At 59.7% G+C, this 56360-nt stretch carries 56 protein-coding genes (2 of these 56 only partly in view); 24 read left to right on the top strand and 32 right to left on the bottom strand.

Going from position 1 to position 56360, the window contains the following annotated elements; genetic code table 11:
- From JZX89_RS05905 to JZX89_RS05895, 3 genes are all read right to left on the bottom strand, one after another.
- Positions 1-17 carry the 5' portion of an ABC transporter permease gene (locus JZX89_RS05905; protein WP_207133384.1) on the bottom strand. The gene continues 871 nt to the left of window position 1, outside the view, so 17 of the gene's 888 nt are visible here — the first part of the coding sequence; it begins with the start codon at positions 15-17; its stop codon lies beyond the left edge, outside the window.
- Positions 17-1039: an ABC transporter permease gene (locus tag JZX89_RS05900; protein WP_149899325.1), complete on the bottom strand. Its 1023-nt coding sequence runs from the start codon at positions 1037-1039 to the stop codon at positions 17-19. Before JZX89_RS05900 ends, JZX89_RS05905 begins: the two co-directional genes overlap by 1 nt.
- Before the next feature lie 357 nt (positions 1040-1396).
- On the bottom strand, positions 1397-2125 hold the full coding sequence (locus tag JZX89_RS05895; protein ID WP_174373724.1) for a FadR/GntR family transcriptional regulator: 729 nt from the start codon (positions 2123-2125) through the stop codon (positions 1397-1399).
- Between the two features lie 261 nt (positions 2126-2386).
- Here JZX89_RS05895 and blh point away from each other — a divergent pair, with 261 nt between their 5' ends.
- The 4 genes from blh to JZX89_RS05875 are packed head-to-tail and all read left to right on the top strand — an operon-like array spanning position 2387 to position 4867.
- The gene (gene blh, locus JZX89_RS05890; protein ID WP_174373725.1) at positions 2387-3682 is read left to right on the top strand and encodes a bifunctional sulfur transferase/dioxygenase Blh; all 1296 of its coding nucleotides are present in this window, start codon (positions 2387-2389) and stop codon (positions 3680-3682) included.
- On the top strand, positions 3676-4029 hold the full coding sequence (gene bigR, locus JZX89_RS05885) for a sulfite-sensing transcriptional repressor BigR (RefSeq protein ID WP_153514597.1): 354 nt from the start codon (positions 3676-3678) through the stop codon (positions 4027-4029). The genes blh and bigR overlap by 7 nt, the downstream gene beginning before the upstream one ends.
- Positions 4026-4433 carry a YeeE/YedE family protein gene (locus tag JZX89_RS05880; RefSeq protein WP_207133383.1) on the top strand — a complete coding sequence of 136 codons (408 nt, stop codon included), beginning with the start codon at positions 4026-4028 and terminating at the stop codon, positions 4431-4433. The genes bigR and JZX89_RS05880 overlap by 4 nt, the downstream gene beginning before the upstream one ends.
- Complete coding sequence (locus tag JZX89_RS05875; protein WP_207133382.1) at positions 4430-4867, top strand: YeeE/YedE family protein; 438 nt, start codon at positions 4430-4432, stop codon at positions 4865-4867. The genes JZX89_RS05880 and JZX89_RS05875 overlap by 4 nt, the downstream gene beginning before the upstream one ends.
- 81 nt (positions 4868-4948) lie before the next feature.
- Here the strand turns inward: JZX89_RS05875 and gpmI are convergent, their stop codons facing one another.
- The 6 genes from gpmI to JZX89_RS05845 form a co-directional block, all read right to left on the bottom strand.
- Complete coding sequence (gene gpmI, locus JZX89_RS05870) at positions 4949-6466, bottom strand: 2,3-bisphosphoglycerate-independent phosphoglycerate mutase (protein ID WP_207133381.1); 1518 nt, start codon at positions 6464-6466, stop codon at positions 4949-4951.
- 200 nt (positions 6467-6666) lie between these two features.
- Positions 6667-7920, bottom strand: a complete 1254-nt coding sequence (locus JZX89_RS05865) for a dihydrolipoamide acetyltransferase family protein (protein ID WP_207133380.1) — start codon at positions 7918-7920, stop codon at positions 6667-6669.
- Between the two features lie 2 nt (positions 7921-7922).
- Complete coding sequence (locus JZX89_RS05860) at positions 7923-8936, bottom strand: alpha-ketoacid dehydrogenase subunit beta (RefSeq protein ID WP_174373730.1); 1014 nt, start codon at positions 8934-8936, stop codon at positions 7923-7925.
- A gap of 3 nt (positions 8937-8939) precedes the next feature.
- A complete protein-coding gene (locus tag JZX89_RS05855) occupies positions 8940-10178 on the bottom strand; it encodes a 3-methyl-2-oxobutanoate dehydrogenase (2-methylpropanoyl-transferring) subunit alpha (protein WP_207133379.1) in 1239 nt (412 codons plus the stop codon).
- Between the two features lie 44 nt (positions 10179-10222).
- Positions 10223-11350 carry an acyl-CoA dehydrogenase family protein gene (locus tag JZX89_RS05850; protein WP_207133378.1) on the bottom strand — a complete coding sequence of 376 codons (1128 nt, stop codon included), beginning with the start codon at positions 11348-11350 and terminating at the stop codon, positions 10223-10225.
- Between the two features lie 13 nt (positions 11351-11363).
- Positions 11364-12527, bottom strand: coding sequence for an acetyl-CoA C-acyltransferase (locus tag JZX89_RS05845; RefSeq protein ID WP_207133377.1), 1164 nt, complete (start codon positions 12525-12527; stop codon positions 11364-11366).
- 261 nt (positions 12528-12788) lie between these two features.
- On the opposite strand from JZX89_RS05845, the gene JZX89_RS05840 reads away from it, so the two are divergent.
- The 8 genes from JZX89_RS05840 to panB all read left to right on the top strand — a co-directional run bounded on the left by JZX89_RS05840 (position 12789) and on the right by panB (position 21677).
- Entirely contained in the window at positions 12789-13262 is a 474-nt protein-coding gene (locus JZX89_RS05840; RefSeq protein ID WP_035221263.1) for an Lrp/AsnC family transcriptional regulator, read from the top strand.
- 78 nt (positions 13263-13340) lie between these two features.
- Positions 13341-14513, top strand: a complete 1173-nt coding sequence (locus JZX89_RS05835) for an isovaleryl-CoA dehydrogenase (RefSeq protein WP_207133376.1) — start codon at positions 13341-13343, stop codon at positions 14511-14513.
- Between the two features lie 7 nt (positions 14514-14520).
- Positions 14521-16122, top strand: coding sequence for a carboxyl transferase domain-containing protein (locus tag JZX89_RS05830; RefSeq protein ID WP_207133375.1), 1602 nt, complete (start codon positions 14521-14523; stop codon positions 16120-16122).
- A gap of 7 nt (positions 16123-16129) precedes the next feature.
- On the top strand, positions 16130-18127 hold the full coding sequence (locus tag JZX89_RS05825; protein WP_207133374.1) for an acetyl/propionyl/methylcrotonyl-CoA carboxylase subunit alpha: 1998 nt from the start codon (positions 16130-16132) through the stop codon (positions 18125-18127).
- 1 nt (position 18128) lies between these two features.
- Positions 18129-19055, top strand: coding sequence for a hydroxymethylglutaryl-CoA lyase (locus JZX89_RS05820; protein ID WP_207133373.1), 927 nt, complete (start codon positions 18129-18131; stop codon positions 19053-19055).
- On the top strand, positions 19045-19821 hold the full coding sequence (locus JZX89_RS05815) for an enoyl-CoA hydratase-related protein (RefSeq protein WP_207133372.1): 777 nt from the start codon (positions 19045-19047) through the stop codon (positions 19819-19821). The genes JZX89_RS05820 and JZX89_RS05815 overlap by 11 nt, the downstream gene beginning before the upstream one ends.
- Before the next feature lie 141 nt (positions 19822-19962).
- Positions 19963-20841: a pantoate--beta-alanine ligase gene (panC, locus tag JZX89_RS05810; protein ID WP_207133371.1), complete on the top strand. Its 879-nt coding sequence runs from the start codon at positions 19963-19965 to the stop codon at positions 20839-20841.
- A complete protein-coding gene (gene panB, locus JZX89_RS05805; RefSeq protein WP_207133370.1) occupies positions 20838-21677 on the top strand; it encodes a 3-methyl-2-oxobutanoate hydroxymethyltransferase in 840 nt (279 codons plus the stop codon). The genes panC and panB overlap by 4 nt, the downstream gene beginning before the upstream one ends.
- Positions 21678-21884: 207 nt before the next feature.
- On the opposite strand, the gene rhaI is transcribed toward panB, so the two are convergent.
- Positions 21885-23177, bottom strand: coding sequence for an L-rhamnose catabolism isomerase (gene rhaI, locus JZX89_RS05800; RefSeq protein WP_207133369.1), 1293 nt, complete (start codon positions 23175-23177; stop codon positions 21885-21887).
- A gap of 187 nt (positions 23178-23364) precedes the next feature.
- Positions 23365-25461 (bottom strand): bifunctional rhamnulose-1-phosphate aldolase/short-chain dehydrogenase, encoded by a 2097-nt coding sequence (locus JZX89_RS05795; RefSeq protein ID WP_207133368.1) that lies wholly within the window; start codon positions 25459-25461, stop codon positions 23365-23367.
- A gap of 199 nt (positions 25462-25660) precedes the next feature.
- Between JZX89_RS05795 and JZX89_RS05790 the strand changes: the two genes are divergently transcribed.
- From JZX89_RS05790 to JZX89_RS05760, 7 genes are all read left to right on the top strand, one after another.
- Positions 25661-26491: a DeoR/GlpR family DNA-binding transcription regulator gene (locus JZX89_RS05790; protein ID WP_153514567.1), complete on the top strand. Its 831-nt coding sequence runs from the start codon at positions 25661-25663 to the stop codon at positions 26489-26491.
- Between the two features lie 47 nt (positions 26492-26538).
- Positions 26539-27549 (top strand): rhamnose ABC transporter substrate-binding protein, encoded by a 1011-nt coding sequence (gene rhaS, locus JZX89_RS05785; protein ID WP_207133367.1) that lies wholly within the window; start codon positions 26539-26541, stop codon positions 27547-27549.
- A 229-nt stretch (positions 27550-27778) separates the two neighbouring features.
- On the top strand, positions 27779-29311 hold the full coding sequence (locus JZX89_RS05780; protein WP_207133366.1) for a sugar ABC transporter ATP-binding protein: 1533 nt from the start codon (positions 27779-27781) through the stop codon (positions 29309-29311).
- Positions 29312-29324: 13 nt separating this feature from the next.
- On the top strand, positions 29325-30326 hold the full coding sequence (locus JZX89_RS05775) for an ABC transporter permease (RefSeq protein ID WP_207133365.1): 1002 nt from the start codon (positions 29325-29327) through the stop codon (positions 30324-30326).
- Positions 30323-31327, top strand: coding sequence for an ABC transporter permease (locus JZX89_RS05770; RefSeq protein WP_149899350.1), 1005 nt, complete (start codon positions 30323-30325; stop codon positions 31325-31327). The genes JZX89_RS05775 and JZX89_RS05770 overlap by 4 nt, the downstream gene beginning before the upstream one ends.
- A gap of 3 nt (positions 31328-31330) precedes the next feature.
- On the top strand, positions 31331-31654 hold the full coding sequence (gene rhaM / locus JZX89_RS05765; RefSeq protein WP_207133364.1) for an L-rhamnose mutarotase: 324 nt from the start codon (positions 31331-31333) through the stop codon (positions 31652-31654).
- Positions 31651-33033, top strand: coding sequence for an FGGY-family carbohydrate kinase (locus JZX89_RS05760; protein WP_207133363.1), 1383 nt, complete (start codon positions 31651-31653; stop codon positions 33031-33033). The genes rhaM and JZX89_RS05760 overlap by 4 nt, the downstream gene beginning before the upstream one ends.
- A gap of 62 nt (positions 33034-33095) precedes the next feature.
- Here JZX89_RS05760 and JZX89_RS05755 read toward each other — a convergent pair whose 3' ends face one another.
- The 4 genes from JZX89_RS05755 to JZX89_RS05740 form a co-directional block, all read right to left on the bottom strand.
- The gene (locus tag JZX89_RS05755; protein ID WP_207133362.1) at positions 33096-33932 is read right to left on the bottom strand and encodes an alpha/beta fold hydrolase; all 837 of its coding nucleotides are present in this window, start codon (positions 33930-33932) and stop codon (positions 33096-33098) included.
- A 261-nt stretch (positions 33933-34193) separates the two neighbouring features.
- A complete protein-coding gene (locus tag JZX89_RS05750) occupies positions 34194-34889 on the bottom strand; it encodes an FkbM family methyltransferase (protein WP_207133361.1) in 696 nt (231 codons plus the stop codon).
- Positions 34890-35052: 163 nt separating this feature from the next.
- A complete protein-coding gene (locus JZX89_RS05745) occupies positions 35053-36975 on the bottom strand; it encodes a putative bifunctional diguanylate cyclase/phosphodiesterase (protein WP_369809531.1) in 1923 nt (640 codons plus the stop codon).
- Positions 36976-36996: 21 nt separating this feature from the next.
- The gene (locus tag JZX89_RS05740) at positions 36997-37503 is read right to left on the bottom strand and encodes a putative pterin-binding protein (RefSeq protein ID WP_207133359.1); all 507 of its coding nucleotides are present in this window, start codon (positions 37501-37503) and stop codon (positions 36997-36999) included.
- Between the two features lie 624 nt (positions 37504-38127).
- On the opposite strand from JZX89_RS05740, the gene JZX89_RS05735 reads away from it, so the two are divergent.
- Both JZX89_RS05735 and JZX89_RS05730 read left to right on the top strand, forming a co-directional pair.
- Positions 38128-39564, top strand: coding sequence for an NAD-dependent succinate-semialdehyde dehydrogenase (locus JZX89_RS05735; protein ID WP_149899357.1), 1437 nt, complete (start codon positions 38128-38130; stop codon positions 39562-39564).
- Positions 39565-39809: 245 nt separating this feature from the next.
- Complete coding sequence (locus tag JZX89_RS05730) at positions 39810-40907, top strand: DNA alkylation repair protein (RefSeq protein WP_207133358.1); 1098 nt, start codon at positions 39810-39812, stop codon at positions 40905-40907.
- Between the two features lie 16 nt (positions 40908-40923).
- Here JZX89_RS05730 and JZX89_RS05725 read toward each other — a convergent pair whose 3' ends face one another.
- From JZX89_RS05725 to JZX89_RS05705, 5 genes are all read right to left on the bottom strand, one after another.
- Complete coding sequence (locus JZX89_RS05725; RefSeq protein WP_149899359.1) at positions 40924-41949, bottom strand: sulfate/molybdate ABC transporter ATP-binding protein; 1026 nt, start codon at positions 41947-41949, stop codon at positions 40924-40926.
- A 5-nt stretch (positions 41950-41954) separates the two neighbouring features.
- Positions 41955-42842 (bottom strand): sulfate ABC transporter permease subunit CysW, encoded by an 888-nt coding sequence (cysW, locus tag JZX89_RS05720; RefSeq protein WP_207133357.1) that lies wholly within the window; start codon positions 42840-42842, stop codon positions 41955-41957.
- A gap of 3 nt (positions 42843-42845) precedes the next feature.
- The gene (gene cysT / locus JZX89_RS05715) at positions 42846-43667 is read right to left on the bottom strand and encodes a sulfate ABC transporter permease subunit CysT (RefSeq protein WP_149899361.1); all 822 of its coding nucleotides are present in this window, start codon (positions 43665-43667) and stop codon (positions 42846-42848) included.
- 76 nt (positions 43668-43743) lie between these two features.
- Complete coding sequence (gene cysP, locus JZX89_RS05710; protein ID WP_207133356.1) at positions 43744-44730, bottom strand: thiosulfate ABC transporter substrate-binding protein CysP; 987 nt, start codon at positions 44728-44730, stop codon at positions 43744-43746.
- A gap of 169 nt (positions 44731-44899) precedes the next feature.
- Positions 44900-45970, bottom strand: a complete 1071-nt coding sequence (locus JZX89_RS05705) for an enoyl-CoA hydratase/isomerase family protein (protein ID WP_207133355.1) — start codon at positions 45968-45970, stop codon at positions 44900-44902.
- 282 nt (positions 45971-46252) lie between these two features.
- Here JZX89_RS05705 and JZX89_RS05700 point away from each other — a divergent pair, with 282 nt between their 5' ends.
- Positions 46253-46513, top strand: coding sequence for a DUF2934 domain-containing protein (locus tag JZX89_RS05700; protein WP_153514546.1), 261 nt, complete (start codon positions 46253-46255; stop codon positions 46511-46513).
- A gap of 67 nt (positions 46514-46580) precedes the next feature.
- Here the strand turns inward: JZX89_RS05700 and JZX89_RS05695 are convergent, their stop codons facing one another.
- The gene (locus JZX89_RS05695; protein WP_207133354.1) at positions 46581-47405 is read right to left on the bottom strand and encodes an SH3 domain-containing protein; all 825 of its coding nucleotides are present in this window, start codon (positions 47403-47405) and stop codon (positions 46581-46583) included.
- A 257-nt stretch (positions 47406-47662) separates the two neighbouring features.
- On the opposite strand from JZX89_RS05695, the gene ubiG reads away from it, so the two are divergent.
- Complete coding sequence (ubiG, locus tag JZX89_RS05690) at positions 47663-48409, top strand: bifunctional 2-polyprenyl-6-hydroxyphenol methylase/3-demethylubiquinol 3-O-methyltransferase UbiG (RefSeq protein WP_142841419.1); 747 nt, start codon at positions 47663-47665, stop codon at positions 48407-48409.
- 8 nt (positions 48410-48417) lie between these two features.
- On the opposite strand, the gene JZX89_RS05685 is transcribed toward ubiG, so the two are convergent.
- Genes JZX89_RS05685 through JZX89_RS05665 form a run of 5 tightly spaced genes read right to left on the bottom strand, consistent with a single transcriptional unit; the run spans position 48418 to position 51411 of the window.
- Entirely contained in the window at positions 48418-48987 is a 570-nt protein-coding gene (locus tag JZX89_RS05685; RefSeq protein WP_153514542.1) for a DUF3291 domain-containing protein, read from the bottom strand.
- 8 nt (positions 48988-48995) lie between these two features.
- On the bottom strand, positions 48996-49424 hold the full coding sequence (locus tag JZX89_RS05680; RefSeq protein ID WP_046801875.1) for a DUF1178 family protein: 429 nt from the start codon (positions 49422-49424) through the stop codon (positions 48996-48998).
- Complete coding sequence (locus JZX89_RS05675) at positions 49421-50281, bottom strand: carbon-nitrogen hydrolase family protein (protein WP_207133353.1); 861 nt, start codon at positions 50279-50281, stop codon at positions 49421-49423. The genes JZX89_RS05680 and JZX89_RS05675 overlap by 4 nt, the downstream gene beginning before the upstream one ends.
- A gap of 24 nt (positions 50282-50305) precedes the next feature.
- Complete coding sequence (grxC, locus tag JZX89_RS05670) at positions 50306-50560, bottom strand: glutaredoxin 3 (RefSeq protein ID WP_153514538.1); 255 nt, start codon at positions 50558-50560, stop codon at positions 50306-50308.
- A 59-nt stretch (positions 50561-50619) separates the two neighbouring features.
- Positions 50620-51411, bottom strand: coding sequence for a ComF family protein (locus tag JZX89_RS05665; RefSeq protein ID WP_149899367.1), 792 nt, complete (start codon positions 51409-51411; stop codon positions 50620-50622).
- A gap of 142 nt (positions 51412-51553) precedes the next feature.
- Between JZX89_RS05665 and JZX89_RS05660 the strand changes: the two genes are divergently transcribed.
- Entirely contained in the window at positions 51554-52435 is an 882-nt protein-coding gene (locus JZX89_RS05660; RefSeq protein WP_207133352.1) for a methyltransferase domain-containing protein, read from the top strand.
- A gap of 17 nt (positions 52436-52452) precedes the next feature.
- On the opposite strand, the gene JZX89_RS05655 is transcribed toward JZX89_RS05660, so the two are convergent.
- The 6 genes from JZX89_RS05655 to JZX89_RS05630 form a co-directional block, all read right to left on the bottom strand.
- The gene (locus JZX89_RS05655) at positions 52453-52623 is read right to left on the bottom strand and encodes a Flp family type IVb pilin (RefSeq protein WP_369809530.1); all 171 of its coding nucleotides are present in this window, start codon (positions 52621-52623) and stop codon (positions 52453-52455) included.
- Between the two features lie 100 nt (positions 52624-52723).
- Positions 52724-53038, bottom strand: coding sequence for a hypothetical protein (locus JZX89_RS05650; protein WP_207133351.1), 315 nt, complete (start codon positions 53036-53038; stop codon positions 52724-52726).
- Between the two features lie 151 nt (positions 53039-53189).
- Complete coding sequence (gene mutT, locus JZX89_RS05645) at positions 53190-53603, bottom strand: 8-oxo-dGTP diphosphatase MutT (RefSeq protein ID WP_149899371.1); 414 nt, start codon at positions 53601-53603, stop codon at positions 53190-53192.
- Positions 53600-54391 (bottom strand): GNAT family N-acetyltransferase, encoded by a 792-nt coding sequence (locus JZX89_RS05640; protein ID WP_207133350.1) that lies wholly within the window; start codon positions 54389-54391, stop codon positions 53600-53602. Before JZX89_RS05640 ends, mutT begins: the two co-directional genes overlap by 4 nt.
- Positions 54392-54409: 18 nt before the next feature.
- Positions 54410-55651, bottom strand: coding sequence for a bifunctional glutamate N-acetyltransferase/amino-acid acetyltransferase ArgJ (gene argJ / locus JZX89_RS05635; RefSeq protein ID WP_207133349.1), 1242 nt, complete (start codon positions 55649-55651; stop codon positions 54410-54412).
- Between the two features lie 92 nt (positions 55652-55743).
- Positions 55744-56360 carry the 3' portion of a peptidylprolyl isomerase gene (locus tag JZX89_RS05630; RefSeq protein WP_149899374.1) on the bottom strand. 250 nt of this gene lie beyond the right edge of the window, so 617 of the gene's 867 nt are visible here — the last part of the coding sequence; its start codon lies off the right edge, out of view — the gene reads right to left on this strand; the stop codon is at positions 55744-55746.

Here is a 56360-nt window from a genome sequence, read left to right as displayed (position 1 = left end):
TCTGCACGAGCCGTCATCAGCGGGTCCTCGGATCGAAAAAGCGATAAAGAATGTCGGACAGAAGATTAAGCCCGATGAAGATGACGCCGACGATAAGCACGCAGGTCATCACGGCATTCATGTCGCCGATGATAAGATTGCTGGTCAGATATTGGCCGAAACCCGGCCAGGCGAACACGGTCTCGATAAGCACCGCGCCTTCCAGCAGCGAGCCGTAGGCAAGGGCGATGATGGTGACCAGCTGCACGCGAATATTGCCGAAGGCATGCAGCCACACCGTCTGCCGCTGCGACAGGCCTTTGACACGCGCTGTCGTCACATATTCCTGGCCCAGCTGATCCAGCATGAAGCTGCGCGTCATGCGGGTAATATAGGCCGAGGAGGAATAACCGAGCAAAGCGGCGGGCAGGATAAGGTGGTTGATCGCCGACCAGAACACTTCCATATCGCCCGCCAGCAGGCTGTCAATAAGCAGAAAGCCCGTCCGTTCTTCCACGAGACCAATATAGAACTGGTCCATGCGACCACCGCCGCCGACAAGGCCGAGATGGGCGTAAAAAACGATCAGCGCGATCATGCCGGTCCAGAAGATCGGCATGGAATGGCCAAACAGGCTGAGAACCCGCACGAGATGATCCTGCCAGCGGTCTTTCTTGACGGCGGCATAAACGCCCATGGGAATGCCGAGACCCGCACCGATCAGGATCGCGAAGGTGGCAAGCTCCATCGTCGCCGGCATGACCCTTATGATGTCTTCGATTACGGGGCGGCCCGTGCGGATCGAGGTTCCGAAATTGCCGGTGAACACGTCGCCGAGATAATAGATGAACTGCTGCCACAGCGGCCGGTCGAAGCCGAGCGCATGAAAAACCTGTTCATAGGTTTCGCGCGTCGCATCCTCGCCGACGATGGCCCGCACGGGATCGGCAGGCATCAGGCGGCCAATGAAAAAGGTCAGCAGCAACAATCCGAGCAGCGTGACCGCAATACTTCCGATCTGGCCGGACAGGCCATACAGCGAAAGACGTCTTTTTGACATGGTTCCTCCCTTGCCAGAAGTCGACCGGCGCGAAGAACAAAGGCACGATCCTGTCTGACAACTATCGATAAGTTGTCACAGGTGTTGAAAGCTGTCAAGCAAGCAAGCTGTGAAATCTGTGCTGGGACTTATTTCGAAATAGGGAAAGGCCGTCAGGGGCGAAGCGACCCTGCTGGGTTGCTACCGGGTTGGCAGGCGGAGGATTCTTTGAAAGCACTTCCATTGGAGGTCATTCCACCCGAAACAAGCCGGGATCGAATCCAAATGGGATTTTAGGTGGGCATAAAAGCGCGGTCACAGCGCGGATGTACCACAACGTCAAACCCGTCCGTAACCACAGCAATGAAATAAGCTCACTCACTCCGCTGCTGTGCGCGAGCGCAGAAGCACCTTGTAGCGTTCAAGACTGCCGCGCAGATGCGCCGCCATATATTGGCGCGCGGCATCGGCATCACCTTCGATGATGGCGTCGACAATCCTCGCATGCTCCTCCTGGAGATGCAGATTATAGTCCTTCGGACGCGCGCCGGGTGCAGCACCCTGCAATTCCCCGCGAGGAATGATGCCGGAGCGGATCAGCTGAAGAAATTCCGGGAAACGCCGGTTCTGCGTCGCCTGAGCAATCGCCAGATGGAATTCGAAATCGGCATCGCGTGTTGGCAGCCCCGCGGCGAGACAATCACCAATCTGCCGATGCGCATCGACAATCGCCTCCACCTGCACGGCGGAACGGCGCGATGCCGCAAGCCCGGCGGATTCAACCTCGAAAACCGTGCGCAATTCCAGCAATTCGATCACCGAGGAAATCCGCCCGACAGCCAGATCGTTGAAAGGCAGTTCCTTGGCCGGTTTCGTTTCCACGGCAAAAACGCCCGCGCCCTTGCGGGCTTCAACGAGACCATCGGCGCGCAGAATGGCGATGGCTTCGCGCACCACGGTGCGGCTGACGGAATATTCACGCGTGAGCGCGCTCTCGCTCGGAAGACGGTCACCGGGGAGGAACACGCCTTCCGACAAATCCCGTCTCAGTGCAGAACTGATTTTCGCCGCGAGCGATACCCCCTGCTTCGTGCTCTCAACGTCCATTCCAGCCCACCTGTTTTTAACCTGTCTGGCATGTTAGCAAACACCCGCAACATTGCAAGGGCCGGGGCGCCTTGACGACTGGCTGCCTTGCCTGCTCCTCGCGGTCATCCATCTTGGGCGAAGCCTTGCGCCAGCCAGAATACCCTGTCACGAACGATATCAAATCAACCCAGACGCTCGATAAGAAATTTCCAACTCTTGCAAGAAAACGATATACATTATACAATAACATATATTAATTTAGAACAACAGGAGATGCTGATGAGCGCCGTCAAGATCAACGAGCGTCTAACCGTAGCCGGCCAGCCGGAGATCGCCGATTTCCCTTCACTCTCCGCTCAAGGCTATAGAGGCATCATCAACGCTCGACCGGATGGAGAAGACGCCGGCCAGCCGGGCAACATGCGGGAAAAAAGCGCCGCCGGTACGGCAGGTCTGACTTACAGCTTCATTCCGGTGACCGGACCGACCATGACCGAGGCCGATATTCGGGCCTTCCAGCAGGCGATGGCCGCGGCCGACGGCCCTGTTTTTGCCCATTGCAAAGGCGGTACCCGCGCGTTGACACTCTACGTGCTCGGCGAAGCGCTTGACGCGCGTATACAGCAAAGCGAAATCGAGGCTTTCGGCAGGACGCATGGTTTTGACCTGTCCGGCGCGGTTCGCTGGCTGGAACGGCGGACTTTGGCGACGCCGCACGTCAAGGCATTCTTCGATCCACGTACATCCAGCCTGCAATACGTCGTCTCGGACCCAGCGACCGGACGCTGCGCCATTATCGACCCCGTCTATGATTTTGATGAGAAATCCGGCGCGACGGGCACGATGAATGCCGATGCCATTCTGGCCTATGTCGAAAGCGAGGGCCTTTCGGTAGAATGGATACTCGACACCCATCCGCATGCCGACCATTTTTCTGCCTCCCATTATCTGAAACAGAAAACCGGCGCGCAGACCGCCATCGGCGCAAAAGTTACCGGCGTGCAAAAGCTCTGGCAGGCGAAATACAATTGGCTCGACCTTGAGACCGATGGCTCGCAATGGGACCGGCTGTTTGAAGCAGGTGACAGGTTCAACATCGGTTCGCTGGAAGCCCGCGTGCTGTTTTCCCCCGGCCACACGCTGGCTTCCGTCACCTATGTGGTGGGCGACGCCGCCTTTGTGCATGATACGGTTTTCATGCCGGATTCCGGCACCGCGCGCGCCGATTTTCCAGGCGGCAGCGCCAGGGAGCTTTGGACTTCCATTCAGGATATCCTTGCCCTTCCTGACGAAACACGGCTTTTTACCGGTCATGACTACCAACCCGGCGGTCGCGCGCCGAAATGGGAAAGCACGGTCGGAGAACAGAAACGCAACAATCCGCATCTGGCCGACATGACGGAAGAAGGCTTCATCCGTCTGCGCGAAGCTCGGGATCGCACCTTGCCGATGCCCAAGCTCATTCTGCACGCATTGCAGGTCAATATCCGAGGCGGCCGTCTGCCGGAACCGGAGGCCAACGGCAAACGCTACCTCAAATTCCCGCTCGATGGGCTGGAGGGCAGCACATGGTGAAGGACAATATATGGCAACAGGCTCCGCGCATCACCGAAATCCCCCTGCCCGCCATGGAAGAACGCGCCGTCGAAGTTGCGCTGCTTTTAAAGACACTCGCCCATCCCGCCCGGCTGATGCTGGCCTGCACACTGGCGCAGGCAGAATTTTCCGTCGGCGAACTGGAGGCGAAGCTTGATATTCACCAGCCCACGCTTTCCCAGCAGCTTGGCGTGCTGCGGGAAGCGGGTGTTGTCGAAACCCGGCGCGAAGCCAAGCAGATTTTCTACCGGATGAGCGAGACGAAAGCGGCCCAGCTTATCGAAGCTCTCTACGCCATATTCTGTGCGCCGGAGGCGGCCGCGTGAGCCCCTATTGGCCCTCGCTTTTCGGCGGCATGCTTCTCGGTCTTGCAGGCATCCTTCTGTTTCTGTTCAACGGCCGCATCGCCGGCATCAGCGGTATCATGGGCAGGATGCTCGGCCGGGAGCGGCGTCTCGCCGATCTGGCGTTCGTGGCCGGCCTGCTGGCCGGGCCTTATCTTTACGCCGCCGCATTTGGCCGGCTTCCCGCAGTAACCATAGTCGCACCGTGGCCACTGATCATCATTGCCGGCCTGCTGGTGGGTTTCGGCACGCGCATGGGCTCCGGCTGCACCTCCGGCCACGGCATCATGGGGCTGGCGCGATTTTCCCGGCGCTCCATCGCCGCAACCGCAACCTTCCTGATGACCGGCATTCTTGCTGCAACAATAACGGGAGCCCTATCATGAAAAATCAAGCCATGGCGCGTGTTGTGCTGGCATTGGTCGCAGGAGCACTGTTCGGTTTCGGCCTGTCGCTCTCCGGCATGGTCGATCCGGCTCGCGTTTCAGGTTTTCTCGATGTGGCGAGCGACCATTGGGACCCGAGCCTGATGTTTGTTCTTGGCGGTGCAGTCTCGGTCGCCGTGCCGGGTGTTCTGCTCAGCCGTTTTATTGCCAGGCCGGTTCTTGCCGAAGACTTCAGCCTTCCGGCAAAAACCCGCATCGACCGGCCCCTCATCCTTGGTTCAGCCATTTTCGGCATCGGTTGGGGGCTTGCCGGTTTCTGCCCCGGCCCGGCATTGTCGGCTTTCGCTCTCGGGCTTTTGCCGGTCATTCTTTTCGTCTGCGCCATGATTGCAGGCATGTTGGCGCATGATCGCCTCCTGGCAAAAGAGCCGTAGCTCAACCGGTCAACGTTCATACGACAAGCATGATAAAGATGGCCTGCGCGGGTGGCAAAGCACCCGCGCGAAGACCTTCGACTACAGGTCGATCAGGCTCTTGCCCGTCATTTCCGGGGGCAGCTGCACGTTCATCAGTTGCAGCAAGGTGGGCGCAACATCGGCAAGAATGCCGTCATGCAGCTTTGCACCCTGCGGGCCGCCAAACAGGATCACCGGCACCGGATTGGTGGTATGCGCCGTGTGCGGGCCGCCGGTCACAGGGTCAACCATGGTTTCGCAATTACCATGGTCGGCAATCACCAGCATCGCGCCGCCGACTTTTTCCAGAGCAGCAACGACCGCGGCAAGTCCGCGATCCACAGCTTCGCAGGCTTTGATCGCCGCTTGCAGATCACCTGTATGGCCGACCATGTCCGGATTGGCGAAATTGGTGACGATCAGATCATAACCCTTGCCGATCGCCTCAACGAATTTCTCCGTCACTTCCGGCGCACTCATTTCCGGCTGCAGATCATACGTCGCAACCTTGGGGGATTTCGGCATGAAGCGGTCTTCGCCCACCTCCGGCTCTTCCTTGCCGCCATTCAGGAAGAAGGTGACATGCGGATATTTTTCGGTTTCGGCGAGACGGAACTGCGTCAGCCCCTGTTTTGCCACCCATGCGCCCAGCGTATTGGCGATATCGCGCTTCGGATAGGCCGTCGCCATGAAAGCAGCGTGCCGGGTGGAATATTCCACCATGCCAAGCGATGCCGAAAGCACCGGCTTTTCACGGGCAAAACCATCAAAATCATCCGCACCGATGGCAAGCAGGATTTCACGGGCGCGGTCGGCGCGGAAATTCAGGCAGAACAACCCGTCGCCGGCCTTGAAACCCTCATAACCATCGATCACCGTCGGCAGGATGAATTCATCTGTCACATTGTTCTTGTAGCTCTGCGCGACCGCGCTCACCGCATCCGACGCATGTTCGCCCTTGCCGAGAACCATGGCGTCATAGGCCTTTTCAACGCGCTCCCAGCGGTTGTCGCGATCCATCGCATAATAACGGCCAATCACGGTGCCGATGCTGGCGCCTTGCGGCAGGCTCGCCACGAGCGCTGCCACAAAATCCTCAGCCGATTGCGGCGCAACATCGCGGCCATCGGTGATGGCATGCACGACGACCTTCACACCGTGGCTGATCATCAGCTTCACCGCCGCCTGGCCGTGGAGAATATGGCCATGGACGCCGCCATCGGAAACGACGCACATCAGATGCGCTACGCCGCCCGCGGTCTTTACCTTGGCGGCGAAATCAAGCATCGCCGCATTGCGGAAAAAGCTGCCATCTTCGATGGCGAGATCAATCTGTCCGAGATCCATGGCAACGATGCGGCCGGCACCGATATTGGTATGGCCGACTTCGGAATTGCCCATCTGCCCGGTGGGCAGGCCGACATTCGGGCCGAAAGTGGTCAGCGTCGCATTCGGGCAGGTGGCGAAAAGCCGGTCCATGGTGGGCGTGTTCGCCAGAACAGGCGCATTGCTGGATTTGTCCTCGCTTAAGCCCCAGCCATCGAGAATAGTCAGGACAACGGGTTTGGGAGTGCGCATGGGAGGACCTTCTTCTTCATTCGGTTGCCGGCGGACAGCGAAGCGTTGGGTACCGGAGCGCCCCCGTCCGCCACTATGATCATGATGAGAAAACACGGCTTCTCGTTCTTTCTCTTCTATACCCGAAGATCGCGAACGCAAGCCTATACCGACACCGAAACAGTTCCGTGAAGCCGGAGTGCTTCACGGAAAAAAAGCTTTCAGCCGTCGATGAAGATCAGAGCCGGCTTTTCCAACAGCGCTTTGATGGCATGGATGAAGACGGCGGCATCCCAGCCGTCGACAACCCGGTGATCGAAGCTGGACGACAGGTTCATCATCTTGCGCGGCACGAAGCGCGTTCCATCCCAGACTGGCCGCATCATGATCTTGTTGACGCCGATGATCGCCACTTCAGGATGGTTGATGATGGGTGTCGAAACCACACCGCCCAATGCCCCGAGCGAACTGATGGTGATGGTGGAGCCCATCAGTTCTTCCCGATGCGCCGTGCCGGTACGGGCAGCTTCGGCAACGCGTGCGACTTCGTCTGCACATTGCCAAAGGCCGAGCGTTTCGCTGTGGCGCACAACCGGAACGGTGAGGCCGGACGGTGTCTGCGTGGCGATGCCGATATGGACGGCTTCGTAGTGGCGGACGACACCGTTCTCGTCATCGAAAGTGGCATTCATGCCGGGATGATCGGCCACTGCTTTCACCAGAGCGCACATCAGAAACGGCAGGATCGTCAGTTTCGGCTGTCCGGAACGACGATTGCCGTTCATGGTCGCGCGCAAATCCTCCAGATCGGTCACGTCGACTTCCTCGACATAGGTGATGTGCGGAATACGGGAGGCGGAGAGCACCATCTTCTCGGCGATCTTGCGCCGCAGCCCCGTGACCTTCACTTCCTCGACGGCGCTGTCGTGGGGCGCTACTGGCTCGCGGCGCTCCGGCCGTCCCCGCACGGTTAAGAACCCATCGAGATCGGCATGGGTGATATGCCCGTCCGGCCCGGTTCCCTTGACCTTTGTGAGATCAATATCGAGATCGTCGGCACGCTGACGAACAGCGGGAGACGCCAGCGGTTTATGATGCGGTTCGGCTGGAAGTGGCGGCGGCGAATCCTCGGCGGGACGCGCAGCCGGCTGGGTTTCAACGGGTGGCGGTGCTTCCGTCATATCCGCCGGCGCTTCCGCTTCCAGCACGTTGCCCTCGGGAGCGGCGGCAGAGACATCGGTTTCGATGCGGACGAGCGGTGCTTTCACTGGCACGGTGTTTCCGACCGTCACGGCCAGCCAGGTGACGATGCCCGCCACCGGCGACGGAATTTCGACCGTCGCCTTGTCAGTCATCACGGCGGCCAGCACCATGTCCTCATGCACCGGATCACCCGGTTTGACGTTCCATTCCACCAGTTCAGCTTCAGCGACGCCTTCGCCGACATCGGGCATTGTAATGGTATATTCCGCCATAATCAGGCCTCCATGACTTCGACAAGTGCGCGTCCGACGCGGGCGGGTCCGGGAAAATAGTCCCATTCCTGCGCATGCGGGTAAGGCGTATCCCAACCGGCGACACGAACGACGGGAGCCTCCAGATGATAGAAACAATGTTCCTGCACCAGTGACACCACCTCTGCCCCGAAGCCGGAGGTCAGCGTCGCCTCATGCACCATGACGCAGCGGCCGGTCTTGGAGACGGATTTGACGATACTATCGAGATCAAGCGGCAGCAGGCTCCGCAGATCGATGATCTCGGCATCCACACCGGTTTCTTCCGCTGCCGCCAGCGCCACATGCACCATGGTGCCATAAGCGATGACGGTGACAGCGTTTCCGGGGCGGCGGATTTCGGCCTTGCCGATGGGGATGGTGTAGTGCCCTTCCGGCACCTCGCTCATCTCGTGCTTGGACCACGGTGTTACCGGCCGGTCGTGATGACCGTCGAAGGGACCGTTATAGAGTCGCTTCGGCTCCAGAAACATCACGGGATCGGGGTCTTCGATCGAGGCGATCAACAGCCCCTTGGCATCATAAGGGTTGGAGGGAACAACCACCTTCAGCCCGCAGACATGGGTGAAAAGCGCTTCCGGGCTCTGGCTATGCGTCTGCCCGCCGAAAATGCCGCCGCCGGTCGGCATTCTAAGCACGATCGGGCAGGTAAAATCGCCATTGGAGCGATACCGGATACGTGCCGCCTCCTGGGTAATCTGGTCATAGGCGGGATACATGTAATCAGCGAACTGGATTTCGACACAGGGACGCAACCCGTAAGCTGCCATGCCGATGGCCGTGCCGACAATGCCAGATTCGCTGATCGGCGCATCGAAACAGCGGGTTTTTCCGTATTTCCCCTGCAGCCCCTGCGTGGCGCGGAAGACGCCGCCGAAATAACCCACATCTTCACCGAACACCACGACATCGTCGCTGCGCTCCATGGACACATCCATGGCGCTGCGGACGGCTTCAATCATCGTCATTCTTGCCATGTCTTACCATCCTGCCTTCTGGCGCTGGCGGGCGAGATGCGGCGGCATCTCCTCGTAAACGCCTTCGAAAATATCCTTTTTCGGCGGTTTTTTGCCTTCATGCAGCGTGCCGTGGCTTTCCGCCTCGCGTTGCGCTTCCAGCACTTCGTCGGCGATTTCCGCCTCCGCCTGCCGGTGCCGCTCTTCCGACCAGACGCCGCGCAGGGTGAGATGTTTCTTAAGCCTGAGAACAGGATCGCCCAGCGGCCAGGCTTCGGATTCGGTCTTGGGGCGATAGGCGCTTGGATCATCCGAGGTGGAATGGGCACCGACGCGATAGGTCACATATTCGATCAGCGTCGGGCCGAGATTGCGGCGCGCCCGCTCCACCGCCCAGCGCGCCACGGCATAAACGGCGAGATAATCATTGCCATCGACCCTGAGTGCGGGAATACCGAAGCCCAGCCCCCGCGCCGCAAATGTGCCGGAGCCGCCGCGCGCAATGCCCTGAAAGGTGGAAATGGCCCATTGATTGTTGACGATATTGAGAATGACCGGGGCCTTGTAAGTGGAGGCGAAGACCAGCGCGGAGTGGAAATCCGACTCCGCCGTCGAACCGTCGCCGATCCACGCAGCCGCAATCTTCGTATCGCCCTTGATGGCCGAGGCCATCGCCCAGCCGACCGCCTGGACATATTGTGTGGCGAGGTTACCGGAGACGGTGAAGAAGCCGTGCTCTTTCGAAGAATAGAGAACCGGCAATTGCCGCCCGTGCAGCGGGTCAAGCTCGTTGGAATAGATCTGGTTCATCATTGTGACGAGCGGATAGTCATCGGCGATCAACAGCCCCGCCTGCCGGTAGGTCGGGAAATTCATGTCGCCTTTGGAAAGCGCTTTGCGGAAGGCGCAACTGACCGCCTCCTCCCCCAGATGCTGCATGTAAAAGGAGGTTTTTCCCTGCCGCTGCGCCATCAGCATGCGGGCATCGAAAGCCCGAAGCCGCATCATGTTTTTGAGGCCGGCCAGTAATTCCTCGTCCGAAAGCAGCCCTGCCCACGGCCCGACAGCCTCGCCCTGATGATTGAGGACGCGAATGATCGAATAGGCGAGATCGCGCATGCTTTCCGGCGCTGCATCCACATCCGGGCGCGGCACGGAGCCGGCCTTGGGTATCTTCACATTGGAGAAATCCGGCTCCCCGCCGGGCCGCACCGCAGGCTCTGGAACATGCAGGCTGAGATGTGGCGTTTCGGTTATATCCATTCTACTCCTCCCGTCACGGTCTCCTCCAGACCGCGAAACAATCCTCACAGGTTCCGAGCGATCACCATACGCTGGACATCGCTTGTTCCCTCGTAAATCTGGCAGATGCGCACATCGCGATAGATCCGCTCCACCGGATAATCCGCCATGTAACCGTAACCGCCGTGAATCTGGATGGCGTCCGAGCAGACGCGTTCGGCCATTTCAGACGCGAAGAGCTTGGCCATCGAGGCCTCCGAAAGACAGGGCTCTCCCGCCTCCTTCAACGCCGCCGCATGCAGCACCAACTGCCGCGCCGCCGTAATCTTCGTTGCCATATCCGCCAGCCGGAACGCGACCGCCTGGTGCTCCACGATTGCCTGCCCGAAGGCCTTGCGCTCGCGGGCATAATCCCGCGCCGCCTCGAAGGCCGCCTGCGCCATGCCGACCGCCTGTGCAGCGATGCCGATGCGGCCGCCTTCCAGATTGGCGAGCGCGATGCGATAACCCTGCCCCTCTTCACCCAGCCGCAATTCGGCCGGGACCGCCATGTCGGTGAAGGCGATCTGGCAGGTATCGGACGAATGCAGCCCGAGTTTTTCCTCGACCCTTATGACCTCGTAACCCGGCGTATCCGTCGGCACGATGAAGGCGCTGATGCCCTTCTTGCCCGCCGCCGCATCGGTGACGGCGAAGACGATAACGACATCACCATTTTTGCCCGAGGTGATGAACTGCTTCGCCCCATCAAGAATATAGCGGTCGCCATCGCGCCGCGCCCGGGTCTTGAGGTTTGACGCATCGGAGCCGGCCTGCGGTTCGGTCAGCGCAAAACCGCCGATCCATTCGCCAGAAGCCAGTTTCGGCAGGAAACGTTGCTTCTGATCCTCCGTGCCGAATTTCAGGATCGGCACGCAGCCGACTGAATTGTGAACGCTCATGATGGTGGAACAGGCCCCGTCACCGGCAGCGATTTCCTCGAGCGCCAGGGCATAAGCGACGGCACCGGTTTCCGATCCGCCATAGTCCTCCGAGACCAGCATGCCGAGGAAACCAAGGTCTCCCATTTCCTTCAGTTCGTCTTTCGGAAACCGGCTTTCCCGGTCACGCGCGGCAGCGCCGGGGGAAAGCCGTTCGCGGGCGAAATCGCGAGCCATGTCCCTGATCTGCTGCTGAGCTTCGTTCAGGATCATCGCCGCCTCCCCCTCAATGCCGCTCGATGCCGAGCGCGGTTGCTTCACCGCCGCCGATACAGACGGCGGCCACGCCGCGCTTCAGCCCGTGGCGCTGCAGAGCGGCCAGCAATGTGACGACGATCCTCGCGCCGGAAGCGCCGATCGGATGGCCGAGCGCACAGGCCCCGCCGTGCACATTCACCTTCTCAAGCGGCAGATCGAGATCGCGCATTGCCGCCATCGCCACCACGGCAAAGGCCTCGTTGATTTCGAAGAGATCGACATCCCTCGCCGTAAAGCCGGTTTTATCGAACAGCTTTTTCATCGCGCCGATGGGAGCCGTTGGATATCCGGCAGGGGCATCCGCATGGGAGGCCTGACCGATGATCGTCGCCAGCGGCGATAGGCCCCGCCTTTCCGCTTCGGAGCGACGCATGAGAACGAGAGCGGCCGCACCATCGGAAATCGAGCTGGAATTGGCCGCCGTCACCGTTCCGCCATCGCGAAAGGCGGGCTTCAGCTGCGGGATTTTCTCCGGTTTTGCCTTGCCCGGCGGCTCGTCCACGGCAACATCGCCGACAGGCGCTATTTCCGCTTCAAAGGCTCCCTCCGCTATGGCGCGACGCGCCCGTTCCAGCGAGGCAAGCGCATAGTCATCCTGCATGGCGCGGGTAAATTGATAGGCCTCAGCGCAATCTTCAGCGAAAGTGCCCATCAGCCGGCCCTTGTCATAGGCATCCTCGAGACCGTCGAGAAACATATGGTCGATGACTTTGCCGTGGCCGAGACGATAGCCATTTCGGGCGCGATCCAGCAGATAGGGCGCATTGCTCATGCTTTCCATGCCACCCGCAAGCACGATGGAAGAGCTTCCCGCCGCGATCTGGTCATGGCCCAGCATGATCGCCTTCATGCCCGAACCGCACATCTTGTTGATGGTCGTCGCGCCAATCGAGTTGGGAATACCGGCGGCAATGGCTGCCTGTCTGGCGGGCGCCTGCCCCTGCCCGGCGGTGAGCACACAGCCCATCAGCACATCATCAATGTCAGAAACCGGAATAGTAGCCCGTTCGACGGCCGCACGGATCGCCGCGGCCCCAAGATCGGGTGCCGCCACCGATTTGAATTCGCCCTGGAACCCACCCATAGCAGTACGGGCGGCCCCGACGATCACGACAGGGTCATGCACAGCCAAATTCACCTCCCTTGGGCATTCTCTCGCTTGAGAAAACGACCGTCATCGCGATCTCCTCCAGACCTCGACAAAAGCATCGGACCGAAAAGTGTGCCGCGGTTTTCGGATAATCCGATGCCAAGCAAAAACCTAGAGCGGTCCATCGCCCTAGGTGAACGCTATCACCAACTCGAATTCATTTCAAAGCTATTTTGATTGACAGTTTTTTGATTGGCGATATCTTTGATCCAACAAATAGTCATATCATAGAGCAAATGATCCATGATTGAGCTCGACAGTTTCGACCGCAAGATTCTGCATGTCCTCGGCGATGACGGGCGGGTGAGCTGGCGCGATCTGGCAGCGCGTATCGGCCTTTCCTTCACGCCGACGCTGCGCCGGGTGCGCAAGCTCGAGGAAGAAGGCATCATTCGCGGTTATACCGCCGTGTTCGATGAGAACCGGCTGCTCGGCAATATGGGCGTCTTCATCTCCGTCACGCTGGAACGGCAGATCAAGGAAGCGCTGACGACCTTCGAACACCACGTCGCCTCCATTCCCGAAGTCGTGGGCGGTTACCAGACCAGTGGCAGTTCCGATTATCTGATCCACGCCATGGTGCGGGACCTGCCGCATTATCAAGAGCTACTGGATTTCCTGACCACGGTTCCCGGCGTGTCGCGCATCCAGTCCAATTTCGCCATCAAGACATTCGTGCGCCGTTCCGCCGCCTTCACCGGAGGTGACGCGCCGTAAAATGAGGGTTGCCGGCGCGGAGGAGGTGCCGGCAACTGACAAAAGGGACGGCAAATACCGTCCGGAGGAGAAGACGCGATGAGTTTGAACCTCGCCGCCATTTTCGATGCCGATCTCGGCCCGGAAATCGCAGCATTGCGCGACAGCGCAAGAGCATTCGCCGACGATAAAATCGCCCCGCTGGCGGCAGAAATAGACCGCGACGACCGTTTTCCACGCAAGCTCTGGCCAGAGATGGGTGAGCTCGGCCTGCACGGCATCACCGTTTCGGAAGAATTCGGCGGTGCCGACATGGGTTATCTCGCCCATTGCGTGGCGATGGAGGAAATAAGCCGGGCTTCGGCTTCCATCGGCCTTTCCTATGGCGCTCATTCCAACCTCTGCATCAACCAGATCCACCGCTGGGGAACGGATGAGCAGAAGCACAGATATCTGCCGAAACTCGTCTCCGGTGAACATGTCGGTTCACTCGCCATGAGCGAGACGGAAGCCGGTTCGGATGTCGTGTCGATGCGGCTGAAGGCGGAACGCAGAGACGATCGCTATGTGCTGAACGGCGCAAAAATGTGGATTACCAACGGTCACGAGGCCGATACGCTGGTGGTTTACGCCAAGACGGATATGTCCGCCGGCCCGCGCGGCATCACGGCCTTCCTGATCGAAAAGGGATTCAAGGGGTTTCGCCCGGCCCAGAAACTCGACAAACTCGGCATGCGCGGCTCACCCACATCAGAACTGGTGTTCGAGGATTGCGAGGTGCCGGAAGAAAACATTCTCGGCCGCCTCAACGACGGCGTGACGGTGCTGATGAGCGGGCTGGATTACGAGCGGGCCGTGCTGGCCGCCGGCCCTGTTGGTATCATGCAGGCGGCAATCGATCTGGTTCTGTCCTATGCCCGCGAGCGTAGACAATTCGGCAAGCCAATCGGCGAATTCCAGCTGGTGCAGGGGAAACTCGCCGATATCTACTCGTCCATGAATGCGTCGCGCGCCTATGTCTATGCCGTGGCTCGGGCCTGCGACAATGGCCGCATCACAAGGCAGGATGCGGCGGGCGCGATCCTGTTTGCCGCCGAGCGGGCGACGCAGGTGGCGTTGGATGCGATCCAGCTTCTCGGCGGCTCAGGTTACGTGAATGAAAGTCCGGCCGGACGGCTGCTGCGTGATGCTAAACTCTATGAGATCGGCGCAGGCACCAGCGAAATTCGCCGGATGCTGATCGGCCGCGAACTGGTTAAGGGCAACGGGTGAGAACGCGATGAAGCTTACTTCCAGTCTGAACCGCGATCCCACCTTTGCCGCCAATGTAGAGTTCATGTCGGGTCTCGTGGACGACCTGCGGCAGCATGTCGAAAAAATCTCGAAAGGCGGCGGCGACAAGGCCCGCGAGCGGCATCTTTCCCGCGGCAAATTGCTGGCGCGAGACCGCATCGAAGCGCTTCTCGATCCCGGCAGTCCATTCCTGGAGTTCTCGCAATTTGCAGCTTACGAGGTCTATGACGAACCCGTTCCCGCCGCCGGCATCGTCACCGGCATCGGCCGGGTATCGGGCCGCGAATGTGTGATCGTCGCCAATGACGCGACGGTGAAAGGCGGCACCTATTATCCGCTGACGGTGAAGAAACATTTGCGCGCGCAGGAAATCGCCACCGAGAACCGCCTGCCCTGCATCTATCTGGTGGATTCCGGCGGCGCGAACCTGCCCAATCAGGACGAGGTGTTTCCCGACCGCGATCATTTCGGCCGTATCTTCTACAATCAGGCCAATATGTCGGCGCAGGGCATTGCCCAGATTGCCGTGGTGATGGGCAGCTGCACGGCGGGTGGGGCCTATGTGCCAGCCATGAGCGACCAGTCCGTGATCGTCAAAAATCAGGGCACGATCTTTCTCGGCGGCCCGCCGCTGGTGAAGGCCGCAACCGGCGAGGTGGTGAGTGCGGAGGACCTTGGCGGCGCGGATGTGCATTCGCGGCAATCCGGCGTCACTGATCATTACGCCCACGACGACCGCCATGCGCTGGCGCTGACCCGGCGGATCGTCTCCACCCTCAGCCGCCGAAAACAGGTGGAGCTGGATATCCGCGAACCGGTGGAGCCGCTTTATCCGGCCGACGAGCTTTATGGCATCGTTCCCGCCGATACGCGAAAACCCTTCGAGGTGCGCGAGATCATCGCCCGTCTGGTGGATGGTTCGGAATTCGACGAGTTCAAGGCGCTTTACGGCACGACTTTGGTCTGCGGTTTCGCCCATATCCATGGTTATCCCGTCGGCATCATCGCCAATAACGGCATTCTGTTTTCGGAATCTGCACTGAAAGGCGCGCATTTCATCGAACTCTGCTGCCAGCGTGGCATCCCGCTGGTTTTCCTGCAGAACATCACCGGCTTCATGGTCGGCAAGGCCTATGAGGCTGGTGGTATCGCCAAGGATGGCGCCAAGCTCGTGACAGCCGTCGCCTCGGCCAAGGTGCCAAAATTCACCGTCATCATCGGCGGATCCTTCGGGGCCGGCAATTATGGCATGTGCGGGCGGGCCTATTCACCACGCTTTCTGTGGATGTGGCCGAATGCGCGTATTTCGGTGATGGGCGGCGAGCAGGCGGCGTCCGTGCTGGCGCAAATCCGCCGCGACGGCATCGAGGCAGATGGCCGCCACTGGTCGAAGGAAGGCGAAGAGGCGTTCAAGCAGCCGATCCGGGAAAAATACGAGCGGGAAGGACATCCCTATTATGCCAGTGCACGGCTATGGGACGACGGCATCATCGACCCGAAAGATACCCGTCTCGTGCTTGGCCTTGGTCTCTCCGCCGCGCTTAACGCACCGATAGAAACCACCCGTTTTGGCATATTCAGGATGTGAGGCGACGATGTTCTCGAAAATACTGATCGCCAACAGGGGCGAAATCGCCTGCCGCATCATCCGCACCGCCGCCAGGATGGGCATCCGCACCGTCGCGGTCTATTCGGATGCCGACCGCAACGCCATGCATGTGGCGCTTGCCGACGAAGCCATCGCCATCGGCCCCGCGCCGGCGCGCGCCTCCTATCTCGATGCGGAAAAAATCATCGCAGCCGCAAAAGCAACCGGTGCGGAAGCGATCCATCCGGGTTACGGCTTTCTGTCCGAAAATGCCGCCTTCGCCGAAGCCTGCGCCGCCGCTGACCTCATTTTCATCGGCCCGCCGCCGCAAGCAATCCGCGCCATGGGCGGAAAAAGCGAAGCGAAGGCGCTGATGGCGAAAGCCGGCGTTCCCATCGTTCCCGGCTATCACGGCGATGAGCAGGCCGAGAAACGGCTGGCGAGCGAGGCGGATAAGATCGGTTATCCGGTGTTGCTCAAGGCCTCTGCCGGCGGCGGCGGCAAGGGCATGCGCGTGGTCAGGCAAAAGCTCGACTTCGCAGCCGAGCTTGCCGGTGCCAAACGCGAAGCGCTGGCCGCCTTCGGCAATGACCGCATGCTGATCGAAAAACACCTGGAGCGTCCACGCCATGTGGAAGTGCAGGTCTTCGCCGATGGCCATGGCAATTGTGTTTCGCTTTTCGAGCGCGATTGCTCGATCCAGCGCCGGCACCAGAAGGTGATAGAGGAAGCCCCCGCCCCCGGCCTGCCCGATGCCTTGCGGCAACGCATGTATGATGCGGCAACCGCCGCCGCCCGCACCATCGATTATCGCGGTGCGGGTACCGTAGAGTTTCTGCTCGACCCTTCCGGCGACTTCTACTTCATGGAAATGAACACCAGGCTTCAGGTCGAACACCCGGTAACGGAATATATTACCGGTCTCGATCTGGTCGAATGGCAGATCCGCGTCGCGAACGGCGAAGTCCTGCCGGAAGGCTGGGCCGATCTCCGTATCAACGGCCATGCCATCGAGGCGCGGATTTATGCCGAAGACCCGGCAAATGATTTCCTGCCGTCGATCGGCACGGTCAGCCATCTGATCTTTCCTGATGACGGCCCGCACCTCCGGATCGACAGCGGCATCCGCGCCGGTGATGCCATCACCGTGCATTACGATCCGATGATCGCCAAGCTGATCGTCTGGGATCACGACCGAGCCGCCGCCGTGCGGCGGCTGCGGCTAGCGCTGGAAAAACTGGCGATCTGCGGCGTCACCAGCAATGTTGCGTTTCTGGCGCGGCTTGCAGGGCTCGAGGCTTTCGCCACCGCCGATCTCGATACCGGCTTCATCCCCCGCAACGAGGCAGCGCTTTTCGCCCCCGCAGTCACCGGCGAGAGCGAAATCGCCATAGCTGCGCTCGGCCTCCTTCTTTCACGACAGAAAGCGGCCAAGACCAGTTCTCCATCATCGGCCGATCCCCATAGCCCATGGAACAACACCAATGCTTTCCGCCTGAATGCACCGACGCGGGAAACCCTGAATTTCACTCTCGACCACCAGCCGCTCGCGGTTGCCGTTACCCATGAGGAGGACGGGTTTTCGCTGGAGATTGACGGCGGGACGATCCGTGTCGGCGGTAATCTCGCAGAGAATGGCAAGCTGCGTGCGGTCATGGATGGCATGCAGAGGCAGGGCTATTTCTTCGCCGAGGACAGCAGCCATACGCTTTTTCTGGACGGCGAGCATTATCGCATCAGCCAGCCAGACCCCGTCGATATCGCGGATGCCACCACCCATACCGGCGGTCTGGAAGCACCCATGCCGGGCGTTATCCGCGCCGTACTCAGCCAGAAAGGTACGCTCGTTGAAGCCGGCGAGGCGCTGGTGGTGATGGAGGCGATGAAAATGGAGCACACGATCCGTGCCCCGACAAAAGGCACCGTTACCGCTATCAATTGCGCAGAAGGCGATATGGTGGCGGCCGGTGCGGTGCTGGTGGATTTCGAGCCGGAGGGCACCTGACATGGGTTTTCCGCAAGCGGCAAAGATTGTCGAAGTCGGCGCGCGTGACGGTCTTCAAAATGAAAGTGCGGAGGTTTCCACCGCCATCAAGATCGAACTCATCGAGCGGCTGGCCGCAGCCGGGTTGGCAGCCATCGAGGCGGGAGCCTTCGTTTCACCCAAAAAAGTGCCGCAAATGGCAGGTTCGAAAGAGGTGTTTCAGGGCCTTAGACGGCGACCCGGCACGGCCTATCCGGCGCTTGTTCCCAATATGAAAGGTTTCGAGGCGGCCATCGAAGCCGGTGTGACGGAAATCGCCGTTTTCGTTTCCGCATCAGAAGGCTTCAGCCAGCACAATATCGGCTGCTCGCGCGCTGAAAGCCTTAAGCGGCTGCACGATGTCGCGCAGGCGGCCGCCGACCGAAATATCCACATGCGAGGTTACGTCTCCTGCATTGCCGGCTGCCCCTATGACGGAGCGGTTGCGCCCGATGAGGTCGCCGCGATGGCCGAGGCGCTTGTCGCGCTTGGCTGCCATGAGATTTCGCTCGGCGATACGATCGGCATCGGCACGGCCAGCCAGATTCGCAATGTCATCGAGCGGGTGTCGACCCGTATCCCGCGCGAAAAACTCGCCATGCATTTCCATGACACCTATGGGCAGGGCGTCGCCAATGTGCTGGCCTCGCTGGAGGAAGGCATAGCCGTTTTCGACAGTTCCGTTGCCGGGCTGGGCGGCTGCCCCTTTGCGCCGGGGGCGAGCGGCAATGTCGCCACCGAAGATGTCGTTTATCTGCTGCAGGGGCTTGGCATCGAAACCGGTATCGACCTGATGGCCGTGGCGAAGATCGGAGACCGGATCAGCCGGTATCTCGGCAGGCCGAACGCGGCACGCGCCGGAAAAGCGCTGCTTGCCGCAAAACAGGAGGGTGACCTGCATGGCGGATGAGTTGTTGCGTGAGACACGCAAGGATGTTCTGTGGCTGACGCTTAACCGGCCGGAAGTTCACAATGCCCTCAACGCCGCCATGACGGATGCGCTTGCCGGTGCCATACGCGCGGCATCCGGTGACCGTGGTCTGCGCGCCGTGGTCATAACGGCAGCGGGAGACCGCAGTTTCTGTTCGGGGGCCGATCTCAAGGAGAGCGCCGGCGGCATATTCCTCTCACGGGATGGAACAAACCCCATTGCCGACGTGATGCGCGCCATTGAAACCTGCGACAAGATCGTCATCGCCCGCATCAACGGCCGGGTCTTGGCCGGTGGGCTTGGCGTCGTTACCGCCTGCGATCTTGCCTATGCCGCCGATCACGCCGAATTTGGTCTGCCGGAAGTGCGGGTCGGGCTTTTCCCGGCCATGGTGGCGGCGAAGCTTCTGGCGAAAATACCCTTGGGCAGGCTTCAGGAAATGGCTTATCTCGGCCAGCCAGTCAGCGCCCCGGAGGCAACAGGTCTCGGCCTTGTCAATCGCACCGCGCCTGCGGCGGAACTCGATGGCTTGATCGAGGATGTTCTTGCGAAGCTGCGACAGAATGCGCCGGGCGCCATCGCAGCCGGAAAGGCAGCCTTGCTGGCGATGGGCGACATGTCATCCGATGAACGGCTTGCCTTTGCCGAAGGCGCCATCGCCGCCATCAGCAGCAGCGATGAAGCGCGCGAAGGGCGGCAGGCTTTTGCAGAAAAGCGGCCTCCTATATGGACCGGCAGGTCCTGAACCGCAGCACTTTCACCGCAGTCGTCGTCTCTTGAGACGTTAATCGATATAATGCCCGCAGCCGCGTTGACCCCGTTCGGCAAATCGCGTTTTATCCAGCACCTTTCGCCGGACGGTGATCGGGCAGCCGGAGGAGACCCCATGCGCCTTGTAAAAACCGTCGCCGAATTGCGGGATGCGATTGCCGCCTTTCGCCGCGAAGGCAAGAGTGTCGGCTTCGTGCCGACCATGGGTTTTCTCCATATCGGCCATCTGACGCTCGTTGCCAAAGCCAAGGCGGAAAACGATGTGACGGTGGTTTCCATCTTCGTCAATCCGCTGCAATTCGGCGCGAATGAAGATCTGGCGCGTTACCCCCGCGATCTCGCCCGCGACAGCGCGCTGCTGGAAGAGGCAGGTGTCGATGTTCTTTTCGCGCCGGACGTCACGGACATGTATCCGCGCCCGATGGCGACCGTGGTGGATGTGCCGGAACTGGGCAGCCAGCTGGAAGGTGCGGTGCGGCCGGGGCATTTCGCCGGTGTTACGACCGTCGTCACAAAGCTCTTTAATCTCGTCCAGCCGGATGCCGCCTATTTCGGAGAGAAAGACTACCAGCAGGTAACGCTGATACGCCGCATGGTCGAAGACCTTGCCCAGCCGGTGCGGGTGGTACCGGTCGCCACGGTGCGCGAGGCAGATGGGCTGGCCTGCTCTTCGCGCAATGTCTATCTGAGTGCCGAGCAACGCGCCGCCGCCGTGATCGTGCCGCGTGCATTGGACGAGGCGGAACGGCTTTATGATGCAGGTTTCAATGACCCCGCAGCCTTCGAAGCGGCGATCGAAAAATTCATCGCCACCGAGCCGCTGGCATCGCCTGAAGTCGTGGCGGTTCGTGATCCCGACACGTTAGCCCCTGTCTCATCGTTGCAGGCGGGGCCTGTGCTGGTGGCGTTGTTCGTGCGCGTCGGCAACACGCGGCTTCTCGATAACCGCGTCATCGGCCGCGACAAAACCAATCAACAGGAGGCCGCACAATGAGCGCGCAGGGAAAACTGAAGCGGCTGACGACAGCCTCCATCCGGCAGATGAAAGGTGAGCCGCGTATCGTCTGCCTCACCGCCTATACGACGCCGATCGCCCGCCTGCTCGATCCGCATTGCGACCTGCTGCTGGTCGGCGATTCCCTCGGCATGGTGCTTTACGGTATGGACACGACAGTCGGCGTCACGCTGGATATGATGATCGCCCACGGCCGCGCCGTCATGCGCGGTGTCGAGCATGCCTGCGTCATCGTCGATCTTCCCTTCGGCACCTATCAGGAGTCCAAGGAACAGGCCTTTCGCAACGCGGTGCGGGTGATGCAGGAAACCGGCTGCGACGGCGTGAAGCTGGAGGGCGGCGAAGAGATGGCCGAAACCATCGCTTTTCTGGTGGCGCGCGGCATTCCCGTCTTCGGCCATGTCGGGCTGATGCCGCAACTGGTCCACACCGCCGGCGGCTTCCGCTCGCTCGGACATTCGGAGGCGGAAACGCAGAAAATCTGGCGCGATGCAATTGCGGTCGATCAGGCCGGCGCCTTTGCCATTGTCGTGGAGGGCACAGTTGAGCCGCTTGCCCGCGAACTTACCGAGAAACTTTCCGTCCCCACCATCGGCATCGGCGCATCGCCGGCCTGCGACGGGCAGGTGCTCGTCTCCGACGACATGCTCGGCCTGTTTTCCGATTTCAAACCGAAATTCGTCAAGCGCTTCGCCGACCTTGGTGCGGCGGTTTCGGATGCGGCAAGGGACTATGCCGATGAGGTTCGCTCCGGCGCGTTTCCGGGGCCGGAGCATACTTTTCAGGTTCGCAAGCCCACAGGTTCGGCGGAGTGAGACGATATTTCCGTCGTGCCGATGGCAAGTCTTGCCTCAACCTCTCCGCCGTCTTCCTCGGGCTTGACCCGAGGATCTATGGTGCGTCGGGGTGTGGATCCTCGGGTCAAGCCCGAGGAAGACGGCGGAGAGGTTGAGGCAAGACTGTCAGCTGTCAGTCGCCTGCTCGGCCTAATCACGGTCTTCGCACACCCAGTAGTAGAACGACTACACAATACCGCCGCTGCCACCCACCGAAGCCGGCCGTTCCGCCGCAACATGGCTGCGATAACCGCTCGCCCGGTAAGTCGCGATGGGATCGATCGCGCCGCCGGCCAAATGCCGGGCCTGCGCAAGGATAGCCTCCACATCGGTGCGGTAGGCCCGTTTCAGCGTATCTGATGCCATCAGCGCATCATTATCCTGCTGGTAGCCGTCGAGAGCGGCGCGATCCACCAGCAGAGCCTGCGCATAGGCGCGGCGGATTTCATTGGCGCTGGAGATCAGGCTTTCGATCGGGTCCGTCACATTATGCGACTGGTCGATCATGTGGGCCGGATGGAAACCCTTTACGCCGCGATATTCCGCATCCACCAGCTCGTTAAAAACGAGGAACAGACGGTATGGCTCTATCGAACCGGCATCCAGATCGTCATCGCCATATTTGCTGTCGTTGAAGTGGAAACCGCCGAGCTTGCCGAACTGGATAAGCCGGGCGACGATCATCTCGATATTGGTATTGGGCGCATGGTGGCCGAGATCGACGAGGCAGAAGGCCTTTTCGCCGAGCGTATTGGCGATGAGGTAATTGGTGCCCCAATCCTGCACGACGGTCGAATAAAACGCCGGCTCATACATCTTGTGTTCGGAAAAGATGCGCCAGTCATCCGGCAGCGCCTTGTAGATATCGGCCATGCCGGCAAGATAACGCTCGAAACTTCTGGTGAAATTGCTCTGGCCAGGGAAGTTCGAACCATCGCCCACCCACACCGTCAGCGCCTTGGAGCCGATGGCCTTGCCGATTTCGATGCATTCGATGTTGTGCTCAACAGCCTGCCGGCGCGTGGCGGCGTCGGTGTGGCTGAGCGAACCATATTTGTAGGAATGGCTCTGGCCGGGCGCATCCGAAAACGTGTTGGAATTCATGGCGTCGAAGCCGAGACCCAGCGCATCGGCATGGGCCTTCAACCGCTTCGGATCTTCCTTGTCCCACGGGATATGCAGGGAGACATTCGGTGTGGCGCGCGTCAGCTGGTTGATGACGGCGCAATCATCGAGCTTGTCGAAAATGCCGCGCGGCTCTCCCGTGCCGGGAAAACGGGCAAAACGGGTACCGCCGGTGCCGACGCCCCAGGAAGGCACGGCGACGAAAAATTCCGCAACCTTCGCGGTGACAGCATCGATATCGATGTTGCGACGCGCAAGCTGGTTGCCGAGCGCGTCGTAGTCTTCCTTATGCGCGGCTGCGCGCTTGCCATTTTCAACCGCGATCACATCGGCGGTGATTTTCGTCTCGGTCATTTTTTCCTCCCCGGAAATCAATCCGTACATGCTAGTTGATCACGCTCACTCCGTCATACCGGCCCTGAGCCGGTATCCAGCCAGCCCAAATCCTTGGGCTGAAAAAACCCTTCTCGCCGCGCAGACGCGCGTCGGCTGTATTCCGGCTCAAGGCCGGAATGACGAAAGTAAGAACGCGCCAAACGCCTTATCGCGTAAAACTCTGCGCATTACCGGCATCGACATTGATGATGTTGCCGGTCGACTTGGCCGAAGCATCGGATGCCAGGAAGTAGATCGCCTCTGCGATATCTTCCGGCAACACGTTGAGCTTCAGCAGCGAGCGCTTGCGATAATGTTCCTCCAGATCGGTTACTTCGATCTTGGAAGAAGCAGCACGCTGCTCGCGCCACTCGCCGTTCCAGATCTTCGAACCGCGCAGTACCGCATCGGGATTGACGGTGTTGACACGAATGCCGGCTTCCGCCCCTTCAAGAGCAAGGCAACGGGCGAGATGGATTTCCGCCGCCTTCGCGGTGCAATAGGCCGAAGCGTTAGGCGAGGATGCAAGACCGTTCTTGGAAGCGACGAACACGACGTTGCCGCCGAGATTTTGCCGTCGCAGCAGCCGGAATGCTTCGCGCGAAACAAGGAAATAACCGGTGGCGAGAATGTCGATATTCTTGTTCCACATGGCAAGTGTCGTCTCTTCCACTGGCGCGGAGGAAGCGATGCCGGCGTTGGAAACGAGAATATCCACGCCGCCGAATTCCACACTCGCTTGTGCGAAAGCGGAAATGACGGCGTCTTCCTGCGTCACATCCAGCTTGACGCTGCGCACCGCGTCAGTGCTGTAGCGCTTGGCGAAATCGCCCTTTGCGGCTTCCAGCGCCGCCTCGTCAATATCGGCGAGCACAACGCAGGCGCCCTCGGCCACCAGCCGTTCCGCCGTTGCCCGGCCGATGCCGCCAGCGCCGCCGGTGACGAAGGCCACGCGGCCGGCAAGGCTTTTCGGCTTCGGCATGCGCTGCAGCTTTGCCTCTTCCAGCAGCCAATATTCAATATCGAAGGCTTCCTGCTCGGGAAGACCCTGATATTCGGACACGGTGGAAGCGCCGCGCATGACATTGATGGCGTTGACATAAAACTCACCGGCGATACGCGCCGTCGCCTTGTCCTTGGCAAAGGACAACATGCCCACACCGGGGATCAGGAAGATCACCGGGTTCGGATCGCGTATTTTAGGCGAATTGTCGTGGCGGCAGGCTTCGTAATAGCGGCTGTAATCGGCCCGGTAAGCCTCGAGCGCCTTGTCCAGACCGGCCATCAGCGCATCCACATCGGGATTTGCCGTATCGAGGTCGAGGATCAATGGGCGGATTTTGGTGCGCAGGAAATGATCCGGGCAGGACGTGCCGAGATTACCGAGCGGCTTCAGGTCATTCGAATTGACGAATTCGAGAACCGCATCCTGATCATCGAAATGACCGAGCTTGCGCTCCTCGCGGCCAATGCGGCCACGGATTTCCGGCATCAGCCGGGCAGCGATGGCGCGACGCTCAGTCTCAGGCAGGCTCTTGGCCACGGCACCACCGAAGATCGTCTTGCCTTCGGTCTTTCCTGCAAACCATTCGATCGCCTTGTTGATAATGGCGAGCGTCAGTTCGTAACAGGCCTTGGCGTCGTTATCCCAGGTGAACAGGCCGTGGCTTTCCAGCACCACGCCCTTGGCCTTCGGATTGGCCTTGACGAAAGCTTCCAGATCGAGACCAAGCTGGAAACCGGGACGACGCCAGGGCAGCCAGCCGATTTCATCGCCAAAGATCTGCTGCGTCAGTTCTTTCGAATTCTTCGAGGCTGCAATCGCGATGATCGCGTCCGGATGCATATGATCGACGTGATCATAAGGAACGAAACCATGCAGCGGCGTATCGATGGAGGCGGCGCGCGGATTGAGGTTGAAGGTACAATGCGGCAGGAAACCGACCATGCGGTCCTCGTCAGCAACACCCTTGTAGATGCCCTTCAGCGCTTCCAGCTTGTCGAGATAGAGTGTCGAAAAGCCATCGATCTTGATGGTGCCAACATCGCCACCGGAGCCTTTGACCCACATGACGCGGACCTTCTCGCCAGTCAGCGGATCGGTTTCCAGCACTTTTGCGGAGGTGTTTCCGCCGCCGTAATTGGTGATGCGCTTGTCAGCACCCAGCAGATTGGAACGATAAAGCAGCTTGCCGGGCTCATCGAGCGTTCTGGCGTAAGCATCGTCCCAACGGCTTTCGAGAAGGCGGGATGTTCCCGTCATGTCTTCCTCCCATATCGGTCTGCATTGGCGGCACCGGCATCGGCCCGCATCCATTGATCGCAGGTATCGCGCATGCAAAAGCACAATGTCAATCAAAAACGATCATAAATTTTCATGTTGCACCGCGAAATTGTTTAATTTGATCGTTCTTGATTGACAAGTTAAAGAGATTGCGAATAATCACAATCAGGAGGACCCCATGCACGAACGCGAACGCCATCGCATCATCTTGAGCGCCACGCAGGAAAAAGCTGTCGTGACGGTGCAGGATATTGCTGAACTGACGGATGCGTCGGAAGCGACGATCCGCAGGGATATCGCGTCTTTGCATGTTCAGGGCAAGTTGCGGCGTGTGCGCGGCGGGGCGGAGGCGGTGCATCCGCCGCAGCTCGGCAATCTCGCCGCCCGCCCCTTCCGTGTGTCCGAATCAGTCAACATCGACAAGAAACGCGCAATTGCGCGCAAAGCGGTCGATCTCTGCCATGAGGGTGACGCGATCATCCTGAATGGCGGCACGACGACATTCCAGATGGTGCATTACATGGCCGCGCGCAGGCTACAGGTGATGACCAATTCCTTTGCGATTGCCGAGCATCTGGTCAAGCATTCCAAATGCAGCGTCAGCGTACCGGGCGGCGCGATCTATCGCGACCAAAGCCTTATCCTGTCGCCCTTCGAAAACGATGCGATCCGCAATTTTTATGCGCGGCGGATTTTTCTCGGCGCGCAGGGCGTCGGCGCACTTGGCATCATGGAATCGGACGCGCTGGTCATCCAGAGCGAACAGAAGCTGATGCGACAGGCGGAAGAATTGATCGTCATGGTCGATTCCTCGAAATTCAGAAAACGGTCCAGCCTCATTCTTTGCCCGCTCGAAAACGTCTCGACCATCATCACCGATGACGGGATTTCGGATGAAGCGGCGAGGATGGTGGAAGATGCCGGCGTCGAATTGCTGATTGCCGGCGCGGTGGCGGCGGATAAAACAGCCGGTCCGCCGGATGAGGAGAATTCTTCTTCGGTCGCTTGAGGAGTGCCGGAGGGAAAAACAAGGTTTAAAACGGGAGGAAAAGGGACATGAAACTTACACGCAGAACATTGACGAGCGTTTTGGCGCTGAGCGCAGCACTCTCTGTCGCCGGCTTTGGCAGCGTTGCGCAGGCCGCCGACGTGAAGATCGCGCTGGTGGTCAAGTCGCTCGGCAACGGCTTTTTCGAAGCCGCCAACAAGGGCGCGCAGGAGGCCGCAAAGGACCTCGGCGGCGTCGAGATCATCTATACCGGTCCGACCAGCACCACGGCGGAAGGCCAGATCGAAGTCATCAATTCGCTGATCGCGCAGGGTGTCGATGCCATCGCCATTTCCGCCAACGACCCCGACGCGGTTGTTCCAGCACTGAAAAAGGCGGCGCAGCGCGGCATCAAGGTCATCTCCTGGGATTCCGGCGTGGCGCCTGAGGGCCGCATTCTCCAGCTCAACCCCTCGTCCAACGCGCTGATCGGCAAGATGTGCCTGCAGCTCGCCGCATCGCATCTGGAAGGCGGCAAGGGCGATTTCGCCATCCTTTCGGCCACCACCACCTCCACGAACCAGAATATCTGGATCGACGAGATGAAGAAGCAGCTGAAAGACTTCCCCGGCCTCAACCTCGTCACGACAGTTTACGGTGACGACCTGGCCGACAAGAGCTACCGCGAAGCGCAGGGCCTGCTCTCCTCGCAGCCGAATGTGAAGGTCATCGTCGCACCGACGACGGTGGGCGTTCTCGCCGCCTCGCAGGCCGTGAAGGATGCCGGCAAGATCGGTCAGGTCTTCGTGACCGGCCTTGGCCTGCCATCCGAAATGGCCGGCGCCATCAAATCAGGCGCGACCAAGGAATTCGCCATCTGGAACCCCATCGACCTTGGCTACTCCGCCACCCAGATCGCCTATCGCCTTGTGAAGGGTGAAGCCGACGGCAAGCCGGGCTCGGAAATCGAAGCCGGCCGCATGGGCAAGATCAAGGTCGGAGAAAACAGCGAAGCGGCGATGGCTGATCCGTTCATCTATGACGCGAAGAATATCGATCAGTTTTCGAAGATTTTTTGATCTGAGAAGTTGCTGACGGCGGGCGAAGGGCACCCCCCTCTGTCCTGCCGGACATCTCCCCCTCAAGGGGGGAGATCGACTCGCGGATAAGTCTCGCCCATCTCGACATTTGCGAATGAAGTGGTGGTAGCGCCTCCTGCCGATCTCCCCCCTTGAGGGGGAGATGCCCGGCAGGGCAGAGGGGGGTATCCCTCGCCGCTTCACTCAAAACTGACCGGTATGACAGAAGATGCGTGCTGAACCCCAAACTTTACCAATGACAGAAGCTTCCAGCGCCACGCCCATTCTCGAAATGCGCGGCATCAGCCAGATATTTCCCGGCGTGAAAGCACTGGATGGCGTCGATATCGCGCTGTACCCCGGCAAAGTCACCGCACTGATCGGCGAAAACGGCGCGGGCAAATCCACGCTCGTCAAGATCCTCACCGGCATCTACCGCCCGAACGAAGGCGAAATCCTGCTGGATGGCAAAGCCGTGACTTTCCACGGCGCTCAGGATGCCATCGATGCCGGCGTCACCGCCATTCATCAGGAAACCGTTCTGTTCGACGAGCTTTCCGTCGGCGAAAACATTTTCCTCGGCCATGCGCCGAAAGGCCGCTTCGGCCTCATTGACTGGAAGACCATCAATGCCCGCGCAAGCGTGCTGCTGGAACAGCTCGAGAGCACCATCGATCCATCGATCCGGCTGAAGGACCTTTCGATCGCCCAGCGCCATCTGGTCGCGATCGCGAGAGCGCTGTCCGTCGAGGCGCGCATCGTCATCATGGACGAACCGACCGCCGCCCTTTCCCGAAAAGAGATCGACGATCTCTTCCGCATCGTCGAAAACCTCAAGCGACAGGGCAAGGCCATCCTCTTCATCAGCCACAAGTTCGATGAGGTTTACGAGATCGCCGAAAATTACGCCGTGTTCCGCGATGGCAAGATGGTCGGCGCGGGTAATCTCGCCGCCACACCGCAGGACGAAATCGTTCGCCTGATGGTCGGCCGCGACGTGACAAACGCCTTCCCCAAACAGGCCGTCACTCTCGGCCCGACGGTTCTGTCAGTCCGCGATTATTCGCACCAAACGGAGTTCCGAGATATTTCGCTCGATCTGCGCAAGGGCGAGATTCTCGGCCTTTATGGGCTGATCGGTGCGGGGCGATCCGAACTCTGCCAATCGCTGTTCGGCATCACCCGGCCGGCTTCGGGAGAAGTGACGCTGAACGGCCAGCCGCTCACCATCCGCTCGCCTGAAGATGCGATCCGCGCCGGCATCGTTTATGTGCCGGAGGAGCGCGGCCGCCACGGTCTGGCGCTGGACATGCCGATTTACCAAAACATGTCGCTGCCTTCGCTGACGCGCACTTCCCGCAAGGGCTTTCTGGCGGCGGCCAATGAATTCGCGCTGGCGCGAAAATATGCGTCCCGTCTCGACCTGCGCGCGGCGGCCCTCTCCGTGCCGGTCGGCACGCTCTCGGGCGGTAACCAGCAGAAGGTGGTGATCGGCAAGTGGCTCGCCACCCAGCCCAAGGTCATCATTCTCGACGAACCCACCAAGGGCATCGATATCGGCTCCAAGGCCGCCGTGCACGGCTTCATCAGCGAGCTTGCGGCCGAAGGACTTTCCATCATCATGATTTCATCCGAACTTCCCGAAATCCTCGGCATGTCCGACCGCGCCATCGTCATGCGCGAAGGCCTGATGGCGGGCCTGTTCGAACGCGCCGATTTTTCTCCGGAAAAGCTGGTGCGCGCCGCCACCGGCAACGCCTGAGAGGGGCAAAACCATGCAACGTTTTCTCAAAAATCGCGAATGGCTGCTGGCAGGCATCATCGTCATCATGATCGCCGGTTTTGCGCTGCGCGCGCCCGGTTTCAGCCGACCGGGTAATCTGGTCAACATCTTCAACGATACCTCGATCCTCATCATTCTGGCGCTCGGCCAGATGGCGGTCATTCTCACCAAATCCATCGATCTTTCGGTTGCCGCCAATCTCGCCTTCACCGGCATGGCGGTGGCGATGACCAATGCCGCCTTTCCCGGTATTCCGCTGCCGCTTCTCATCGCCATGGCGGTCGGCATCGGCGCGTTTCTCGGGTCGCTCAACGGCGTGCTGGTCTGGTGGCTCGGCATTCCGCCCATTGTCGTCACGCTCGGCACGCTTACCATCTATCGCGGCATGGCCTTCGTGCTCTCGGGCGGCGGTTGGGTGAACGCGCACCAGTTTTCACCCACCTTCCTCAACGTGCCGCGCACCATGATTCTCGGCATGCCGGTTCTTTCATGGGTGGCCATCCTCATCATCGCCGGGGCTTGGCTGGTGCTCAGCCGCACTTCCTTCGGCCGTTCGGCCTATGCGTCAGGCGGAAATCCCGGTGCTGCGGTCTATGCGGGCATCGATGTCGGCCGCACGCGCTTCTTTGCCTTCGTTTTATCCGGCGCACTGGCCGGTCTCGCCAGCTATCTCTGGGTGTCGCGTTATGCCGTTGCCTATGTGGATATCGCCGCCGGTTTCGAATTGGATAGCGTCGCAGCCAATGTCATCGGCGGCATCTCGATTGCCGGCGGTATCGGCTCGGTGGCAGGGGCAGTACTTGGCGCGCTGTTCCTCGGCGTCATCAAGAACGCGCTGCCCGTCATCGGCATCTCCCCCTTCGCGCAGATGGCGATTTCCGGCGTGGTCATCGTGCTTGCCGTCGTCTTCAACGCCCGCGCCGAAGCTCGAAAAGGCCGCATCATCCTGCGTGACCGGGCAGCAAGCGATCAGGCCAAGGAGGCCGCAGCATGACCTCGCAACCGACACAGACCCCGCGCATCATTCCAGACAAGCTCGGCACGCCGCTGCGGCGCGTCTTGGCCAGCTGGGAAGTGCTGCTGCTAGGCGTCGCCATCCTCATCTTCATCGCCAATTCGCTCGCCTCGCCCTATTTCCTCAATGCCTGGAACCTCTCCGACGCGACCTTCAATTTCACCGAAAAGGCGATCATCGCCTTTGCCATGGCGCTTTTGATCATCGCCGGCGAAATCGATCTCTCCGTCGCCGCCATCATCGCGCTTGCTTCCACCGCCATGGGGGCTGCGGTGCAGATGGGTGTCGGCACGCCCGGCCTCGTCGCCATCGGCATCGGCACCGGGCTTTTGTGTGGTGCCTTCAACGGCTTTCTGGTCGCGGGCCTGAAACTACCGTCCATCGTCGTCACCATCGGCACCATGAGCCTGTTTCGCGGCATCTCCTATATGGTGCTGGGCGATCAGGCCTATGGCAAATATCCGGCCGACTTCGCCTATTTCGGCCAAGGCTACGTCTTCTCCGTCATCTCCTTCGAATTCGTGCTGTTCATCGTCATGGCCGTCCTCTTCGCCATTCTGCTGCACGCCACCAATTTCGGCCGGCAAGTCTATGTCATCGGCACCAATCCCTTCGCCGCCCGTTTTTCCGGCATTCCGGTGGAGCGCGTCAAGTTCATCCTCTTTCTGCTCACCGGCCTGATGAGCGGCATCGCCGCCGTCTGCCTCACCTCGCGGCTCGGCTCCACCCGCCCTTCTATCGCTCAAGGCTGGGAGCTTGAGGTGGTGACCATGGTGGTGCTGGGCGGCGTTTCCATTCTCGGCGGTTCCGGCACCATTGCGGGCGTGGTCATCGCCGCCTTCGTCATGGGCCTCGTCACGTTTGGTCTCGGGCTGCTGAACGTGCCGGGTATCGTCATGTCGATCTTCGTCGGCCTGTTGCTGATCATCACCATCGCCATTCCCATCGTCGTTCGTCGCCTTAGAGCCATGAGAGGCTGAGCCATGCCGGAATTCGAAAAACACGCCTTCAAGATGAAACTCTTTCCCGGTAAACAGGCGGAATATCAAAAACGCCATGACGAGATATGGCCGGAACTGGTGACGCTGCTGCATGAAGCGGGCGTGAGCGATTACTCCATCCATCTCGACCCGGAAACCAACATCCTGTTCGGCGTGCTGACCCGCCCGAAGAACCACGGCATGGCGGCATTGCCCGAACATGCGGTAATGAAAAAATGGTGGGCGCATATGGCCGATATCATGGAGAGCAACCCGGACAATTCACCTGTCGCAAAAGACCTCGTGACGCTGTTCCATCTGCCATGAGCGACAGCATCAAACCGGGCCGCATCGCAGTCATCGATATCGGCAAGACCAACGCCAAGGTCGTGGTCATCGACACCGAAAGCGGCGACGAAATTGCCAGCGACAGACGCTCCAACCCCGTTCTTCGCGACGGCATCTATCCGCATTACGATGTGGAGATGCTGTGGAGCTTCATTCTCGCCGCTCTTCGGCGATTTGGCAAAGAGCCGGGTTTCAACGCCATTTCCATCACCACCCATGGCGCGGCAGCGGCGCTTCTCGATGAGAACGGCGAGCTTGCTATGCCGGTGCTCGATTATGAGCACGCCTATCCCGCTGCTGTTCAGGAGGCCTATCTAGACATACGGCCTGATTTTTCAGAAACCGGCTCGCCGCAGCTTCCCGTCGGGCTGAATCTTGGCGCGCAGATTCATTTTCAGAAAACCGCGTTTCCGCAGGAATTTGCCAGGGTGCGCAGCATCGTCACCTATGCGCAATATTGGGCGGGGCGGCTCACCGGCGTTCACGCAACCGAAACGACCTCTCTTGGTTGCCACACTGACCTCTGGAACCCTCGACAGAAAACCTTCTCCACGCTGGTCGAGCGTCTCGGAATTGCGCAATTGATGGCGCCGGTGCGTTCTGCTTTCGATGTGCTCGGGCCAGTCCGCAAATCGCTGGCACAGGAAACAGGTCTGTCTCCGGATGTGTCCGTCTATTGCGGCATCCATGATTCCAATGCGTCGCTGCTGCCGCATCTCTTGCGCCGGGAGGGCGATTTTTCCGTCGTCTCGACCGGCACATGGGTGGTGAATTTCGCCATAGGCGGCACGGCGGATGCGCTGGATCCCGCCCGCGATGCATTGTTGAATGTCGATGCTCTCGGGCGTCCCGTTCCGTCCTCCCGCTTCATGGGCGGCAGGGAATATGAAATGCTGACGCAGCAATTCGGGGCTGCACCGGACGAAGGGATCGAAGCCGCAATTGGCGGCGTGCTTGCCAAGGGCATGATGCTGCTACCCAGCACCGTTAGCGGCTCTGGTCCCTTCCCCGGTAAAACAGCGCGCTGGATTGCCGACGAAAATGCTACCGTTACCGAACGGCACGCGGCGGCAGCGCTTTATCTTGCGTTGATGACGGAGTTCAGTCTTTCGCTGATCGGGCGGAAAGGCCCAATACTGGTGGAAGGCCCCTTTGCCAGCAATGCGCTTTATCTCAAGGCGTTGGCCGGTTTTGCCGATACGGAGGTGATAGCCGTCGGCGGCTCCACCGGCACCAGCGCGGGCGCCGCACTCCTTACCGGCATCAAGCCACTTGCCGGCCGGGAGCGTCATTTCACTCCTGATACCATTGCCGGGCTTCATCCCTACCGCGCCGACTGGCTCGCGCATCTGGCTTGACGCAACACCCGCAAAACACGAAATGCGGCCTCATAGGGGCCGCATTCCATTTCGCCTGAAGATCAACCCTTGATGAAGGCCAGAAGATCGGCGTTCAGCACATCGGCATTGACTGTCAGCATGCCGTGCGAGAAGCCAGGATAGGTCTTCAGCGTGCCGTTTTTCAGCAGCTTCACCGATTTCAGTGCGGAGTCGGCAACCGGCACGATCTGGTCGTCTTCACCATGCAGCACCAGCGTCGGAACGCTGATCGCCTTCAGGTCTTCGGTCTGGTCGGTTTCAGAAAAAGCCTTGATACCGTCATAATGGGCTTTCGCGCCGCCCATCATGCCCTGCCGCCACCAGTTCTGGATCACGCCTTCCTGAGCGGTCGCCCCATCACGGTTGAAACCGTAGAACGGGCCGGACGGCACATCGCGGAAGAACTGCGCGCGGTTTGCGGCCAGCGCCGAGCGGAAGCCGTCAAAAACCTCTATCGGCAGGCCTTCGGGGTTGGCCGCCGTCTTGAGCATCAGCGGCGGCACGGCGGAAACGAGCACGGCCTTGGCGACGCGGCCTGAGGGTTCGCCATGTTTGGCGACATAACGGGCAACTTCACCGCCGCCGGTGGAATGGCCGATGTGCACGGCATTTTTCAGATCGAGCTCCTCGACGACGGCAAAGGCGTCGGCGGCGTAATGATCCATGTCGTGACCTTCGGCAACCTGGGCAGACCGGCCATGGCCACGGCGGTCATGGGCGACGACGCGAAACCCCTTGGAGAGGAAGAACAACATCTGCGCGTCCCAGTCATCGGAAGAGAGCGGCCAGCCGTGATGAAAGACGATGGGCTGGGCATCCTTCTGGCCCCAGTCCTTGTAGAAGATTTCGGTGCCGTCTGTCGTTGTCACAAAGCCCATGATCGTTTCTCCTTCGGTTGCGTTGGCATCTTCCGATACGCTGTCAGTTGTGCGCCGGTTTGATGGAGGGATGATGACGCAGGACAACGGTTGCGACAATTGCAACAATAGTTGGCATTGAATTGCTGTTAGTGAAATTATCTTTTCGATCCGCGTGGATGCACACGCATCGAACCGCTCCGCGCCCTCACTATGGAGTGAGAACGAGAGGATAGGCACACGGTTACGTGAATTCAATCACCTGCTGGGCAACTGTTATCTTCAATCCACGTCGGGATCGTATTCCCTCGGGCTGTCATCCCTAGAGAACAACACGCAGGGTCCGCGGGAACCGCGCGGATCATAGGCATAACCCTTGGCCGTCAGCGCCTGCATGATATCGCGGACCCCCGCGAGGCCATAAAGATGGTCGTGCAGCTCGACGAATATACGCTCCACGCCGGCAAGATCGGCCCTGCCCAGTAGGTCGCGCTCGGCACCTTCGATATCCATCACGAGGGCGGTAATGCCGTGGCTGGCAATAAATTCGTCGATATTTTCGGAGGAGATTTCGATGCGCTGTTCATAAGGCCCCTGATTTTCGTCCATGGAGGACATCCAGAGATCCTTGCGGACGTAGAAAGGATAGATGCTCGGCGCATCGGCGGTGAGAAGCCCCTGTGAAAACACGACATTGCCGCGGCAATTGGCCTCGAGTACCCGTTCTGCCAGCGCCGCCGTCGAAGGATTGGCTTCGAAAGCCCACACCGAAACATCGTCTATGCCGGCGATGATGGAGGTGATGATACCGATGCCGGACCCCAGTTCCAGCACGCGGTCGCCGGGTTTGATGGCTTTCAGGACGCTGCGGGCCTCCTTGGCCTCATAGCTGCCGTCGGTCAGCGCCTGCCAGATGACGGGTGACACCTCATCGGAAGAAAGAGGCAGGGCGACTCCATGCACGTCCAATATTTCCATGTCTCAAGCCTTTTCGCAAAACCCGGTCGTTTTCACCAGAACGATCCCGTATCGACCGGGAATGCTCTACAGCATCGGTGCAGCAACCGGTATCGGTTTTAGCAGGAACCGATACATCCGGTTAAAATTTCGATACGCTTGCGATGACACAAAAACGGGGATTTCAGACGGAACTCCAGAACACCAGTTCCTTGGCCGGCAACGGCCTGCTGATCAGATAACCCTGCACCTGATCGCACCCCAGACGTCTGACGCATTCATATTGCTCTTCCGTCTCGATGCCTTCGGCAATCGTGGTCATCCGCAGACTACGGCCCACCCCGACCACAAATTCGACGATCGCCAGCGCGTCACGGTCGCTGGTAATATCGCGCAGAAAGGACCGGTCGATCTTGATCTTGTCGAAGGGTACGCCGCGCAAATTCGCGAGCGAGGAATAACCTGTACCAAAATCATCCATGGCGATCTTGATGCCGACATCCTTCAGCCGGGTCAGCGTATTGATCGTCTGGTCGCTCTTGTTCAGCAGGATCGATTCGGTGATCTCAAGCTCAAGCCGGCTCGGCTCCAGCCCGCTTTTTTCAAGGGCACCCATGACGTTCTGGATGAGGTTGGTGCTGTGAAACTGAACCGGTGACAGATTGACCGCCACTTTCATGTCCTCGTCCCAACCCATCGCCTCACGGCAGGCGGTCTCCATCACCCATTTTCCGAGCGAATGGATAAGTCCGGTTCGTTCCGCAACGGGAATGAACACGCTGGGCGGTACATCCCCCCGCACGGGATGCTTCCAGCGCAGAAGTGCCTCGAAGCCGCAGAGCTTGCGTGTCTGCGTCGCCACCTGCGGCTGGTAGTAGACTTCCATCTCATCATTCTGCAGCGCCGTCTGCAGATCGGCCTCGAAGGATTTCTTTTCGGTCAGCTGCTTCTGCATACGGACCTTGAAAACACTCGCCCGGCCCGGGCCGATGGCCTTTGCCTCATAAAGAGCCAGATCCGCGCGCTTGAACAATTCGTCCGCATCGACTGTGCCATGCGATATGGCGATGCCGATGCAGGTGCCGATTTTGACTTCCTGCTCGCCAAGCTGGTAGGTGCGGCTGATCTGGTCGATGAGCTTGGAGGCAAGGCGGCGGGCCGTATCCTCGTTAAGGTCATCGGACACCACGGCGAATTCGTCGCCACCCAGCCGGCACACCATGTCGTAATCGCCGCTAATGCCGGAAAGACGCTGCGCCACGGCCTGAAGCAGCGCATCGCCCGCATCGTGACCAAGCGTATCGTTGACGTCCTTGAAACCATCGAGATCAAGCAGAAGGATCGCCGTCGTTCCTGTCCCGCCGAAGGATCGGCGCAACCTCTCGATCAATTCCTGGCGGAACAATGCCCGGTTGGGCAACCCCGTCAGCGCGTCGTGATAAGCGTCATGTTCCAGCCGGACATTCTTCGCCTGCAACTCCAGCGTGGCGGCGCGCAGGTCGTCCGTCAGGCCGCGCATGCTTTTCTGCGCCCGGTTCAGCAGGTCGTTCTGGCGAAGCAGCAATATGACAAGCGCGATGCCGCACAGAATGAGGCCACCCGCCAGCGCGGTATAGACGATGTGCAGCTTGCGCACATCCTCATGGGCCGTATCGATGAGATTGACATCATAAGCCACTGATGACGAGGCCAATGTCGTCATCGGCGCATCGAGCGCGCTCATGGACGAGAGCAGATCCGGAACATCAGCCGGCGTCAGCTGGTTCATCTGCTGCTCCAGACGGGCCAAAACAGCGTCGAGGCGGGTTACGAGATCCCGCCACTGTTGTTTTTCATTGATGAAAGCCCCCAGATTGCCCTGTTTCAAAAGCTCCAGGCGGCTCAGCATGATGTCCAGACGTAGCTGCAGTTCGTCCCGGTCGAGCTTGCCCGGGCTTAGCGCGAATACGGCCAACTTGTTCTGCAGGCGAAGATATTCCGCCACGGTCTGGCTGACAGCCCACGAGTCGTTATAGCGGGCGAACTTCTGCAGAGCGGTTTGCCGCTCAGCAATGACGAAAGCGATATAGCCCGTTGCCAGGACGAAGCAACAGATGATCACCGCCACAAGTTTTCGCAAACGGCACCTTTATTCCACTATCAATTTGGCGACTTGCCAGGCGGACCGCGAATAATAGGTCTGCTTCTGTAATTCCGGGTCGCTGTCATAGGGGTAGATGACGAACAACGGACCCTTTTCTCGAACTGTCATGTAGTTGCCATCCAGTTTGATCGCCAGAATAACGTTAAATTTCTTAAAATCCTCAACCGGTATCGTGCTGACATAATCATTGAGAGCGACCGCCGTGATGCTGGTGCCCGTCGCGCCGACGACGTCCATCAATTTTGCCAGCGAAACACCATCGAAACGGACGCGGCCATCATGCCATGGCGTCGTCGTCTCCACCGTCACCATGCCAAGCGCCTCCAGCATGTCGCGATCGAACTGCGCAGCGCCGTCGGCGTTCGTATTGGTGATCTTTCCAGATATGGTTAATATCGGCTTGCCTTGCGGTTTGGCAATCGTTCCGGCTTCGGCACAGGAAAGCCACACGAGCGACAAGAACGCACTAAGAAGTACCCGGACGAAACTCATACTTTTTCTCCATCGATAACGTTCACGTCGAAGGTTTTCGCCAACCGCTGATGGTCAAGGGAACCGACGTAAGCACTATATATCAGGAACGGATGTTATATCCTCACTGAGATTTTATCCGTATTTTCTCTAGGTTTTGAGTAAACCCTTTTGATAATTTTTCCGTCTTATTTGTACTTTTTTACGTTTCGCGCACTGTTATGACGCAGGCGAACCTCACTTATGCCGTCTCATCAAATTCGTCCGGCGCGACGAAGGCCAAATTGTGGCGGGAGCTTTTCCGCTCACATGGAGAAACATGTGATTCGCGCGAGCCGGAGGTTGTGGCCGGAAATCCGGCATCGGCGTGCAGGCTAGACCGAAATGACAAAAGACAAGTTCCACGTCACAGAAAAATCATCGCCTTTGCCGGAGCCGACGGTTGAAACATACCGCGTGGAACTTAATATAAAGACTGTCGTTTCCGTTTCCGGCAATTCCAGAATCCCCCGCCGGAAATGTCCAGGCACAAGTTCCGCGCAGCGAAAGCCGCGATGCCGGATATCGTCCGGCCAGGAAAATTCTGTTCACGTCTCCGGGTCGGACGGCATCCGCCGTATCGGCCGCATCATGAAGGTAGCCCCTATGCACACCTATCCCGACATCAAACTTCTCATTGATGGCGAATGGCGAGACGCCGTTTCCGGCAAGACGATCGCCGTGTCCGATCCGGCAACCGACGAGATCATCGGCGCGATCGCCCACGCCGAGAAGGAAGACCTCGATCTCGCACTTGCCGCCGCTGACCGTGGCTTCAAGGTGTGGCGCGACACTTCGCCCTTCGAGCGTTCGAAGATCATGCGCCGGGCGGCCGATATCCTGCGCGAGCGCAAGGACAGGATCGCCTATATGATGACCCGCGAGCAGGGCAAACCGCTGGCGCAATCGGGCACCGAAATCATGGGGGCCGCCGATACCATCGACTGGTTCGCCGAAGAAGCACGCCGCACCTATGGCCAGGTTATCCCGGCGCGCGTGACCGGCGTTTCGCAGCTTGCCATCAAGCTGCCGGTCGGTCCCGTTGCGGCGTTTACGCCGTGGAACTTCCCGATCAACCAGATCGTCCGCAAGCTTTCCGCAGCGCTCGCCACCGGCTGCTCCATCATCGTCAAGGCGCCGGAAGAAACCCCGGCATCGCCGGCGGAACTCATCCGCGCCTTCGTGGATGCCGGCGTGCCGGCGGGCGTCATCGGCCTCGTTTACGGCGTTCCATCAGAGATTTCGGAATATCTGATCCCGCATCCGATCATCCGCAAGATTTCCTTCACCGGCTCCACACCGATCGGCAAGCACCTCGCGGCTTTGGCCGGCAAGCACATGAAGCGCGCCACGATGGAACTCGGCGGCCATGCGCCGGTGATGATCTTTAACGACGCCGATATTGAAAAAGCGATCGAGGTGACTTCGCTTTCGAAGTTTCGCAATGCCGGACAAGTCTGCGTCGCTCCCACCCGCTTCCTCGTGCAGGACGGCGTGGCCGACCGTTTCCTTGAAGGTTTCGTGGAGGCCACGAAGGCCATCAAGGTCGGCAACGGGCTCGAAGACGGTGTCATCATGGGTCCGCTCGCCAATGAGCGGCGTATTCCCGCACTGGAAGGCCTCATCAGCGACGCGGTTTCCCATGGCGGCGAATTGAAGACCGGCGGCCGCCGCATCGGCAACAAGGGCAATTTCTTCGAGCCGACGGTTCTGGCCAACGTGCCGACCACCGCCAAAATCATGAATGACGAGCCCTTCGGCCCGGTCGCAATCATCAACCGTTTCTCGAGCTTCGACGACGCGGTTGCAGAAGCGAACCGCCTGCCCTTCGGTCTTGCATCTTACGCCTTCACCGGCTCGGTCAAGACGGCACATGCGCTCGGCCATCAGGTCGAGGCCGGCATGCTGACCATCAACCATAACGGCCTTGCACTTCCCGAAGTCCCCTTCGGCGGCATCAAGGATTCCGGTTACGGCACGGAAGGCGGCTCGGAAGCCGTTCAGGCCTATCTGGAGACCCGCTTCATCAGCCAGATGAGCTGATTTGTACGAAAATCTCTTCTCCCCGCCGGGGAGAAGATGCCCCGAAGGGGTAGATGAGGGGGCAAGCTCTCCGAATAACTCTGGCCCTGCCCCCTCATCCCGCTGCCGCGACCTTCTCCCCGGCGGGGAGAAGAAGCGAGCCTTACCCACCCAGTCAGCCAGCACTCTCTGAAAGTTGCTCAGCCGTAGCTTGCCTCCGGCCTCATCCTGCCCTAAAAGAACAAAAAGTGAACTTTGAGGGCGATATGAGCGACACGGCGGCACCGGCATTGAAGGAAATCTTCAACCGCGAAAAATTGCAACATATCGCCGATCAGACCAAAGCCGTTCACGCGCCGTTTAACGTATCCGCCTTCATGGCGCTCGCAACGACAAACCTCGAGGCGCTTGGCATCATGCAACGCATGCGGCAGGTGGCGACCAGCCTGCATGCCACGTTGCCCGGCGACTATGCCCGTAACATCGAAATCCTGACCGCTGCAGCCCCCGGCATCGGCAATGGTTTTGCATCCATTTCGCTGCCGGAATATGTGGCGCTTTATGGTCTCGATGATTTCGATATTTCCATGCGGGCATTGTCCTATTTCACCGGCTTCGGCTCCTCGGAATTCGCCATTCGTCACTTTCTGCAAAAGGATATGGCCCGTACCCTTGCCGTGATGGAAACATGGTCGCGGCACGAAAACGAGCATGTGCGGCGTCTGGCAAGCGAGGGCTGCCGGCCGCGCCTGCCCTGGTCGTTCCAGCTCAAACCGCTGATCGACGACCCATCGCCGGTGACCGCGATCCTCGACGCCATGAAAGCCGATGAGGCGCTTTATGTCCGCAAATCCGTCGCCAACCACCTGAACGACATCACCAAGGACAATCCCGCCTTCGTGCTGGCGCTGATCGATACATGGCCAAAGGATAATCCGCATACGCGCTGGATCATGCGGCAGGCATTGCGCACGTTGATCAAGAAGGGTGACGCCGCCGCACTCTCCCATCTCGGCGCGCATGAGGAAGCGCAGATCGCGCTTGCCGCGTTTCAGGTCTCACCGGAGAAGGTTGTTCTCGGCAATCCGGTGCGGATTTCAGCCTCTTTCACCTCCGCGGCAAAGAGCCCGCAGAAGCTGGTGATCGATTACGCCGTGCATTACGTCAAGAAGAGCGGCGATGCCTCCGCGAAAGTCTTCAAATGGAAGGAGATCGAGCTTCAGCCGGGGGAAAGCTGCGCGCTGTCGATCAGCCGCGCCATGCGCGATTTCACCACCCGCAAGCACTATGCGGGTGTTCACAGGGTTGATCTCATGATCAATGGCAGATTGGCGGCCGAGGCCTCTTTCGAGCTTCTGATCTAAAGGCGGCGAGCGCCGCTTAAGCCGCCGGGAAAATCTTTGCCCGGCGGATGATGACTGAGCCACGGTCACCGGCGGCGACATCATTTTCCGGCGGCACGTCGAATTCCAGGAGATCGCCGCCATCGGTGCTGGCGATAACCCGCCGCTCACCCGCCCGGTCAAGAACCCGCGCCACCGAGGCCGGAATGCCTTCATGCAGGTCTTCCCACTCCAGATCGGAAGGACGGGCATAAATCTCGACGGCACCGTCTCCCTGAGTGTAGGAGAAGGGCAGCTCGTTGTCGCCGACATAGACCTTGCCGCCGCGCGCCACACCGGAGACCCGGTTGGCATCGCCGAGAAAGCGCATGACAAAAGCACTGTTTGGTTGGCGGCAGACCTCTTTTGGTGTGCCCTGTTGCACGATCTCACCCTGATTGAGGATCACCACGCGGTCAGCGAGATCGAGCGCCTCTTCCTGATCATGCGTCACGAAAATCGTGGTGATACCGAGAGCATCGTGAATTTCGCGCAGCCAGCGACGCAAATCGCGGCGCACATTGGCGTCCAGCGCGCCAAAAGGCTCATCCAGCAAAAGCACCTTGGGATCGACCGAAAGGGCGCGCGCCAGCGCCACGCGCTGCCGTTGCCCGCCGGATATCTGCGCCGGAAAACGATCCCCCAGACCATCGAGTTTGACGAGGTTCAGAAGTTCTTCGACGCGCGCGTCGATCGCTGGTTTGTCACGCTTGACCTTCGAGACCTTCAAACCGAAGGCGATGTTTTCGTGCAGCGTCATATGCGGAAAAAGCGCGTAATGCTGGAATACGAAACCCACGCCGCGATCGCGCACCGGAATATTGGTGGCGTCCTCGTCCCCAAACAGGATGCGGCCGCCATCGCTATATTCGAGACCCGCAACCATGCGCAAAATCGTCGTCTTGCCGGAGCCGGAAGGGCCGAGCAGCGCCAGAAGCTCGCCGCTTTCGATATCCAGCGAAACATCGCGCACGGCGCGGAAGGTATCGAAGGTCTTCACCACGTTTTCGAGGCGGATTTTCATGGGAATCAGGTCTCCGTGGCGATGGCGGCATCGCCGTTGGTCTTTTTGCGCGCACGCCCGGCACCACGCCGTTCCAACGCCACCTTGGCGATGATGGTGACGACGGCGAGCAAAGCAAGGATCGAGGCCGAGGCGAAGGCGCCCGCCGTCTGGTAATCGTGATAGAGCAGTTCGATATGCAGAGGCAGCGTGTTGGTCTGGCCGCGAATATTGCCTGACACCACCGATACCGCGCCGAACTCGCCCATCACGCGGGCATTGCACAGCACAACACCATAAAGCAGCGCCCATTTGATATTCGGCAGCGTCACCGAAAAGAAAGTGCGCCAGCCGGATGCGCCAAGCGAGGTCGCCGCCTCTTCCAGATCACGGCCCTGCGCCTGCATCAGCGGTATCAGTTCACGCGCCACGAAAGGTGCCGTGACGAACATCGAGGCGATGACGATGCCGGGCAGCGCAAAGAGGATTTTGATGTTGTGCGCATCAAGGAACGGTCCGAACAGCCCCTGCAATCCGTAAACGAACAGATAAGCGACACCGGCAACAATGGGCGAGATGGAGAATGGTATTTCAATCAGCACCAACAGGAAGCGCCGGCCGGGAAAATCGAACTTGGTGATCGACCAAGCGGCGGCAACCCCGAAGGCGGTATTCACTGGCACGGCGATCAGCGCCGTCAGCACCGTGAGCATGATCGCGTGGCGGGTGTCGGGGTGGGTGATGGTGGCGGAATAGACCTTCCAGCCCTGCGAAAAAGCCTCTACGCCGATGATGATCAGCGGTGCGACAACCAGCAAAGCGCCGATGACCAGCACGAAGGCGATGAGGCTGCGACGAACCCAGTTTGCATCTCCGACGCGCGGTGGCTTGCGGTGTTGGGAAAAGGCGCTCATCTCCTAGCTCCTCACCGTATAACGCAGCGCGCGCGTCTGCAGGTAATTGGTCACGGCCAGCATGATGAAAGCGGTGATGAGCAGCACGGAGGCGATGGCGGCTGCAGCCTGGTAGTCATATTCCTCCAGCCGGATGAAGACCAGCAATGCCGTGATCTCAGTAGAGAACGGCTGGTTTCCGGCAATGAAGATGATCGCCCCGAATTCGCCAAGGCTGCGGGCGAAGGAAAGCGACAGACCGGCCAGAAGAGCGGGCGTCAAAAGCGGCAGAATGACCTTACGGAAAATTTCCAGATCCGAACCACCGAGCGATTGCGCCGCTTCCTCCAGCGCCGGATCGAGGTCTTCCAGCACCGGCTGCACGGTGCGCACGATAAACGGCAGGCTGGTAAAGGCCATCGCCACCATGATGCCAACAGGCGTATAGGCCACCTTGATGCCGAGCGGCGCCAGCAGCGAACCGAACCAGCCATTGCCCGCAAACAGCGTCGTCAAGGCAATGCCGGCAACGGCAGTGGGAAGCGCAAAAGGCAAATCGACAATGGCATCAACGAGACGCCAGCCGGGAAAGCGGTATCGCGTCAGCACCCAGGCGAGCGCCAGTCCGAAAATGACATTGAACAGCGTGGCGGCCAGCGCGCAGAGCACGGTGACGCGATAACTGGCAACGGCGCGCGGCGAGGAGATAATCGCCCAATATTCGGCCGGCCCCAGGCTTGCCGCCTTGAACACCAGCGCCGAGAGCGGCAGAAGCACGATGATGGCAACGTAAGTCAGGGTAACGCCAAGGGACAATTTCAGCCCCGGCAGAACATTCCGCTTCAAACCCCCGCCCCCATTTCATCATGAAGCGACCCGGCAGTGTCCCGCCGGGTCGTTTTCAAGTTTTGTCTCGCTGTGATTAGCGGCTGCCGTAAAGCGTATCAAGCGTCGCGCCGGATGCAAAATGCTCTTTCTGGATTTTATTCCAGCCGCCGAAGACGTCATTGACGTTGACGAGGCGAATGGCCGGAAAATCGCTCTTGAACTCGCCGACAACTTTTTCATCGTGCACGCGGTGGCCGAACTGCGCCGCAATGCGCTGGCCTTCTTCCGTATAGAGGAAATCAAGGTAGCTCTTGGCCAGTTCTCGCGAACCGCGCTTGTCGACCACCTTGTCCACAACCGCCACCGGGAATTCGGCCAGCAGGCTGACGGAAGGCACGACGCCTTCAACCTTGTCCTTGCCATATTGCTTGGCAATGCCACGTGTCTCGGCTTCAAAGGTGATCAGCACGTCGCCGATTTCACGCTCCACGAAAGTGGTGGTGGCAGCACGGCCCCCGGTGTCGAAAACCGGCGTGTTGTCGAAGATTTTCTTGACGAATTCCTGAACCTTTTTCTCGTCGCCGTTGAACTTCTCCTTGGCGTAAGCCGTGGCGGCGAGATAGGTGTAACGGGCGTTACCCGAGGTTTTCGGATTGGGGAAAACGACCTTCACGTCGTCGCGGGCAAGGTCGTCCCAATCCTTGATGCCCTTGGGATTGCCGGCCCGCACGAGGAAGGACGGGAAGGAATAGAACGGCGAAGCGTCATTCGGGAAATCCTTCTGCCAGTCGGCGGAGACAAAACCCTGCTTCACCAGAAAATCGACATCGGTCACCTGATTGAAGGTAACGACATCGGCTTCCAGACCCTCAACGATGGCGCGCGCCTGCTTGGAGGTGCCGGCATGCGACTGATCGACAGTGATGCCCGGATGCTGTTTGATGAACGCCTCGTTCTCGGCCGCAAAAACTTCACGGGCGACATCGTAAGATGCGTTGAGAATAGTGGTCGGAGACTGCGCCTGCGCCGCACCTGCAAAAAGGGCGGTAATGGCAGTGCCGATAATGAGAAGACGTTTCATGAATACCCCCGGAAAATCGAATGGTCCTCAACATAGAGGGCTGAGGCAACTCCGGCGAGAAACAGTCGTGCTTTACGGGATCAGGAATTGGAAATTTCACCCAAAGAACAAAATTTCTACAGGCGATAATTTCATATATGGCGACAAGGCGGATTTCTTTTGCGTCAGGCTAGAGACGATGTTCGGGAAACAGATTGCCGGAATGATCAACAAGGTAGCGTGAAATATCCTCCTCGCGCACTTCTTCCAGCCGCCCCGGACGCCAGCGGGGATTACGGTCCTTGTCGACCAAGGCCGCACGCACGCCTTCGTAAAAATCATGCTGGCGCAATATCTCGGTGCCGGCGGCAAACTCCCGCTCCAGGCACTCGATCAGGCTTGCACTTTCGCGGCCAAGCCGCAGAAGCTTCAGTGTCAGTTTAAGGCTGGTGGGAGAGCGTTTTTGCAGAACTTCAAGCGTTTCTCGCGAAAAGGCATCGTCCCGCGCCGAAAGGGCGGCGAAAATTTCCTCGACCGTATCGAAACGGAATGTCGCATCGATGATATCCCGGTTTGCAGCCAGTATGCCTTCACCCTCATCAGTGGCATAGGCCGCTATCGCTGCCTCCACACCTTCGACATCCGTCGTTTGCGACAAATCCTGCACCAGAGCTTCGAGACGGTCCGAGGGGACGAAATAATCGGCGAACCCGGCATAGATCGCGTCGGCAGCGGTAACGGCATTGCCGGTTAGTCCGAGCCACGTGCCGCATTCGCCCGGCGCCTTCGGCAAAAGCCAGGAACCACCGACATCCGGGAAATAACCGATACCCGTTTCCGGCATGGCGAGCCTTGTGCGCTCGGTGACGATGCGGTGGCTGCCATGCGCGGAAATGCCGACGCCGCCACCCATGACGATGCCATCCATCAACGCCACATAGGGTTTGCCGAAACGGGCGATCCGATAGTTGAGCGGAAACTCCTCCCGCCAGAAATCAAGCACCTGCGGGTCACCGGCCTTGCCGAGATCATGAATGATGCGGACATCGCCGCCGGCGCAAAGCCCTTTTTCGCCCTCCCCCGTCAGCACGACGCAGGATATGCCGGGGTCGTCCTCGAAACGCTGCAGCGCCTGAAACAGGACACGCACCATCGGCAATGTCAGGCTATTGATGGCTTTCGGACGGTTAAGGCTGATGACGCCGGCCCCTTGCCGTTTCCCGACGATGACCTGCACCTCCGCTTCGGTTCCCAGTTCCAATCTCGCCTCCTCCGCTGCCGGTTCTCCGCCCATCTTGGCGGCCTTGGCGCAATCACGCAACGTTGATCTTGTCGTATGGGAACGTCTTTCGCTTAAACCGCTTTCCCAGGCGTAAAATGCCTGAAATCCGCTTTCGCAATGCAGCATGTTTGCTTGACGCCCGGAAGATGATGGCATGTAATGGGTTCTGGAAATGCCGGCATTGATTCCTGTCGAGCGTGTGCCGGACCAAGCGAAATGTCGCCTTCTCAAAGGCGCTGTAAACAGCAACGGGAGACGAGCATGCAGGTTTCGGAAAACGAGTGGATCAGCAAACGCGCCTATACACTCTGGGAAAAAGAAGGCCACCCCCACGGCCGCGATGCGGCACATTGGGAACAGGCAAAACATGAATTTTCACTTCTGAAGACATCGGAAGCGACGAAACCCGCGCAGCGCAAGAAGGCAGCTCCCAAAGCCGTCTCCGCTGATGCCGCCGCACCGGATGCAGAAGCCCCGGCGAAACCCAAAGCCCGCGCTCGCAAGGCTGCCGCTGCGAAATAAGACTCCACATAGTCATCTGAAGCAGCAAATGAAAAAGCCCGACGAAATCTCGCCGGGCTTTGTCTGTTTAACGTGCGTCGCAGCCCGGTTCGCCGATCCGGCAACCGCCCTGGAAGTTTTCCGAGCCAGGTGCGCGGCGCTGCTCGTCCCACTGGCGGCGTTCAGGGCGGCGCTGGCCTTCATCCTGATTTTGCTGACGGTCACGGTTGCGGTCCCGGTTATCATCTTCGACGCGGGGGCGATTGTCCTCACGGCGCGGCCTGTCGCCCTGATTTCTGTCGCCCTGATTGCGATCACCCTGGTTCCAGTCGCCATAACGGCGCTCCCAGCGGCCGTCATTCGGTCCGCCGCCCTGGCGCGGATCACGCGATTCATCGCGGCGGCCGTCGCGCCAGTCATCCCGGCGGCCATCACGCCAATCGTCGCGCGGACGTGGGCGGTCCCAGTCTGCGCGCGGTGGCGGCGGTGCGGCATTCCAGTAACCGCCGGAGGGGCGACGCCAGCGATCACGCTCGCGGTAAAAATCGCGGTCCCGGTAATAACGGTCCCAATAACGACCGGCTTCGAAGGTGATGATTGGCACGCCGAGATCCCGGTAATAACGCGGCTCGACATAGACCCGGTTCTGCCGGTACGTCGTTTCGATATAGCGCCCGGCGACCCAACCGCGACCGGCAACGAAGGACACGTCGCACCACGGCGTATCCGAGAGGCAGCCATGCACCGTGAGCGGTGCGCCGTTCGGGATCACGACGACGGCCGGGTAAGCCGTGCTCGGGCCGGAGCGCATATTTACATTCGCTGTGGCAAAGCCGCGTGTCGCGGCTTCGGCAAGTGCCGGCGCGGCGAGCATGGCCACCAGCGCAATTGCGCCAAACAGTTTTCTCTTCACTTCTTTCTCCTCAAGCAAAGGCCCGCTTTGCCCTTGTCGGCATCCATCGTCTTCGATGGACGAGTATGCGTTCCGCATACTGCCACGATCGGAAAATACGCGCCTCTCCATGAACGCAGCATGAAACAAATGAGGCGCCGTATCAGTTCCACCTGCGGCATTGCGCGCCCGACAAATTGCCGACGGAATGGCCCGCCGGTCTTGACTTCGGGGGTCAATCATCCGACTTCAGTGCAACAGCAATATGGAGCAGAACCATGAGCGAAACCGCACAGACGACCGTCGACCAGAGCGAAGTGGATCGTTTCTCCGCGATGGCTGCCGAATGGTGGAGCCCAACGGGCAAGTTCCGCCCGCTGCACAAGTTCAATCCGGTGCGGCTGGAATATATCCGCAACCGCGTCTGCGAGAATTTCGGCCGCGACCCGAAGGCGCATCGCCCGCTGGAAGGGTTGCGCGTGCTGGATATCGGCTGCGGCGGCGGTCTTCTCTCCGAGCCCGTAGCGCGCATGGGCGCCACCGTGGTGGGTGCCGATCCCTCGGAGAAGAACATCGGCATCGCCTCCACCCATGCGCGTGAAAGCGGTGTCACAGTGGACTACCGCGCCGTAACCGCCGAACAGTTGCAGGAAGCGGGCGAAACCTTCGACGTCATCCTCAACATGGAGGTTGTGGAGCATGTGGCGAATGTCGATTTCTTCGTCACCACCTGCGCGAAAATGGTGCGCCCCGGCGGGCTGATGTTCGCCGCCACCATTAACCGCACGCTGAAAGCCCGGGCGCTCGCCATCTTCGCCGCAGAAAACGTGCTGCGCTGGCTGCCGCGCGGCACCCACCAATATGAGAAGCTGGTTCGCCCGGAAGAGCTTGAGCGGCCGATGGTGGCAAGCGGCATGGATATCATCCACCGCACCGGCGTCTTCTACAACGTGCTGCAGGATCGCTGGAATCTCTCGCCGGATATGGACGTCAACTACATGATGCTGGCGAAACGGCCGGCATAAATCGGCATTCAGACAGGGATAGCCTGCACCGCCAACAGCAGTTCCTTTTGCCCGGCAGCATTTCTTGCGACGATTTTCCGGACCTCTGCCCGGTCGACTTCAACCGGAGTTCCGTTCGCCGCGAAAGGCTGCTTGAAATTAAACGCCTGTGGCGACGGGCCGTGGTCGTGCAGATGCTCGAACCTTCTGACGGCATCTGTCCAGAGAGGATTATCCGCCGTATCCACCCACCATAGAACAAGCGGCGGCCATTTCTGTGGAATATTCCAGTTGCGTCCATGCTTCAGGGCCTCCGCATGCACGCCGGAGTAGGAATACGCCATCAGCGATTCGAGATCGCGCCAGAGCGAAAAGGACGAAACACCGCTTGTCGCGCCGTTTTCCTTCAGGAAACGTGGGAAGACCTGCACGCCCCAGCTTGCGGGTCCGGGTTCGCCTTCGTAACCGGACCGGCCGATGAAACCTTCCGCGCGTTCGGCGGCCATGAAATTCAAAGGTTCGCGCCGGGCAAATCCGGCAACGGCGGGATCATCATAAGCGGCAATCTGTATTCCGAAATTATAGATTGCTAACCGCATAGCCAAACTCAGTTTATGTCGTCAGGTAACGACGGCAGCGGCGCGATTTCGATGCCCTCGTCCAGCAGGGCCTTGGCTTCCTGCACGGAGGCATTGCCGATAATGCCGCGCTCGTCCGCCTCGCCATAATGGATTTTGCGGGCTTCTTCGGGGAATTTATCCCCGACATCCTCCGCATTGGCGCGGATATTGGCGACGGCCTCGCGGATTTTCGCAATCGCTTCCTTTTTTGCCGTGTCCATGGCGAGCGTCTGGCGTTCGTCCTTTTTACGGGCGGTGGAGACCGAAGGCGCCATCAGAAGTTTGGAGACCTGCACGGAATTGCAGACCGGACAGGACAGGAAACCGCGCTGCAACTGATTGTCGAAATCGTCGCTACCGGCAAACCAGCCTTCAAACTCATGGCCCTTCTCACAGGCCAGCGCATAACGGATCACGCCGCCTCACCTCCGGCAGGTTTCAGGGGAATAACCGTATCCAGCCCGAACTCGCGGGCATTGCGCAGATTGGGGATTTTTCCGCGCGCCGCCGCCACAAGAGACGTGTCGATCTCAGCGAAAATGATCTCTTCCCCGGCACCGCCGGCAATGGCCAGAACCTTGCCCCAGGGGTCGATGATGATGGAATGGCCGAAAGTTTCACGCCCATCCTCATGCACCCCGGACTGTGCGGCGGCGATGACGAAAGCGCCGTTTTCAATGGCGCGGGCGCGCAGCAGAATTTCCCAGTGGGCTTCCCCCGTCTGGCGGGTGAAGGCGGCAGGCACCGTCAGAATTTCGGCGCCGGCCAGCGCTTCTGCGCGGAAAAGCTGCGGGAAACGGACGTCATAGCAGATAGCAAAGCCAAATTTCGCCAGGGGAAGTTCGGCGATACGCGCCACTTCGCCGGGCTCATAGGCAGCGCTTTCGCGCCAGCTTTCGCCATTGTCGAGATCGACATCGAACATGTGGATCTTGTCATAGCTGCAGATGCGCGAACCATCCGGCGCGAAGAGAAACCCGCGATTGGCAATCTTGCCATCCGGCCTGGCAATCGCCGTGGAGCCAATATGGACATGGATACCGAGTTCGCGCGCCAGCCGTGCGGCGGTGGCAACGATGATATCGCCATCGTCATCGCGCAGCTGGGCACGAAGCGCCTGCCTGTCCTTCTGGATCGCGCCGGTCATTTCCGGGGTCTGGACATAAACAGCGCCTTCCGCCGCGGCAGCACGCACCAGCCGCTCCATATCGACGGCGTTTTTCGCCGGATCAACGCCCGAGCGCATCTGGATGGCAGCAACCTTGAAACTCATCACATCCTCCGTCGATCGGACCGATCAGCCAGCCAGCATCGTATCCAGTTTGCCGGCGCGCTCCAAGGCGTGCAGATCGTCGCAACCGCCAACAAGCTCGCCATTGATGAAGATTTGCGGAAAGGTCGTTCCGCCGGATTTCTCGATCATTTCCTGCCGGTATTCCGGTGTCGTGGTAGCGTTATATTCTGCATAATCAACGCCCTTGCTGTCCAGCAGCGCCTTGGCGCGCGCGCAATAGCCACAAAAATCCCGCGTATAAATCGTCACCGGTGCCATGTCTTTCAAAGCCTCGCAAACGTGCGATGAACGCACGGTTTCCTCACATCATTCAGGCTTCATATAGGCCCGGAAATGGCCATTGCAAAGGTCAAAACTGTCACATCCGCGGCACCTGCCTTGCGCAGGGCACGGCTTGCCGCACCCACCGTCGCGCCGGTCGTATAGACGTCATCCACCAGCACCACGCGCTTTCCATGAACATCGGCTTCCCGGCCGGGCGCAAGCGAAAAAGCGCCGCGCACATTATCCCGGCGGGCGAGTGCGGAGAGCCCCACCTGACGCTCGGTCGGCTTCACACGCAACAGCGTGCCGGCGAGCAGAGGCTTGCCGGCCGCCCTCGCCAGATGCCGCGCCAGCTCGGCGGACTGATTGAAGCGACGGCGCAGGAAACGGTAGCGATGTAAGGGCACGGGCACAATGCAATCGCAGGCATCCACCGTTCCGTCGCTTGCCCGCAGCATCCATATCGCCATCAACCGGGCGAGATCAGTACGGTCCTGATATTTCAGCCGGTGCACCAGCTTACGGGCAGTGCCCTCATGGCTGGCAACGGCGCGCAGGCGATCAAAGGATGGCGGATCGGCAATGGCCCGCGCACTCACAACGCCTTCGCCATGATCGCGCGAAAAGGGGACACCCAAAACCTCGCAGAAAGGCCGTTCGATGAAGGCAACCTCCCGCCAGCAATCGGGGCACAACGCCCCCTCGCCGCCGGTCATGCGATTGCAGCCGGCGCAGGTTGGTGGGTAGACCATGCGGAAGGCCGCGCACAACAGGCCACGGGCGGCGGCCGGCACCCTGGCAGACTTCGACAGCAACTCCGAAAACAGATCTTCACCAGCACCCATAAGGTTGACTTTAGCGCCGAACGGGTGCCTTTGCGAGAGCGATATGGTCCGGCCAGACACCGGAAAACGATGCCCCTGACGGCATGACAGCAAAGAAGCGGCCCGCCGACCCCAAGGCGCTATTGGCCGAGCAGGCAAGACGATGGATATTCTCTTTGACCAGGCCCTGATCGAACAAAACCGTCGCCGGGCATGGAACCGGCGCGACGACAAGGCTCTGTTTCTTCTCGATATGGCGGCTGAAGAGCTCGCCGACAGGCTCGCCATCGTCGAGCGCAAATTCGAGACGGCGATCGAACTGCACGGCGGAACCGGCGTCACCGCGAAGCGCCTTGCCGATACGGGCAAGGTGGATACCATCCGCCGCATCGAGACAGAGAGCCGTTTTGCGACGGATGGAAATATCCCGCAGGTCGCCTCCATGGAACATCTGCCGCTGGAGGAAGCTTCCGCCAATCTCGTCGTTTCACCCCTTGCCCTGCACCTGACCAACGACACCCCCGGCGCGCTGATCCAGATACGGCGGGCTTTGAAGCCGGACGGCCTGTTTCTCGGCGCCATTCCCGGCAGCGGCACACTGCATGAACTGCGCGACGTGTTGCTGACGGCGGAGGCGGAACTGACCGGCGGCGCCAGCCCGCGCGTCATTCCTTTCGCCGATGTGCGTGATGTCGGGGCGCTTTTGCAGCGCGCCGGTTTTGCCCTTCCGGTCACCGATTCGGAAACCTATACGGTGCGGTACGATTCGATTTTTCCGCTGATGCGCGACCTGCGCGCCATGGGCATGGCCAATCCGCTGGCAAGCCGCAGCAGAAAACCGCTCAACCGCGCGTTCTTCCTGCGCGCGGCGGAGCTTTATGCCGAACGTTATTCAGACCCGGATGGACGGATAAGGGCGACATTTTCCATCATCTATGTTTCAGGCTGGGCGCCGCATGAGAGCCAGCAGAAACCGCTGAAGCCCGGCTCCGCCAAAATGCGCCTTGCGGATGCGCTGAAAACCACCGAGGTGAAATTGTCCTGAGCGCTCGCCCGACACTTTCAACTTTTGGCGAAAGTGTCGGTGAGAAACTGGAAAACTGTGTTGATATCGCTGCTGATGGTGCTCGCGCCACCAATGAGCGCCGCGGAAATCAGCCCGACGATCAGGCCGTATTCAACTGCTGTCGCACCATCTTCGTTCTTGCAAAAATTGATAAATGAAAGCAGCACAGGATATGCCCAATCCGCCAGCCGGCATTATGCTTTATTGAAATCGAATATATCTTAAGGCCGCCAGTGTGAGGAATCGGTTACCGATGATGGTAAACGATCAGCAACCGCTCTCATTGCTGTAACCCGTCACGACGCAGGGCATTTCCGGCATCGGCTGGGTTATGCTGCGGCGAATGGAATAGGTCTTACCCGTATCGGTTTTCTTGACCGAGCCGGTGCTGATCATGTCATAATTGTCGGGAAACTGTGCCACACGGGTGGATGATTTTCCGGCAAGCATGGGGGTGATGATCAGGGAGAGAGCGATAACGGCCGTGCCGAAAAGCAGCGCGACATTAAGAACGCCGGTGCGACGGGATTTATCGGAATAAGAGTGACGACCTTCCACCGTCTTCCAGAAATCCTCGTTCATAACCAACCTCGTCTCGCGCAGTTTACCGCTTCTTTAGATTAACAATCTGCCAGAGGGTGCTGAACGATCTCTTAACATAGCCCCGTTTTGGCACGGCAAAACGCAGCGAATGGAAGGTTTTCACGAAGCTGTGACGGTGTAAGGCGGCGTCTTAAAGCAGATCCTGCAGGAAAGGGATCAGCGGCTCGTCGGCCGGCGGCATGGGGTAGTCACGCAGGGCCATCGGCTTTACCCATTTTATCGCCTGACCTTCCCGGCCATGCGGGATGCCTTCGTAACGACGGCACACATAGAGCGGCATCAGCAGGTGAAACGTCTCATAGGTATGGCTGGCGAAGGTCAGCGGTGCGAGGCAGGCGACCTTGGTCTTGATACCCAGTTCCTCGTCCAACTCGCGGACAAGGGTTTCCTCCGGCGTCTCGCCGTGCTCCACCTTACCACCGGGAAATTCCCACAGGCCGGCGAGCGATTTTCCTTCCGGCCGCTGAGCCAGAAGAATGCGGCCATCCTGATCGAGAAGCGCGCAGGCAGCGACCAGCAGGATTTTTTTGCCCGCCTCACTCATTCTTCAGCGCCCTTGTCCTCAGCACCCTTGTGCCAATAGCGGTAACGATAAGCTTCGGTAAAACCGAATTTTTCGTAGAGCGCAATCGCGGCAGCATTGGTCGAAACCACCTGCAACCATGCGCTTTTCGCGCCGCTGATCCTCGCCCAGCGCAACGCCGAGGCTAAAATCTGCGTGCCGAGACCCTTTTGTCGTTGCGACTTGTCAACATCGAGGGAGATGATGCCGGCAAGATCGTTATCCTGCACGCAGATAACAGTCGCCAGCGGTTGGCCTTCAACTTCCTCGTTGATGAACAGGCCGAGTGTCGGCTTGATGGAGCTGACGATCTCGGCAATCGCCGGACGTAGGGACGCATCGCCATCGCTGACCTTGAGACTGGCTTCCACAAATCGGCCGATATCGTGGCTCGGCAGGCTGACGAGCGTCTCCGGAAGCTCCATGCCGGAAAGATCAGCCGTCATCACCTTGACTTCCTCAAACACGGACCAGCCGTCCTTGACGAGAAAGTCTTTCAGTTGCGGCGGCATCAGCGTCGTTTCGCGCACCACCAGCGGTCGGCCGAAATCCTCGAAACGCTTGCGCGCCTTTTCCAGCCGCACTGCGCTGTTGCCATAGTCGGACGGGTCAAGCGGCACCACGCAGTTGATGCGCTTGGAGGGATGCGACCCCGTAAGGCGGATTTGCCAGCTGCCGTCATAAATCACCGACGAGGCCGGCCATGCGCGGAAGCTGACGGCTTCCAGACGGCGAACCAGCGGCAGATTGACGGCTTTGTTGTCCTGCATTCTCTTCGGCTCCAACGGTCAGCTCCGGTAGTCGCCGTTGATCGCAACATATTCCTTGGTCAGGTCGCAGGTCCAGACCGTGGCCGTACCCTGGCCGAGACCGATATCCACCTTCACCGGAATATCTTCCAGCCGCATGACGGCCGTCGTTTCCGCTTCCGAATAATCCGGGTCGCGCTCGCCGTTGACGGCCACGCGCACGCCGCCGAACCAGATAGCGAGGCGGTCGCGGTCGGCCATTTCGCCTGACTTGCCGACGGCCATGACGACGCGGCCCCAATTGGCGTCTTCACCGGCAACCGCCGTCTTCACCAGCGGCGAATTGGCGATGGAAAGGGCGATCTTCTTGGCGGCGGCATCGTTTTCCGCGCCGGTGACGGTGACTTCCACCATCTTGCGGGCACCTTCGCCATCGCGAACCACCTGCAACGCCAGATCCTTCAGGAGATCGTTGAGCGCGGCACGGAAGGAGGACAGGCGCTCGTCATCGGCGCTCGTTACCTTCACCTGACCGTCTTCGGCCGCCGCACCCGTGGCAAACAGCATCAGCGTATCGGAGGTGGATGTGTCGCTATCGACAGTCACGGAATTGAAGGTCGGGCCGACACCGGCCGAAAGCAGGGATTGCAGGGCGGCAGGCTCAATATCGGCATCCGTCACCACGAAGGAGAGCATCGTCGCCATATCGGGGGCAATCATGCCCGCCCCCTTGGAAATACCGTTGATCGTGACGACCACGCCGCCGATCTCGGCGGTGCGGGTCGAGACCTTCGGATAGGTGTCGGTCGTCATGATCGCCTTGGCGGCTTCCTGCCAGAAATCGGCTTCCGCCCTGACATTCATGTCGCCGAGAACGCCGGCAAACTTCGAGGCGTCCAGTGGCTCGCCGATCACGCCTGTTGATGCCAGGAACACTTCGCCCTCAGAGCAGCCGACGGCAGCGGCGGCGGATTTCGCCGTCAGCTCGGTCGCCGCCTTGCCCTTGACGCCGGTAAAGGCATTGGCATTGCCGGAATTGACCACCACCGCACGTGCTGCGCCGCCGCCGAGATTGGCGCGGCAGAAATCGACCGGAGCGGAAGGGCATTTCGATTTGGTGAAAACGCCGGCCACGCTTGCCGGCTTGTCGAACACCATCAGGAGAACGTCGGTGCGGTTCTTGTACTTGATGCCGGCGGCAGCCGTCGCCATGCGAACGCCGCGCAGCGCTGGCATGTCGGGATAGGATTTCGGAGCGAGCGGGGAAACGGCAACGGACATGGAAAAGCGCCTGAAATTCTGGAAATGGGAGGTATGGAAGTGCCTGAGATGAAACGGGGCGGCCTCAAAGCCGCCCCGTAACAAGGTGATTATTACTGCTGCGGCGGCTGAGCCTGCTGTTCCTTCGTGGCTTCGTCGTAGCCCTTCTTCAGCGTCTCATCCATGATTTCGATCTTCTGGTCAGCCTTGGCTTTCTCGATGAGGGCAACGTACTTGTCACGCATGACAAGCTGACGAACCTGCGGCTCGACCTGCTCGAAAGCCGGCGGCGGGGCGATGCGCTTGTCTTCCAGCTTGATGACGTGGAAGCCGAACTGCGTCTTCACAGGGGTCTTGGTGTAAGCGCCCTTTTCGAGACCGAAAGCGGCCTCTTCGAATTCCGGCACCATGCGGCCCTTGCCGAACCAGCCGAGATCGCCGCCGTCATCCTTGTTGGAATCGGTCGACTTTTCCTTGGCGAGTGCGGCGAAATCCTTGCCCGAATCAAGCTGCTTGATGATGTCCTTGGCTTCATCTTCGCTGGCGACGAGGATGTGGGCGGCCTTGATTTCCTCTTCCTGCGGCAGGGCTGCGACTTCCTTGTCGTAGCGCGCCTTCACTTCATCAGCGGTGACGGCATCGACCACATGCTTGCGGAAATAGGCGTTGTGCAGCTCACGGTCCTGGATGAATTCCATGCGCTTCTTGAAATCTTCGGTCTTTTCGAGAC

The sequence above is a fragment of the Agrobacterium burrii genome (assembly GCF_017313405.1).
Classification (GTDB): Bacteria; Pseudomonadota; Alphaproteobacteria; order Rhizobiales; family Rhizobiaceae; genus Agrobacterium; species Agrobacterium burrii.
Note: the sequence above shows the minus strand (reverse complement) of the source record. Positions and strands in the feature narration are given on the sequence as shown.

What these genes read in the sequence shown, in the direction of transcription:
- JZX89_RS05900 (WP_149899325.1), bottom strand. Translation starts at nt 1,039, where the DNA reads ATGTCAAAAAGACGTCTTTCGCTGTATGGCCTGTCCGGCCAGATCGGA.
- JZX89_RS05895 (WP_174373724.1), bottom strand. Translation starts at nt 2,125, where the DNA reads ATGGACGTTGAGAGCACGAAGCAGGGGGTATCGCTCGCGGCGAAAATC.
- blh (WP_174373725.1), top strand. Translation starts at nt 2,387, where the DNA reads ATGAGCGCCGTCAAGATCAACGAGCGTCTAACCGTAGCCGGCCAGCCG.
- bigR (WP_153514597.1), top strand. Translation starts at nt 3,676, where the DNA reads ATGGTGAAGGACAATATATGGCAACAGGCTCCGCGCATCACCGAAATC.
- JZX89_RS05875 (WP_207133382.1), top strand. Translation starts at nt 4,430, where the DNA reads ATGAAAAATCAAGCCATGGCGCGTGTTGTGCTGGCATTGGTCGCAGGA.
- gpmI (WP_207133381.1), bottom strand. Translation starts at nt 6,466, where the DNA reads ATGCGCACTCCCAAACCCGTTGTCCTGACTATTCTCGATGGCTGGGGC.
- JZX89_RS05865 (WP_207133380.1), bottom strand. Translation starts at nt 7,920, where the DNA reads ATGGCGGAATATACCATTACAATGCCCGATGTCGGCGAAGGCGTCGCT.
- JZX89_RS05860 (WP_174373730.1), bottom strand. Translation starts at nt 8,936, where the DNA reads ATGGCAAGAATGACGATGATTGAAGCCGTCCGCAGCGCCATGGATGTG.
- JZX89_RS05855 (WP_207133379.1), bottom strand. Translation starts at nt 10,178, where the DNA reads ATGGATATAACCGAAACGCCACATCTCAGCCTGCATGTTCCAGAGCCT.
- JZX89_RS05850 (WP_207133378.1), bottom strand. Translation starts at nt 11,350, where the DNA reads ATGATCCTGAACGAAGCTCAGCAGCAGATCAGGGACATGGCTCGCGAT.
- JZX89_RS05840 (WP_035221263.1), top strand. Translation starts at nt 12,789, where the DNA reads ATGATTGAGCTCGACAGTTTCGACCGCAAGATTCTGCATGTCCTCGGC.
- JZX89_RS05835 (WP_207133376.1), top strand. Translation starts at nt 13,341, where the DNA reads ATGAGTTTGAACCTCGCCGCCATTTTCGATGCCGATCTCGGCCCGGAA.
- JZX89_RS05830 (WP_207133375.1), top strand. Translation starts at nt 14,521, where the DNA reads ATGAAGCTTACTTCCAGTCTGAACCGCGATCCCACCTTTGCCGCCAAT.
- JZX89_RS05825 (WP_207133374.1), top strand. Translation starts at nt 16,130, where the DNA reads ATGTTCTCGAAAATACTGATCGCCAACAGGGGCGAAATCGCCTGCCGC.
- JZX89_RS05820 (WP_207133373.1), top strand. Translation starts at nt 18,129, where the DNA reads ATGGGTTTTCCGCAAGCGGCAAAGATTGTCGAAGTCGGCGCGCGTGAC.
- JZX89_RS05815 (WP_207133372.1), top strand. Translation starts at nt 19,045, where the DNA reads ATGGCGGATGAGTTGTTGCGTGAGACACGCAAGGATGTTCTGTGGCTG.
- panC (WP_207133371.1), top strand. Translation starts at nt 19,963, where the DNA reads ATGCGCCTTGTAAAAACCGTCGCCGAATTGCGGGATGCGATTGCCGCC.
- panB (WP_207133370.1), top strand. Translation starts at nt 20,838, where the DNA reads ATGAGCGCGCAGGGAAAACTGAAGCGGCTGACGACAGCCTCCATCCGG.
- rhaI (WP_207133369.1), bottom strand. Translation starts at nt 23,177, where the DNA reads ATGACCGAGACGAAAATCACCGCCGATGTGATCGCGGTTGAAAATGGC.
- JZX89_RS05795 (WP_207133368.1), bottom strand. Translation starts at nt 25,461, where the DNA reads ATGACGGGAACATCCCGCCTTCTCGAAAGCCGTTGGGACGATGCTTAC.
- JZX89_RS05790 (WP_153514567.1), top strand. Translation starts at nt 25,661, where the DNA reads ATGCACGAACGCGAACGCCATCGCATCATCTTGAGCGCCACGCAGGAA.
- rhaS (WP_207133367.1), top strand. Translation starts at nt 26,539, where the DNA reads ATGAAACTTACACGCAGAACATTGACGAGCGTTTTGGCGCTGAGCGCA.
- JZX89_RS05780 (WP_207133366.1), top strand. Translation starts at nt 27,779, where the DNA reads ATGCGTGCTGAACCCCAAACTTTACCAATGACAGAAGCTTCCAGCGCC.
- JZX89_RS05775 (WP_207133365.1), top strand. Translation starts at nt 29,325, where the DNA reads ATGCAACGTTTTCTCAAAAATCGCGAATGGCTGCTGGCAGGCATCATC.
- JZX89_RS05770 (WP_149899350.1), top strand. Translation starts at nt 30,323, where the DNA reads ATGACCTCGCAACCGACACAGACCCCGCGCATCATTCCAGACAAGCTC.
- rhaM (WP_207133364.1), top strand. Translation starts at nt 31,331, where the DNA reads ATGCCGGAATTCGAAAAACACGCCTTCAAGATGAAACTCTTTCCCGGT.
- JZX89_RS05760 (WP_207133363.1), top strand. Translation starts at nt 31,651, where the DNA reads ATGAGCGACAGCATCAAACCGGGCCGCATCGCAGTCATCGATATCGGC.
- JZX89_RS05755 (WP_207133362.1), bottom strand. Translation starts at nt 33,932, where the DNA reads ATGGGCTTTGTGACAACGACAGACGGCACCGAAATCTTCTACAAGGAC.
- JZX89_RS05750 (WP_207133361.1), bottom strand. Translation starts at nt 34,889, where the DNA reads ATGGAAATATTGGACGTGCATGGAGTCGCCCTGCCTCTTTCTTCCGAT.
- JZX89_RS05740 (WP_207133359.1), bottom strand. Translation starts at nt 37,503, where the DNA reads ATGAGTTTCGTCCGGGTACTTCTTAGTGCGTTCTTGTCGCTCGTGTGG.
- JZX89_RS05735 (WP_149899357.1), top strand. Translation starts at nt 38,128, where the DNA reads ATGCACACCTATCCCGACATCAAACTTCTCATTGATGGCGAATGGCGA.
- JZX89_RS05730 (WP_207133358.1), top strand. Translation starts at nt 39,810, where the DNA reads ATGAGCGACACGGCGGCACCGGCATTGAAGGAAATCTTCAACCGCGAA.
- JZX89_RS05725 (WP_149899359.1), bottom strand. Translation starts at nt 41,949, where the DNA reads ATGAAAATCCGCCTCGAAAACGTGGTGAAGACCTTCGATACCTTCCGC.
- cysW (WP_207133357.1), bottom strand. Translation starts at nt 42,842, where the DNA reads ATGAGCGCCTTTTCCCAACACCGCAAGCCACCGCGCGTCGGAGATGCA.
- cysP (WP_207133356.1), bottom strand. Translation starts at nt 44,730, where the DNA reads ATGAAACGTCTTCTCATTATCGGCACTGCCATTACCGCCCTTTTTGCA.
- JZX89_RS05700 (WP_153514546.1), top strand. Translation starts at nt 46,253, where the DNA reads ATGCAGGTTTCGGAAAACGAGTGGATCAGCAAACGCGCCTATACACTC.
- ubiG (WP_142841419.1), top strand. Translation starts at nt 47,663, where the DNA reads ATGAGCGAAACCGCACAGACGACCGTCGACCAGAGCGAAGTGGATCGT.
- JZX89_RS05685 (WP_153514542.1), bottom strand. Translation starts at nt 48,987, where the DNA reads ATGCGGTTAGCAATCTATAATTTCGGAATACAGATTGCCGCTTATGAT.
- JZX89_RS05675 (WP_207133353.1), bottom strand. Translation starts at nt 50,281, where the DNA reads ATGAGTTTCAAGGTTGCTGCCATCCAGATGCGCTCGGGCGTTGATCCG.
- grxC (WP_153514538.1), bottom strand. Translation starts at nt 50,560, where the DNA reads ATGGCACCGGTGACGATTTATACGCGGGATTTTTGTGGCTATTGCGCG.
- JZX89_RS05665 (WP_149899367.1), bottom strand. Translation starts at nt 51,411, where the DNA reads ATGGGTGCTGGTGAAGATCTGTTTTCGGAGTTGCTGTCGAAGTCTGCC.
- JZX89_RS05660 (WP_207133352.1), top strand. Translation starts at nt 51,554, where the DNA reads ATGGATATTCTCTTTGACCAGGCCCTGATCGAACAAAACCGTCGCCGG.
- JZX89_RS05650 (WP_207133351.1), bottom strand. Translation starts at nt 53,038, where the DNA reads ATGAACGAGGATTTCTGGAAGACGGTGGAAGGTCGTCACTCTTATTCC.
- mutT (WP_149899371.1), bottom strand. Translation starts at nt 53,603, where the DNA reads ATGAGTGAGGCGGGCAAAAAAATCCTGCTGGTCGCTGCCTGCGCGCTT.
- JZX89_RS05640 (WP_207133350.1), bottom strand. Translation starts at nt 54,391, where the DNA reads ATGCAGGACAACAAAGCCGTCAATCTGCCGCTGGTTCGCCGTCTGGAA.
- argJ (WP_207133349.1), bottom strand. Translation starts at nt 55,651, where the DNA reads ATGTCCGTTGCCGTTTCCCCGCTCGCTCCGAAATCCTATCCCGACATG.